The sequence below is a fragment of the Rufibacter aurantiacus genome (assembly GCF_017916345.1).
Lineage (GTDB): Bacteria > Bacteroidota > Bacteroidia > Cytophagales > Hymenobacteraceae > Nibribacter > Nibribacter roseolus.
Genome location: NZ_JAFMSV010000004.1, coordinates 980,187 through 1,037,857, shown reverse-complemented (window position 1 = coordinate 1,037,857; position 57,671 = coordinate 980,187). Strand labels below are relative to the sequence as shown.

Here is a 57,671-nt window from a genome sequence, read left to right as displayed (position 1 = left end):
CAATAATTCCGGAACCAAAGTGATGCCGGTAGGCAAACCTTTCAAAGATGGGTTTGAGACTTGGATAGACGATAGCGTAAGCTACGGTTTCATAGACTGGAAGAAATTCAGGGCGCTCCAGCCAAACTATAGCGAAACATTCAAGATGAAAAGCAGGCAAATGTACAGCACCGGAAACTGGTCAGATGTTTTTGATGGCATATTCTATATACGCGACATGACACCGGTTGAGAAACTAAAATAAAATCTTCACTCAACAATGTACACAAGCTATGCTTCGGCCGACGGCCTCACCCGTCGTTTATCCTAGAAAGTTGGCAGAAATTTTAATAAGAAATTAATTTTTTGGATGCAGTCAAACTTGATTGGAATAGTAAACAAATACAGGTTTTTGATTATTACAACAACTTTGGTGGCTACTACATTTCTAGTAAAGTCTCCGTTTACTTATTTGCATTACCAATACCCACCTTACCTATTATACTTTTCAATATTCTTTATCACCACAATAATCTATCTCATTCCTACCGACAAGCTAACAATCGCTGAAAAATTAATCTTTAGTTTGCTTATCGTAAGCCTCTCAATGCTTGGAGGCCTGTTGTTTACAGATTTAGCCTTGGGAGCCATCTATGGTTACGACGATTATTACGGCCATCTTGAGTCACCCGACATATTAGAAAGTCTTACATTTTATTTTACTTCTTCATTATTTAGCATTGGGACATTCTCAATAATCTTAAAATTTAAAACATACACTTGAAAAAGGCTCCTGCTAACATTGTGTAAACATTCTATTGCTCTTTAGTCATAATTACCTATTCCGAGTCTTACCTAAATATGAAGCATCCATTTTTACTAATTATATTTGTTTCTCTGATTTCAAGCAGGTTAGCCGCACAAGCAAAGCCAATCAAGGAGGAAAAGTTTGTGACAATTGGCGGTATTGAGCAGTGGGTGACCATCAGCGGGGACGACCAGTCCAAACCCGCTATCCTGTTTCTGCACGGTGGGCCCGGCAGTACCATGAGCCAGTATGATGATGCCATCTACGGCTACTGGAAAAAGGACTTCGTGCTGGTGTACTGGGACCAACGGGGAGCGGGAAGAACCTTCGGCCGCAATGCCCCTGATACCGTCACCGAGGACTACTGGATGGAGAATCCTCTGACCTTAGAGCAAATGACCGCCGATGGAATTGAGCTCACTGAGTACCTGACCAGACACTTAGGCAAACGGAAAATAGCCCTTGTAGGGACCTCCTGGGGCTCTGTGCTGGGCGCAAAGATGGCTCTTGCCCGCCCAGACCTTTTCTCTGCCTACATAGGCCACTCCCAGGTTGTAAATTTCTATGAAGGGTTTGCGCACGCCTACAGCAGAGTATCTGAAATGGCGCAGAACGCCAAAGACCAGGAGTCTCTAGATAAGCTGAAGGCCTTGGGCCCACCCCCATATGAGGATGCCAGGAAAGAAGGACAGCTGATGCGCGTCATCAAAAAGTACGAAAGGCAGAACTCCAACCCAGCCCCTGCCTCCTGGTGGAAACTGGCAAGCGCCTATGATAATGAAAAGGACGCCAAAGACAGGTACAATGGCGACGATTATTCTTTCCTTTACTCTGCCGGCCATAAAAAAATGGGGATAAAGTCTATGATGGCCGGGTTGAATTTCATGGAAGATGGCCTACGCTATAAAATCCCGGTGTACTTCATTCAGGGCGAGGAAGATATTCTCACCCCTAAAGAACTTACCAAAGCATATTTCGAGAAAGTGAAGGCTCCGAAAAAAGAGTACGTACTGGTGCCAGGTGCTGCACACGGGCATAACCAGGCCGTGGTAGACGCGCAGTACAAAGCAGTAAAGAAGTATTTAAACCTCTAGCATAATAAAAAGAACAGGCTTCAACATCATCTAAAAAGCCTTAAAACGCTCTCCAGCCAAACCATTATACCTACTAAAACAATGAAGATGACTATAACTAAAATCTAAACAGAGCAACAGCACTCTCCCAAAGCTTCTTCATACATTTAAACTATAATTTAGAAACTAATACTTACCGTGAGACCTATATCCTCTCAACTTGGCCTTATCATATTGCTGGCATTATCCATACTAACATCTTGTAAAGAAGAAGACATCCTTGTAAAAAAGGCAGATGGCAATGGGACTGTATCTTATTTCGCGAAAGCCTCAGGCTCTGGCGTCAAGAAGACAGACACTAAATCTATTACCCCACTAGGTTCCGTGGCTGTTGAGTGGTCAGCTGCAACTATTTATGTGGAGAAAATTGCATTTGAGGGGAAAACCAGCCACCTGCTTGACACTACCATCTTTGTTGAAAAGAACATCAATCTTTTTAATGCAGATGCTTTAACAGGAGTAATTCAATTGCCCGCCGGCGCTTACAAAGATGTGAAGGTAAAGCTGTTCGCCCGTAAGTCAGACAAATCTGAAATGGCTTTTAACCTGAGAGGGACCTTCATCAATACCAAAGGCGGAAGAGATAGTGTAGTAGTGGGCAGCTCCTACCCCTTTGAGGCGAACCTTCAGGTCCCGGATATAACCATTGATTCTTCAGACAAATATCGTGTGACTTTCAACTTCAACTTAGACAAAGTATTATCAGACATCTCAACAGAGTTACTGCAGACTGCAAGAAGTTACGCCGGGAAAGACAATAGCCTGATGTATGTGATCTGGAAAGGCGGATCTGATGAGGAACCCTTTTATGACCAGGTTATTGCCAATTGGCAAACGGTGGCAAGTGTTGAAGTCTCTAAACAATAAACCAGGCTCAGGTAATCAGTTGCTGGCGCTCCATAAGCTGTAAACGCCAGCCTCGGCCAGCAGCCCCATTTTACCCAGAACCGTAAACTACAATTATCGAAAAAACAGCCTTAAAACCCGCGCCATAGTTATTCGGCTTACATGCACCGCCGGAGGAAGCCTTGTTCAGGAAAGCATACATCAATAACCATTTACCTAACCCGTACATGATGAAACAACTATTGATTACCGTCCTTTTCTTTGGTGCTTTTTTGAATGCGTCTGCGCAGAATGACAACTACCGCCGGGAGTTGCTCAACCTCGCAGATATCTCCCGGCTTCCTTTGTACCGCTCGGGCGGGATGGAGCAACTATCCAGCTATGACCGTACCGGGGGCAATGACGATGGGTTCTCGGGGAAATACTCGGCCATCAGGAAAGAACCCGGGGGACTGGTCCTCGCCGACCTGAAAGGCCCCGGCGTTGTGAACCGCATCTGGACCCCTACCCCTGAGGCCGACACCGTTAAATTCTACTTTGACGGGGAAAAGAAGCCCAGAATCAGCATCCCGTTCATCAACCTCTTCAACGGGAAGCAATTCCCGTTTGTGGCCCCGCTCTCCGGCAGCCAGCTGGGAGGATTCTATTGCTATCTGCCCATCCCCTACGAGAAATCACTGAAGATCATTTACACGGGCAAGAACCTGCGTTTTCATCAATTGCAGTACCGCACTCTGGAGAAAAAAGAGAAAATGGGCTCGTTCTCAACGGCTCTTCTTAATCAGCACAAAGACGATCTGCAGAAAATCGCAGCTGCCTGGGGAAAACAAGCTTCCCCCCTCCTGCTGTATGGGAATAAAGTAAAGTCCCAGAAAGTAAATGTGGTGCTGCGGAAGGGCTCCGAGGCTTCTCTCTTCAGCATGAAGCAAGGCGGGCGCATTATAGGAATAGAGCTTGGCGCCGGTAGCGACCTGCTGCAAGCCTACCACAAAGTGCTGTTGACCGCCCGCTGGGACAATGAACAAAAGAACGCGCTGGAGCTACCCTTGCACAATTTCTTCGGGTTTGCGTTTGGGAAGCCGGCCATGCAATCCATGCTGCTAGGTTCTGACCAAAACAAGCTGTACTCGTACCTGCCCATGCCCGTGGACGGATCAGCGGATCTGCAATTGAAGTACGACAAAGGGATGGCCGGTGATCCGGAGGAAATCCTTATCTCAGGCACCATTTATTACACAGAGGACAAGAGAAACCCTGCTACTGAAGGTAAACTGTACGCGCAGGCCAGAAGGCAGTATAACATACCGCAGGCCGTTCCGCATTTGATCTCCAACGTGAAAGGCCGGGGGCATTACATTGGCACCATTCTGCAGACCCAGGGGCTGGAAGAGGGCAGCACCTATTATTTTGAGGGCGATGACCGCGCCTTTATTGACGGGAAGCTGAAACTGCACGGCACCGGCTCAGAAGACTACTTCAACGGCGGCTGGTATGCGGTCACCGACAAATGGGACAAAGGGTTTAGCTTGCCTATTCACGGAGCTTTGGCCTATGACCTTATGACCTCCCGCACCGGCGGCTACCGTTTCTATCTCTCAGATAAACTGAACTTCAATGACTCGCTCAGGCTCACGATAGAGCACCAGCCCGAGGCCAAAACCAACGTCAAAACAGACTATACCTCTGTGGGGTTGTTTTACGCCGATCAACCTCAGTTTGAGAACGCAGACATCAGGATTGACGACAAGATCACTAAGCTTCCGGAGCGGCATAAATTAACGCCTCAGGGCATGGTGTATTCCCTTTACTGGCTGGCTACCGCCGACTACCAGGAACCCTCCATCGTGTTCGGGCTGAAGCCTTCTGATTCCTGGACCGCCAAGATTGACATTGACGCGGTTCCGGTGGTGCAGGTATCGTTGCAGGGCCTGGACAATGGCCGGTACAAGGTGTATGTGGAGCACGGCAAAACGGAGCAGGCAAGTCCGTTCAGTTTGTGGCAGCGGTCTTCCCAGATCTCCGGCTGGATTCCTACGGATGTGGAGATGCCCAAAGAGGGGGGCAAAACCGTCTACGCCGGGGAAATTGAGATCACCGATGACCTGAAAACCATCACCCTGCGCAAAAGACCAGCAGACATCGCCTCGGTGCGCGTTTTCAGCTTCCTTTTTGAGAAAATAGAGGAAAAGAAGCCATAGAGCAGAAATTGGCTTTATATAAAACCTATGGGTATCTAAAACAAAGCGTACAAAAGCCTGTTACAGAAAGGTGGATACGGTTTGCACCTACTCAGTTTACCTCAGGTTTGGGGTAATCGCGCTCAAAATTGAACCGTATAACCCAAAACTCCTCGTTTTTCTCATAACAGGCAAACCTGCCTGCTCCCCCCTTGAGGAAAGTTCACCCTGCCGCACCTTGCTGAGCCAAAGGCTCTTGTTGTTTGAAAAAATCCTTCCCTATTTACATGATGACATCCCCTACTTTTTACAGCTTGCTGCTATTTAGTTTAAAAGTAATGACCTTTATGGGGCTTACTTCTTCAGAGGCAAACTGGAAAAACAGGAAAACCATTTCAGCTAAAGGCGCCCGCAGGGGTGCCATTTTTTTTGTCCCTAACGGCAAATTGCCAGGTTATGACAAGCTGGGGTACAAACCCGTTGAGGTCACCCCTGCAATCTTTCCAGCGCCAGAACGCACCCAGGAACAGGAGGTGATGGAGAGTACCGCCATGGCTTACCTCACCCGCGGCCCGTACCTGCAAATGGGCAACAAAACAGCGGTGACCGTGCGCTGGAGAACAGACATCCCCACAGATTCAAAGATACAGGTAGGCACTACCTTCGGTACCTACACCCTCTCTGCCACAAATCCTGTCCTTACCACCAGGCATGAGGTTAGAATCAAAGGCCTGACCGCAGACACCAAATACTTCTACCGGTTTGGCAGCTCTACGCAGGTACTGCAGAGCGCCAGAAGCAATTATTTCAGAACGGCCCCTGGAGACAATACCATCAGGAAAATGAGGATTGCGGTTTTGGGGGATTGCGGGGAAAATGAGAACGGGAACCGCTCCGGTACCTTAAACTCTTACCTCAATTACGTGGGCACAAACCCCGCCGAGCTTTTGCTGATCCTGGGAGACAACGCTTATCCCGGCGGCAGCGACGGCGACTACAAGAGGCAGTTTTTTGCCCCTTTTGGGGGAAACATCCTCAAGAACCATGTTCTGTTCCCGGCTATAGGCAACCACGAATACGAATCCATCTCGCCCATCACTGCCCGGGACAGGGGCGGCTACTACAATAATTTTTCCATGCCCACCGCCGGGGAGTGCGGAGGTGTGGCCTCGGGCACCAAGGCCTTTTACTCTTTTGATTGGGGCAACACGCACTTTATCAGCCTGGACTCTTACGGGAGAGAAGCCGCCGATTACACCAAACTCTATGACACGTTGGGGGTGCAGGTACAGTGGTTGAAAAAAGATTTGCAGGCCCACCGCAAAAAGTGGGTTATTGTGTACTGGCACCATCCGCCCTTCTCAAAGGGTAGCCACAACTCAGACGTGGATGAAGAACTGAAAAAGTTGAGGGGCAACTTCATCAGGATAATAGAGCGCTACGGGGTGGACCTGGTGCTTACCGGCCACAGCCATAATTATGAGCGCTCCTATTTGCTGAACAACTACTACGGAACAGAGGCTAGTTTCAACCTGCTCACCCACGCCAAAAGCAGTTCCAGCGCCAGGTATGACGGCAGCATTAACTCCTGCCCCTATATCACCGCCTCGGGCAAAAAGAACCGCGGAACCGTGTATGCCGTGGTAGGTTCCTCGGGCGCATCTGGCGGGGTACAATATGGCTATCCGCACAACGCATTGCCGTTTGCGGTAAATGACGGCGGAATGCTCTACCTGGAGATTGAAGCCAACCGGCTGGATGGCAGAATGCTGCGCAAGGATGGCACCGTCTTCGACAAATTCACCATCATGCATGATGTGAACAAGACCCTTACCAGGAACATCTCACCAGGCACCGCCACCAAACTCTCCGCCTCCTGGATAGGCACCTACAGATGGTCTACCGGTGCCACTACCCGCAGCATTATCGTCAACCCCCAGTATGCTACCACCTACAAGGTAACCGATGGCAAGAAATGCCTTACGGATGTGTTCAAGGTAAACACCGGGCTTATTGCCGGCATCACCAGCGCTGCCGAAAGCATCCAAGCTCCTCTGCTGGAAGTATACCCCAGCCCCGCCAGGCGCGGCGCTGTCATCACAGTCAAATCAAACAGTGTTGAAACCACAGAAGCACATGTTTCAGATATCAGTGGGCATATCCTTTCCACTTTCCAGTTTACCGGCACCGGCGAAATAGACACCAGGAACCTCCCCAGTGGCGTGTATATCCTTAGCTTATCTGAAGACGGCCAGCACAAGAAATATAAGTTTGTGGTGGTAGATTGATTTGAGCCTCCACTAAGGTTAAGAAGCAAAATGCGTTTTAGTTGTCTTTTCAGAAAACGAGCCCATAAACAGTAGTTCATGGGCTCGTTTTGTTTGTTGCCGGAGATAGCCATTTTAATGACTACCTGTTTTATAACATGGTAGCTATCTAGTATATTCGGATTTACAGGTAAGATTATCCCGGGTATAAGGCGGACTATACGAATAATTCCGTTTAGCTGGTAGAGTTATAGCCAATTAGCAAAAAGAAGCATTGAACTGGTTTGAAAAGATAAAGGCTATCACGTCCCAGGAGGACACTTCTCCTGAATTGAAGAAAGGTGGAATAAAAAGCATACTGATCACCATTGTTAAAAAAAATTTGCCCGACTTTCCATTCATGGCTTACAAAAGCAGCTGCTACATTTTTGAAAGGATAAGAACTGCTGGAGGCCTAGAGATCCATGAGACTTTACATATTAGCTTCTCTCTCAGCAATCGGAACTTTTCCTGCTCCATAGCCTCTAGGCTGAATCCTAAGTATATCTACTCAAACAGTTATAACTCTAGCCTGATTAACCCACATATTGATCTGCTTGTTCTCAAGAAAGGTACAGGAGTCATACCAATTGAAGAAGCTTACTACTTCCACAACGGGAAAGTGAACAGCACGACAAAGGTTGTAGAGGAAATCTTCAAAGACTTTAAAATCTATGGGCTTCCGTTCCTTGACAAGAACCTGGAGGCTTTCAAAACTTCACCTACAATCAAAGCAGGAATCCATTTCATAGAGAATCTAGCTTGTGATAAAGCCGAATTGAAGGAAGCTATCACCAAATCAATGGCTCAGAATAGGTTCAGCGCAATCCACAACAGCACGTTTGATGAGCTTAAGCAAATAATGTACTCAACTTTGGAAGGCAGGATGAGGGAAGTGAGAGACAAGGTGCCAAATTCTGCATTTGAGCTCTTGGAGCTTTATTGGGAAAAAGAAAAATAACAGGCTATAACAAAGTGCATGAGGCATGCTACGGCCGACGGCCTTGCACGCCTCATGCACGAGGCCGTCAGCAAAAAATTATAATGATAAAAAGGGTACTCATACTGCTATGTTGTCATTTCGCCTTCTCATGCATTCCAAATACCGAAACCAACAAAAGAATTGATAGACCTACTGGAATGTCTTCTAATACCCAAACCCTCATTTCTGAAAGAATGCTTCCTGACACCAAAGATGTTCTGGTTTTAAGAACAGACTTTTCAGATGATGGTAAATGGGAAAAGATTTGTAATTGGATAGCCGAACCTACCCCAAAGGACGGTTTTAAAGCAGCAGTTTACTTCCTAAGCGAAAAGAAATTCGGTGGATTAGAAAGTGAGGAGTTACTTACAGGTATCGCCAAAAATTATAAGCACTTTTTCATATTCATTGTAGACAGCACAACAATAGCCCATATGGAGCACCCAGTTTTGTGCATCGACCTGAAAGATAATCCAGGAGACACGCTCCGTGTGATTCCATCGGAGATGTATAGCATTGAAAATAATCTATCTATCTCAAATATGAACTTTGAGGAATTCAAAAGTTCAGTAGATTCTGACGGTGTATTCAGAGGGTTTAGGTAAGAAAATAACTTTTGCTAACAACTTACAGGCCTCATGCATAAGGCCGTTAGTCCTCATTTAGAATAAATGGAAATCCTCAAGGATAAAATACTTCTTCTACTTATTATAACATCAGTAGGCCTTATCTATCTCATTACGTCAAGGGGTGCTTGGGAATCTACCATTGAACAAAAAGGGGCAGAAGAAAATAACAGGCTAAAGCTATCAGATTATATCTCAATAGAATCAGATCATTTTCTAAACTCAGAAAATCAAACTATAGGTAGTGCTACTTACATTATTGCCTATAAATGCTTCATTATAGATAGTTTATCTGTCCAAATCATTGAAGTTGACAATGGAAAGCGAAGCTATCTCAGTAATACCCTAACAAGGATTGCTGACATGCAAAAAGTACAGTTTAATTCAATTGGTGAAATTGTTCCAGAAAGCCTCTTACCAACCTATAAAGTAGCTATTTGCCCGGGACAACAAATTGAAATCACAAACTGGTTTAAATACCCCAATGCCAATGCTGAAGATTTTGAAATAAAATACTATATAAAAGGAAAGAATTTAGCACCAGTAAGCAGGACGGCCAAGTTAGAGAAAGTTGAAAGCTTCAGTATAAAAGGAAGACACCATTACGACTTTATTATTCTACTTTATCCTATTCTGTGGCTGATTTTTGGATTGTTGCTGCTTAGCAAAATTGTGCTTGTACTTAGAAAAAAGCCTAGGCCTGGCAAAAGTTATAATATATAACCGCAACATAGCTCAGCTGTTTTGCAAGTTTTAAGAAGAGATTAGTAAATTTATTGATTCTCAAATTCTATCAACATCACCTTCCTTTTTTGAGTCATTTTCCCAAAACAGCCTTAAAACCGAAGCTTAAAAAATAAACTAATGAATAAAATCCTCTACGCTTTACTATTCATTTCCCTTACAGCCTTTTCCTTCAAACTGCCGCCTACCGGTAAAAAGGATAAAAAGGCACCTGCTGTCATAAACAAAACGGCAAAGGCGCGGATAGATGCGGCCTTGAAAAACTTTGTGGATTCAGGCAGAGTAGCGGGCGCATCGGCGCTGATCTTTGAGAAGAACAAAGAGGTCTACCACAATGCCTTCGGGTTTGCCGACCGCGAAGCCAAAGTTCCCATGGACCGGAACACCATTGTGCGCATCTATTCCATGACCAAGCCGGTGACCGGGGTAGCGATGATGAAACTCTATGAGAAAGGCGCTTTCCAACTGGATGACCCGCTGTCAAAATACGCCCCGGAGTTTGCCAACACGAAGGTGTACAAGGGCGTGGATGCCTCGGGCAACCTGATCCTGGAGACGCTCAAACGCCCCATCACTATTCGGGACATTACCCGCCATACGGCAGGGTTTGCCACCACTACTGACCTGCCCGGTCTAAGCGAATTGGTGCAAAAGGCGGATCTTTCCAACCCCAACAACACGCTGGAGCAGATGGTGAAAAAACTGGCCAGTTTGCCGCTGATGTTCCAACCGGGGGAACAGTGGAATTACGGTCCATCGGTAGATGTGCAGGCCTATCTGGTGGAGCGCCTCTCGGGTAAGCCATTTGCCCACTACCTGCAGGAAAACATCTTTACGCCGCTGGGCATGACCAACACCCGCTACGTAGTGCCGGAAAGTGACAAAAACAGGTTTGCCGCTACCTACCGCAAAGGCGAAAATGGCCAGCTCACCCGCGTTCCTGACTTAGACAATCTTTTCAACACCAAAGATTTTGCCTTAAAACCTGGCGGCTGGGGCCTCACCTCCACCCTGGATGATTACATGAAATTCGCGCGTATGCTGGTAAACAAGGGCACCCTGGGCAAGGCCAGAATCCTGAAACCGGAGACCGTTAAACTGATGGCCACAAACCAGCTGTCAGACAGTGTTACGCAGCGCATGTGGCTGCCCAGCAAAGGCCGGGTGGGTTTCGGGATTGACTTCGCGGTACGTTTGCATCCGCCGGTAACCAAAGAGGAAAACAACGGGGCCGTAGGTGAGTTTTTCTGGGATGGCGCGGCCAGCACCTTGTTCTGGGTAGACCCGGTGAATGACCTTACCGCCGTTCTGTTTGTGCAGGTATTTCCCTTTGACGGCCAGGTGCACAAGCGCTTCCGCGATGCCGTTTATGGCCCGTTTAAGCCAAATCAGCCTTAAACCACAGCTTTCAACCAGTTAAAAGGATATTATTCTTTATTCTGACAGACCTTCCTTCTATTCTATATTCAATGATCAAAAGACTACTCAGAAGGGCCTCCTGCCTGACGGCCGTGGCGGTGCTGGCCCTACAGGCACCCCATGCGCTGGCCCAGGCCAACACCAGCGGTGGCTTAAGACTGAACGAACTGGAATACCTGGAGATGCCCGGCCTCAACGTGATGCTGGCCCATGACTTCTACCCCGAAAGCCACCAGGGCGGCGTAGGCATTATTCAGAACGGCCTGCGCATTGGCACCAACGGCGATCTGCGATTGGAGCCTACGCCCGGCCAATGGCAACCGGTGCCCAAGGTTGGTCCACGCGTGGTAGACAAAGCCACCCAGATCATAAGCGTGCGCATGCAGTACCCAGACCCGGACAAAAACCGCAAAGGCTTCAACCCCATCATCTACCCAGATCTGAATTTCGCATACGAGGTGAAGGTCCGGCCCGAGGGCAGGAACTTCCGGATTATTGTGGACCTGGACCAGCCCCTGCCCGAGGCCTGGATTGGCAAGGTCGGCTTCAACTTTGAGCTGTTTCCGGGCATCCTGTTCGGGAAGAGCTACTACATGGATAAGCAGTTCGGGATTTTCCCGCGGCAGCTGAACGGCCCCGGCTTCTATGATGCTTCCAAAGAATACCAGACCACGCCACTCGCGACGGGCCAAAAACTGACCATCGTACCCGAAGACCCACGGCAGACGCTCACCATCCAAAATGTTTCCGGTGAAGGACTTCAACTTATTGACGGTCGGGCGCAGCACAACAACGGCTGGTTTGTGGTAAGATCGCTGGTGAAAAAAGGCGCTACCAAATGCGCCATTGAGTGGCTTGTGTCGCCTAATGCCATCGTTGGCTGGAAGTCTGAGCCGGTGGTGCAGGTCTCGCAGGTGGGCTATCATCCCAAGCAGCAGAAAGTGGCCGTTATTGAGCTGGACAAAACCGAAACGCAGCGCCACCCCGTGACCTTATACCGCATCAAGGAAACCGGCGGCTTGGAGAAAGTGCTGGAAACCCAGCCCAAAGAGTGGGGCAAATTCCTGCGTTACCATTACCTGCAGTTCGACTTCACCAAGGTGGAGCAGCCGGGCATGTACAAAGTGCAGTACGGCACCTATGAAACCAGTCCGTTCCAGATCAGCGACCAGGTGTACAAGCGGCACGTGTGGCAGTCAGTGATTGAGACGTTCTTGCCGGTGCAGATGTGCCACATGCGCGTGAACGACCGCTACAAAGTATGGCACGATGCCTGCCACCTGGACGATGCCCGCATGGCGCCCCTCAACCACAACCACTTTGACGGCTATATTTCAGGCCCCAGCACCCTGACTAAATTCCAACCCGGCGAGCACGTGCCCAACCTGGCCGTAGGTGGCTGGCACGATGCCGGAGACTATGACATGCGCGTAGAATCCCTCGCCGATGAAATCCGGATTTTATCGCTCGCTTTTGAGGAATTCAAGGTAAAGTACGACAACACCAGCATTGACCAGAAACTGAAAATAGCCGAACTGCACCGCCCCGATGGCAAAAACGACATCCTGCAACAGGTAGAGCACGGCGCCTTGTCCATCGTGGCCGGGTACCGCAACTTAGGCAGGCTGTACCGCGGCATCATTGAGCCGTCTCTGCGCCAGTACACCCTGCTGGGCGAGGCCTCTACCCAAACCGATGAAGAAGTGTTTGATCCGGCCAAAGCCCCTAACCCGCTCCCGGAGATCGGGCAGAAAGGTGCCCCGGATGACCGTTGGGTGTTTACCGAGGAAAACCCCGGCCGCGAACTGCAGGTGGCTTCCTGCCTGGCTGTAGCGTCACGGGCCTTGAAAGGCTACAATGATTCTCTGTCTACGCACTGTTTGCAGATTGCCCAGGAACTATGGGACCGCACGAAGGAGAAAGACAAGATGCAACGCGTGAATGCCGCCGCCGAGTTGCTGCTGTCTACCAAAGACAAGAAGTACGCCAACTGGCTCGTGGACAACACGCAGGACATCACCAAAAACATCGGCCGGACGGGCTGGGTCATTGGCCGCACCTTGCCACTCATCAAAGACAAGAAATACAAAGCCGCCGTACTGGCTGCCGTGGCCAACCACAAGAAAACCGTGGAAGAGCAGGAGAAGAAAACCCCGTACGGCATGCCGTATGAGCCAGATATTTGGGGAGCCGGCTGGGGTATCCAAAACTTCGGGGTGCAGCAGTATTTCCTGCATGCCTCCTACCCTACCATCTTCCCGAAAACCTACATGCTGCACGCTATGAATTTCGTGCTGGGTGTGCATCCGGGTTCCAATGTCTCGTCCTTCGCCTCGGGCGTGGGGGCCAAATCCCTGACCACTGCGTACGGCAACAACCGCGACGAATGGTCGTACATTCCCGGCGGCGTAGGCTCCGGCACGGCCCTCATCCGCCCAGACTTCCCTGAGCTGTTGCACTGGCCGTACCTCTGGCAGCAAACCGAGTACGTGATTGGCGGCGGTTCCTCAGATTACATGTTCCTCATTCTGGCGGCAGATCATCTGTTGAGCAAGTAACCTTACCATCTTACCTACTGCAGCAAAGCCCGGAGACCTATCGCCGGGCTTTGCTGTTTTGCGGCCGTTTTCCAGAAAACAGGCGGAAAGCATATACCTAGCTGCAAGTATTTTATAATTAATTACATGTGTTAATCAGCGAGTTACAAAGCAAATAAGTATATTCAGTAATCAATTCTCACCTCCCCCCAACAGGTCCGCCAAACGGGTAAGAACCGGCTATATCCTTCTTGAAAGCTGTTTTCTGACCCGGTATTTCCCTCTGACTTATACCATATCGCACAGGCATTGACAGAGAAGCCGAAAACTGCCTATTGAAAGAGCAGGCACTATACCCGATTCTTATGAAAAAGATTGTACTTGCCTTAGCCTTCCTGATCCTGGCCACCACTGCTTACAGCCAAACTCCTGTCACTCCTACGCCTACCCAAGGAGCTTCCAAATACACGAAAGCGTATTACTTAGAGAAAAGGGAAGCGAACATGGTGAGAGGCTGGATTCTTACTCCAACCGGGGCTGTACTCATGGGGCTCAGCTTTGCTTTGGCTTGGAATGATGCAGCTACCAGTATTACTTCATTAGGAACGCAAAAGTCCAACAATGGCGCTACTTCGGGAATAATGGCAGTAGCTGGGGTAGCAGGAGTAGTGATAGGTACTATCTCTTTTATCTCGGCCGGGCAAAACAAAAGAAGGGCAAGGTCTATGGCGGTAGGTTATGAACAGGTTCCCCTACCGCAACAGGGCGGTTTGATGACCAAAGCGGTCCCTGCAGTGGGCTTAAAGGTTGCTTTTTGAAGGTCCCACCTCCGAGAAAACATACAACAGAGAAGCCGAAAACTGCATTTTGAAAGAGTAGGCACTTGAAAATAGCAACCATGAAACTCACCATCTTTTCTCTGGCACTTCTCTTTCTGACTACTACATCCTACGGTCAAGTTCAAAAAGGAAGGACGCCTGCTCAGGAGTATTATTTACAAAAAAGTAAATCACACAGGTCTAGCGGCTGGGCCCTTTCCGGAATTGGTTTAGGATTGATGACCGCAGGGGTAGTAATCGCCACAAGTAGCGCCTCCCTCTTTGGTAGCTCCGGAAATGGGGATGGTGATATTTTATTTGGGGGCATACTGGCCACTACTGGGCTTGTCTCCCTGATTGGCGGAGGCATTTCCTTTATTTCGGCCGGACACAACAAAAGAAAGGCCATGTCTCCCGAGTTCAGCCATACGCCAATTCCCTTACCACAACAGGGAACCCTGATGAGCAGGTCGGTACCAACTTTGGGCCTTAAAGTCACCTTTTAAGTTTATAACCGGCCCATCTACCATACCTTAGTCCTTCTGATACCACACCCCAGAACAAATGCGGAACCAGGCTGTTACAAAGCAGGACATTTTCTGATTCAGCCACCGCCATGAAGATCTTGCTTACCGGCACCACGGGGTACATCGGGCAGAGCCTGCTGCCGGCGCTGTTGAAAGACGGCCATGAAGTGGTGTGCTGCGTGCGGGACCGGAACCGGTTTGATGAGGGCAAGTACGCCTCTGAAAAGCTGCAGGTCATTGAGGTAGACTTCCTGGATCAAGCCTCGCTGGTGGTGATTCCAGATGACATTGAGGCGGCCTATTACCTTATTCACTCCATGGCCGCCGAGGGTGAGGATTTTGAGAAGCTGGAGCGCACCACGGCCCTTCATTTCAGGGACAGAATCCAGAAAACAAGCGCAAAACAGGTTATCTACCTGGGCGGCATCACCAATGACCAGCACCTATCCAAGCACCTGCAATCCAGGAAAAAAGTAGAGGGAATTCTGGCCTCGGGCAGGTATCACCTGACTACGCTGCGCGCCGGCATCATCCTGGGCTCGGGCAGCGCCTCTTTTGAGATCATGCGAGACCTGGTGGAGAAACTGCCTATCATGATCGCGCCCAAATGGCTCAACACCAAATCGCAGCCTATTGCCATCAGGAACGTGATTGAGTACCTCAAAGGCGTGTTAGGCCAGGAAGAACTCTACGACCAGAGCTTTGACATTGGTGGCCCCGATGTGCTCACGTACAAAGAAATGCTGCTGGGCTTTGCGAAGGTACGGGGGCTCAAGCGCACCATTCTCACCGTGCCGGTCATGACCCCCAAACTCTCCTCGTACTGGCTGTATTTTGTCACTTCCACCTCGTACACGCTGGCCACCAACCTGGTGCAGAGCATGCGCGTGGAAGTCATCTGCCAGGACAACCGGCTCCAGGAATTTTTGAAGATCACGCTGCTACCCTATGACACCGCCATCAAACTGGCTTTTGACCGCATCCAGAACGAGGGCGTGATAGCCAGTTGGAAAGACGCTTTGTCCAGCAACGTGCTCAATGAGGGAATCTCCAAGCTGCTCACTGTGCCCACCTTCGGGTGCTTCACTGATAAACGCGAGGCCGAAGTAACCCAGGTAGACAAATCGGTGCACAAGATCTGGTCCATCGGGGGCGAGAACGGCTGGTACTACGCCAACTGGCTCTGGCAACTGCGCGGGTTTATTGACAAGCTGTTCGGAGGGGTGGGTTTGCGGCGCGGCCGGAAAAACAGCACCATGATCCATGCCGGAGAATCACTGGATTTCTGGCGCGTGCTCTACGCCGACCGCGAAGAGAAACGGCTTTTGCTCTACGCCGAGATGAAGCTTCCCGGCGAGGCTTGGCTAGAGTTCAAGATCATCGGGCAGACGCTTTACCAGACCGCTACCTTCCGGCCGCTGGGCTTATGGGGCCGGTTGTACTGGTACTCAGTGCTGCCGTTTCACGCCTTTATTTTCAGCAACATGCTCAAACGGATCGCCGCCTGAACAAGTCTCGCCGTTTTAAGCCGGATTTGAGAAAAACAGGCCCAAAGCTACTTGGGCTTATTTCTGTTCTGGGTACAGAATGGCGTAACTCACGTCCTGGAAATAGCGGGAAAGGTAGCGGGGCACCACGTTGAACTCGGGCCGGTAAGAGACCGTGTGCGGCCGCCCCAGCACCACGGTGAACAAATCATTTTTGGTGATATCCTTGGCCAAGGACGGGAAATTGTCCCAGTTCTCATACAGCTCGTAGCTGATGTTTACGGTATAGCGGTCCTGGTCCTGCACAAAGTTCTCCAGCGTCTGTAAGGTCGCTTTCGCGCCCAAGATCCTGATTCGGGCGCCGGCTCCCTTGGCGAGCTGCAGAATGGTGTTCACCCAGAATGGGAACCCGGCCTCCCGCTCAGAGTTGCGGGGCACCACCACAATAATGGTCTGGATGGTATTTAAAGGGTCGCAGAATTTACAGAAGATGGTCTGCACGGTGGTGTGATTTACCACCCGGTTCAGGATACTGCCCCAAAACCACTCGCGGGCACTGAGCTTGCCGTTCCAGGCCATCACCACCTCGGTGATCCGGAGCTCCCGCACCGCCCTGATGATGCCGTTGCCTACGTTAATATCCACCCGGTACACCGGCCGTATCAGGTCAGGGTCCTCAGTCACTTCATGGATCACGGAGGTAACATCGCGCTGGTGCAGTTTGATCTTATCCTCGGGGTTATGGTGCTCTGAGACCACCACCAGCGGCATCAGCGGCTCCGGGGCAATGGGGTTCTTGATGAGCAAAGAGAAATCCAGCAAGCGCTTCAGGTGCTCCATGTTCTCTACCGGAATCAGGATCCGCTCGTCGCCCTCGGTGCCTTCGGGTACTTTATCGGCCATCGCGATGGCAATCTTCCGGCCGGCTTTTTCGGCCACAATGCTACTGATGAGGCAGGAAACCAGAATGAGCAGGATGGTGCCGTTCAGAGCCCTTACGTCCAGAATCTTGAGGTTATACCCAATGAGCACTACCGCAATGGTAGCCGCCGCATGGGCACTGCTCATACCAAAAATCAGCCTGCGCTCATCCGGGTCGAACCCATAGATTTTCTGCGTCAAAAAGGCAGCCAGCCATTTCCCCGCGAAGGAGATGACAATGATCACGGCCGCCACAAACAAAGCCTCGGGACCTTCCAGCAGCACCCGCACGTCTACCAGCATGCCCACACTGATGAGGAAAAACGGGATGAACAGGGTATTGCCCACAAACTCGGTGCGGTGCATCAACGGCGAGGCCCTGGGAATGAGCTGATTCAAGGCCAGACCTGCCAAAAACGCCCCAATGATCGGCTCGGCCCCGGCCAAATGCGCCATGAACCCCGACAGAAACACCACTGCCAGCACAAACAAATACTGCGCGTTGCCTTCACCCTCCAGCGCCCTGAAAAACCAGCGGCTGATGCGGGGCACGCCCCATAGCACCACAAACACAAACAAGGCCTGCTGCGCCGCAAACTGCACCCAGAACAAAGGCGACAGATCTGGTTTCTGCAGGTTGGTGACCACCGCCAAAATGATGAGAACGGCGGCATCGGTGATGATGGTACCGCCCAGGATCAGGGTCATGGTTCGGTGCTGCGTGATGCCCAGCCGCCCGATGATGGGGTACGCCACCAGCGTATGCGTAGAGAACATACTGGCCAGCAGAAACGCCGAGAGCGGACTATACCCCAGCACAAAGCGGGCGCCCAGGAATCCCAGAATCAGCGGGATAATGAAGGTGAGCGTCCCGAAGACGATGCTCTTGTTCTTGTTTTCCCGGAAATCGTCCATGTCCATCTCCAGACCGGCCAGGAACATGATGTACAGCAACCCGATGGTACTGAAAAGCACCACGCTTTCGTCACGCTCCAGCACGCCCAATCCGTGCGGTCCCAGCAGCACCCCAGACAAGATGAGGCCCAGGATACCAGGAATCCCCATTTTGTTGAACAGCATGGGCGAAAACAGAATCACCAATAGGATGACCGCAAACACCAAAACCGGGTCTTGAAGGGGAAGTTTGAACAGCGACAAGGACAATAAGACCATTCTGGTATAGCTCAAGGAATAAATTACAACTAGGTACGGCCCATCTCTACGGATGTTCCTGCCCTTCTCATGCCCTTACTTGATCTGCAGGAACTAGTTCTGGCAACTGCCCTGCTACCCTGCATTATCCGTACATTTTCAGAAAACAAGGTAAAAACCGATCCCGCAAACACTTCTCCGGTGCAACACGCCCAAACTCCATGCGGCAGGTACCCGAAACTTTTCTACATTTAAGAAGCCAATTATGCCCTCTACAGGCTCCCTGGCCCAACGCTTTTCTCTGCGTACGTTTACCGCCTTTTTTCCTGAAAACGCCTTAAAACCAAACCGCCCCAGGCCTATGCCCCTCCTGCTGATTGCCCTTGCCGTGCTTGCCTTGCTCGTTCTGATGATTGTCTTCCGGCTCAATGCCTTTCTGGCCCTGATTCTGGTAGCCTTAGGCTTAGGCATTGCCGAGGGGATGCCCGTGAAAGACGCCATTACCTCGGTACAGAACGGGATCGGTAGCACGCTGGGCTCCATTGCCTTGATCATTGGTTTCGGGTCCATGCTGGGCAGCCTGATTTCTGACAGCGGCGCGGCGCAACGTATTTCTTTGAGTTTGATCAAAAAGTTTGGAGTGCGGTACATCCAATGGGCCATGATTCTGACCGGGTTTGTGGTAGGGTTGCCCATGTTCTACAATGCCGGCTTCATTCTGCTCATTCCGCTGGTGTTCAGTATTGCGGCGTCTACGGGGCTGCCGCTTTTGTTTGTGGGTATTCCTATGGCGGCGGCGCTGTCCGTGACCCACGGGTATCTGCCTCCGCACCCCGGCCCCACCTCCATCGCGGTTATCTACAAAGCTGATATGGGCCTCACGCTGATCTACGGCCTCATCATCGCGGTGCCTGCCATCATCCTGGCCGGACCTATCTTCACCCGCTTTCTTTCAAGGTTCAAGGCCGCGCCGCCCGCTGGCTTGGCGCCCCCCAGAATCTTCACCGATGAAGAGATGCCGGGTTTCGGGGTGAGTTTCTTTACGGCCGTTTTCCCGGTGCTGCTCATGGCGCTGGCCACCCTGGCCAACGCGGTGCTACCAGAAGCCTCCGTTCTGCGCCAAACCCTGGACTTTGTGGGCGATCCCGCCATTGCCCTGCTCCTCTCGGTTTTCCTGGCCATCTACACGCTGGGCCTGAACCGGGGTCGCAAGATGGATGATATCATGGCGGTGCTCTCGGGCTCAGTGAGCAGCGTGGCCATGATCATGCTCATCATTGGGGGCGGCGGCGCTCTCAAGCAGGTATTGGTAGACAGCGGCGTAGGCGATTATATCACGACGCTGGTCAAAGACATGGCACTTTCACCTTTGGTGCTGGCCTGGAGCGTGGCGGCCCTTTTGCGGGTTTGCCTGGGCTCGGCCACGGTGGCGGCCATCACCACGGCGGGCATCACCTTACCCGTCATTGCGGCCACCGGCGTCAGCCCCGAGCTCATGGTCCTGGCCACCGGCGCGGGCAGCCTCATGTTCTCGCACGTGAACGACCCCGGCTTCTGGATGTTCAAAGAATATTTCAGCCTCAGCATCCCCGATACCATTGCCACCTGGTCCATCATGGAAACCCTGGTCTCGGTCATTGGTCTGCTGGGCGTGCTGGCCTTGAACGCTTTTGTGATTTAATAGCCCGTGGAGGAAGTCCGTTTCAGACCTGAATTCTTGAATTTGGGCCTGAAACGGGAGCAGGAACAGCCTCGTCTTTTTGCTTTCAGATGGCTGCCGCTGGAGATGCATGGCTGTGCGTTGCCAGGAACCCAGGGTTCCACTATCTTTGGTAAACCTTACCTGCGCTGAGGAACATTTGCCCTCTCCTGCGTAGCCGCTTTTTGCTTTTTACACCCAAATGAGACATCTTCTTCCCGGCGCCTTTGTTGCGCTTCTGGTGCTGCTTTCCTTTTCCGCGTTCAGTCAAAATACAGCTTCCGTGCAGGCTGAGCCCAAGGGCGGCCTCAATGCCCTAGCGCTGAAATACTTTAAAATCAGGTTCACCAAAGAGCAGCGCAAAAAGTTGGAGGGCAAAGAGATTGAATTCATCTTCGCGATTGATCAGGAAGGCGTGCCTACGCTGGAAGCCATTCACGGGGTTTCTGAACAGGATATCTTAGACAGTTTACAGGCCACTTCGGCCAAGCTGCCCGGGTTCATTCCGCAGGAAGTGAATGGCCAGAAACAAGCCTCCATCTACTATTTCAAACTCCGGTACCCCACCTACGGCAATCTGAGCGGCGGTAACGGGTACCAGGAGGCCATCAGGTACAACGAGACGAAGTACGAAGACTTTGCCTACATCCATAAATCGGGGCAACGGCTGGACATTGTCTTCGGGGGCATGGCCAATGCCTTTATAGGCAAGGCCGGCGATTACCTGAGCCCGGGCGGCGGTATGAAGACTGAGATTCTCTACAGAGGCAAGAACGGTTTTGGCGGAGGGTTATTGATGAGTTTCTACGGAAACAAACTTAAGCAGGACTACCCTATTGCCTCAGACCGGGAACAGAACACCGCCCCACCTACCCTCCTCCTGGGCGTAGGCTTGAACAAGGCCTTGATGGCGAAGGAAAGAAAGGAGTTCCTGGTACAACTGGAGCTGAACTATGCCATCCAGAACGTTACCGTCAAAGAAGGAAACAACGATAAAGACTGGACCCAACTCCAGGGCTTCAGCCCCGGGCTGGTAGGCCATTACTTCTTCCAGGTAGGCAAACCCAAAGCTTACTATTACTACGGCGCGCCTTCTGTTTATGTCAATTACCTGAATGTGCACGCGGGCATCAGACCGGTTTTCTTTAACCTCAAAGAAGCCACCGGCGTCATGCTGGAACTAGGCTTTTCTTTCCGGCTGGGTTGCCACGGCGTGGATGAATACCAGATAAAATAAGCAGATCCCGTAGCCCTGCTCCGCAGGCAAACTCCCTAGACCGTTTCCTAGACAGCGCTCTGCTGCTGATTCCCGGCTTTTTCGCCTGACAAAACCGACCATCTTCTGCGCGGTTCACAGCCATGTGCCCTTTTGGCAGTCCTCTGGTTTCCTGAAAGATACCTGAGGTTTCGCTTGCTCTTTCTCACCTAAAAAGCGCCACTAGCTGCTTTCAAGGCCTTTCTCTACGCAGAACCAACTGGTCCCTATAGCGGTCGTGGAATCCGCCCTGAGGCTTTAGGAACATTTAGGCAGGTTCTTAGTATAAAATTTGATGCAACAGCCTGGGCATCGGCAGTGAGGAAGTGATTATCCTTCTAAAGCCGGGCCCTGAGTTTTCACCAGAAAAGAAGAGAAAGATGAAAGTAGAAATATGGTCAGATGTGGTTTGCCCTTTCTGTTACATAGGCAAACGCAGGTTTGAAAAGGCGCTGGAAGATTTTCCGGGCAAAGGCAAGGTAGAGGTGGTGTGGCGCAGTTTCCAGCTGGACCCTGATCTGAAGTTTGTGCCCGGGCAATCGGTACACGAGTATTTGGGCAAGCGGAAAGGCTCCAACGCCGCCGAGGGCAAGAAAATGAACGACTACATGGCCCAGATGGCCAAAGAAGTGGGCCTGGACTATGACTTCGACAAGGCCATCATCAACAACACTTTTGACGCGCATCGGCTTCTGCACCTGGCCAAAAAGAACGGCAAGCAGGACGAAATGAAAGAAAGGCTGTTCGCCGCTTACTACACCCAGGGCAAAAACGTGGGCGACCTGGATACCCTGGTGCAGTTGGGCGAGGAAGTGGGCCTGAACGGAGCCGAAATCAGGGAAACCATGCAAAGCGACACCTACGCCCAGGAAGTGCAACAAGACATGTACGAGGCGCAACAGGTGGGCGTAAGAGGCGTGCCTTTCTACGTCTTCAATGACAAATACGCCGTCTCTGGGGCGCAACCCTCAGAGCTGTTCCGGGAAGTCCTGGATAAGGTGTGGGAAGAGGAAAAGCCGCAGCTGATTTCCGGCGAGGGCGCAGGCTTCTGCACCCCAGACGGCATCTGCGAGTAGTTTTTAGGCCATTTTAAGGTAAACGACATGAAAGTACTATTTGTATTGACCTCGCACAGTGAGTTGGGCAACACCGGCGAGAAAACCGGTTTCTGGATCGAGGAATTCGCCGCGCCCTACTACGTATTCAAGGATGCCGGCGCCGACATCACCCTGATTTCTCCCAAAGGCGGACAGCCTCCCATTGACCCCAAAAGTGATGCCCCCGAGAACCAGACTGAGGCGACCAAGCGGTTCAAAGGAGATGAAGCTTTGCAAACGCTGCTGGCCAACACCAAAAAGGTATCAGAGGTATATGCCCAGGACTTTGACGCGGTGTTCTACCCCGGCGGCCACGGTCCGCTCTGGGACCTGTACGAGAGCCCCGAGTCTGTGCAGCTGATTGAGGATTTCTGGAAAAGCAAGAAGCCGGTAGCGGCGGTATGCCACGCCCCGGCGGTGCTACTCAACGTGAAAGACGAAAACGGCCAGCCGCTGGTAAAAGACAAGAACGTGACCGGTTTCGCCAACACCGAGGAAGAAGCCGTGGGCCTCACCCAAGTGGTGCCTTACCTCCTGGAAGACGAGCTCAAAAACAAAGGCGGCCGCTACTCCAAAACCAGTGACTGGGGCGTACACGTGGTGCAGGATGGCCTACTGATCACCGGCCAGAACCCGGCCTCGTCTGAGGAAGCCGCCCACCGTTTGCTGCAACTTCTAAGAAAATAGCCCCTAAACGGCTTTAAGCCGGCAAACCCTTACAGGCAGGTTTCCGGCCGAGCTTGGAAGTTTAAAAAGAAGAGGCCTTCTCCAACACGTTTGGAGAAGGCCTCTTCTTTTTAGGTATTATATCTTACTTCAAAGCGAGAGTTCCTTCCACGGTCTTCTTGCTCTTTTTGGTAGCTGCATCGGGTTGGCCTCCGCCCACGCTGATCTGCACATTACCCGGCACGTGTTTGGCAGTACCATCTGAGGCAATCAGAGCCAGGTCCTGCGGCCGAAGCTCAAAGGTGACCTCCTTGCTTTCGCCGCGTTTGAGTGAAATCCGCTGGAAACCTTTCAGGGCTTTGAGAGGCGTTCTGAAGCCATTTTCCTGGCGTGTAAGGTACAGCTGCACCACTTCATCGCCGTCCATTTTCCCGGAGTTAGTCACGCGCACGCTCACCTTTACCGGGCTGTTCACTTTACTGTCTTTGGGCAGGTCCAGTTTGTCATACGTGAAGGTGGTGTAGCTCAGGCCATGCCCGAAACCATACAGCGGTTGCCCTTTGAAGTAGCGGTAGGTGCGGTTCTCCATAGAGTAGTCGCCAAAGCCTGGCAGATCTGCATCGCTTTTGTAGAAGGTCACCGGCAGGCGGCCCGCCGGATTGTAGTCCCCGAACAGTACATCGGCGATAGCCGTACCCGCACTCTGCCCCGCGTACCACGCGTTCACAATGGCCGGAATGTTCTGGGCCTCCCACGGAATAGCAATGGCGCTACCGGTCATCATCACAAACACCACGGGCTTGCCGGTGGCTTTGAGTTCTTTCATGAGATCGGTCTGTACTTTGGGCAACAGGATGGAGGTGCGGTCGCCGCCGTTGAAGCCGGGCTCGTTCACCTTCATTTCCTCGCCCTCCAGCTGCGGCGAAATACCGCCCACGTAGATGAGGACATCGGCGTCTTTCACGCGGTTGGCCAAGGCTTTGAAGTCTGATTTGGCGAAGTTACCGGCCCGCAGTTGCACCGATGCTTTGCCGCCGTCCTGGTTGTATTCCAGCACCAAGCGGTAAGTTTTGCCCTGCTGGGTAGCCAGTTTGTAGGATTTGGCGCCCCAGCGGTTGCGGGTCCAGGCGTTGAGTTGCTCTTTGCCATCAACCAGCAGGCGGTAACCGTCATCGCCTTCAACTTCTAAGGTGATGGAGCCGGTGGTTTTGGCGGTGAAATCTGTGGTGTAACGGGCCGAGAAGTTATAGGCTTTCATGGTGCCCACCACGGTCTCGCCTTCCTGCCAGAAGTTGTTGATCTCACCTTCCTGGCGGGTGGCTACGGGCTGGCCTTTCAGCTCCATGTTGTTGAAGTACTCGGCTTTCACACCGGGCTTGCCTTCAAAACTCAGCTGGGATTTGATCTCGGTGTAAACAAGCAGGGTGTCTTTGGTGAAGGTAGAAGCGCGTTCGTACACTACCTGCGTACCGGTGCCCACCTTGTTTCTGATGCCCTGCAGCGCGGTCACAATCTCAGAAGGAATTCCGTTGTAGTTTCCCAGCACGGCAATCGGGTTATCCGCGTTCGGCCCGATCACGGCAATCTTCTTCAGGTTCTTTTTGAGCGGCAGCGTGTTCTTGTCGTTTTTCAGGAGCACCATGGACTGCTGCGCCATTTTGAGCGAGTGGGCTTTGTGTGTGGCGCTTTCCAGCACGTCGGGCGAGGTCTGCGCGTATTTCACCAGGGCGGCCGGGTCAAACATGCCCAACCGAAACCGGATGGTGAACAAACGCTTCACGGAGACATCAATCATGCGCTCGGTGATCTTGCCGTCTTTCACGGCCTGCACCAGGGCTTTGTAGGCATCGGTGCCGCAGTCAATGTCAGTGCCGTGCATCACGGCATCCGCTGAGGCGGAGGCGGCATCCGGGTGGGTTTTGTGGTTCTTGAAGAAATCATCGATGGCCCAGCAGTCGGAGGTGACATAGCCGGTGAACTGCCACTGGTTGCGCAGGATGTCGTTCATGAGCTCGTCTGAGCCGCAGCAGGGCTGTCCTTTGTAGGCGTTGTAGGCGCACATGACACCGGCCACCTTGGCGTTCACCACCAGTTCCTGGAAGGCGGGCAGATAAGTATCCCATAAATCATAAGGGGTGGCGGTGGCGTTGAACACGTGGCGCTCGGGCTCGGGGCCGCTGTGCACGGCATAGTGCTTCGCGCAGGCCGCGGCTTTCAGGTATTTGGGGTCATCGCCCTGCAGACCGCGCACAAACGCCCGGCCCAGCATGGCCGTCAGGAACGGATCCTCGCCGTAGGTTTCCTGTCCGCGGCCCCAGCGCGGATCCCGGAAGATGTTGATGTTGGGCGTCCAGTACGTCAACCCCACGTAGCGCTGACCCGATTTCCCTTCTTTGATGGCTTTGTTGTAGATGGCGCGGCCTTCCAGCGCGGAGAAATCGGCCATGCGCTGCAGAGAGGTGGTGTCAAAGGTAGCGGCCATCCCGATGGCCTGCGGATACACCGTCACTTTGTAGGGCGTACGGGCTACACCGTGCAGCACCTCGTTCCACCAGTCATAAGAAGGAATACCCAGGCGGTCGATGGCCGGGGCGGCGTTCAGCATCTGCGCCACTTTCTCTTCCAGGGTAAGGCGAGAAACCAGATCGTTCACCCGGGCCTCAATGGTGAGCGAAGGATTCTGGAACGGATAAGCATATTTTTCTTCTTTTTTCGCCAAGGTGAAGGCTGTTATGCCAACGATGGCACTGAGAAAGACAAAAAGGACCGCTTTTTTCATGAAACAAGGGAGAATTAAGCCAAAAAAGGTTGATTAACCCCTAAGATGGTAATTTTTTCAAAAACTTCCGCCTAAAAAAGAAGGGTATTGCCGGATAGCAAGGCGTGAATCAGCTAAACAGGTAACAAAAATTGAATGTTCCTGATCTGAAAGAACAGGTTACACAGGCAAAAAACCAAGGCCGTTTAAACCCTGTTTTTGGGAAAACACCCCTGGAACGCCGCTGCCAGATTCTTCTGGTTGAGCCCGGTTCTATGCTGATCAGGCTTTGGCGAATGGACCTGCGCTTTCTGGGGTTCTGGCATCTTCAATGCCCTGTAACCATTCACGTAAAAGAATTACCTTCGTGTAACCGGTTCTTTCTTTTGGCATAAGCCGAAAACGAGGAACTACCGGGACAAAAAGCAACAGCGAACCTATGACCCTGGCGCATAAAATTGTAGGAGAACGAAAGCGCAAAGGCTTGTCGCAGGAAGAACTGGGCGAGCTTTCTCAGATCAGCCTCCGGACCATCCAGCGCATTGAGCGGGAAGAAAGCATTCCCAGAGGCTACACTTTGAAAGCCCTTGCCCAAGCCTTGGACATTCCGCTGAAAGAACTGGCTGGCCCGCCCCCTCCCACTGTCGCCCTGGCCCCAACGCCCGAGGCTGAGCAGTCGCAGTCACCAACAGCTGCAGCTCCTTTTGAAGTAGTCTCCGCCGCTAACCTACAGCAAATCAATCTGGCCTCCTTTGCGTTTCTGCTGTTGCCGTACCTTGGGTTCTTGGTGCCTTTGTGGCTCTGGAAAAAACAAAAAGGGCGGTCTGGGCAGGAGGCTGGCGCCCGTATCATCAACTTCCAGATTATGTGGTGCATTGGCATGCACCTGGGGCTGCTGCTGGCTTTCCTGGTACAGATGATCAGTGCCTATTACTTTCAAGCCAGACCTTCGTTCCTGATCATGGGCACATTCTTCTTTTTCTACTTCCTGAACATTGGCATGATTACGAGGGCGGCTCTTCAACTGCGCAAGGGGCACCAGCAGGTTTTCGCCAAGTGGGACAATCTCTTTCTGTCATAGATTCCAACTTACTTTTATCCCGGTCTTACACCCGCCTTTCTTACGCCAAAAGCCCTTTTTTGATGAATTGGCGTCTTTTTGGCGGTATAATGACGTAAGCCCCTGCCCCTTTTGTGCCTAATCTTGCAGTGTCAATTTACTTACACTGTTATGAAATCACTAAAACGCATTGGGCTTACATTTCTGTTTCTTTTGGTGCTTGGCTCGGTGGGCGGCTGCTTCTACTTCAAAGCCAAATTTAAACCGGCGGCTAACCAACTCAAGGTAGTGCCCCAGTCTGTCTCTATTCCGGTTACCTGGGCGGCCAGCGGCCAAGACCCGTATGCGTACCTGCTGGTGCCTGTCACGCTGGCGGGTTGCCCCAAGACGTTCTACCTGCAATTTGACACCGGCGCCCCCTCTACTCTATTTTACAAAGGCAAGATGGAGGCCATTCAGAAGAAAGGCTTTGCGCTTACGTTTGGCCAGACCGATGACCGGTTACAGCTAAAAGAGATGACGTTCACGGTGGGGGCGCTTCCTGTCACGGCGCAGGAGGTAACGGTTCTGGCCTACGGCGACTCGGTTATTCACTGGAATGACCCCAGTTCCATAGAGGTTATAGGCACCTTGGGCACCGATTTCCTGGAAGGGCACATTGTTGAGCTGGACTACCAGCGCATGACGCTCACCTTGTCTGACCAACTGCCAAACAACCTTGCCCCCGCCTCTCTCCAGCCCTTCACCTTTGACAGCCGCCGCATTTTGTTGCCCTCCCGCATCAACGGCGACGAAACCGAACTCCTGTTTGATTCCGGCTCCAGCACCTATGAACTGCTCACAGACAAAGCTACCTTTGAAAGCTTTGCCCAGCCGGGCCAAACCCAAGACGCCGCGCAGGTGAATTCCTGGGGGAAGACGCTCACTGCCTACACCACTACTACCAACGCTACTGTGGCCTTTGGGCCGGTGCAGCTGCCGCTCAGAAAAGCCACGTACCTTGAAGGGATGAGCTTTATGAATACCATCCTCATGCGCTTCTCCGGCATGGGCGGCATGACAGGCAACAAACTCTTTCTGGGCCACACGCTGTTGCTGGACCTGAAACAGATGAGGTTTGCGGTGCTGAACTAAGGTACTGAGAGGCTCAACTGATTTAGGGCTGTTTTCCTGAAAACAGCTCTAAATCGGGTTTCTCTTGTTGGCCCTTAAGGTAAATTCGTGCAAATTACCAGCGCACTCCCCAGGAGCAATCCAGAACCATGAACAGATTTGCTTTTAAAATAAGCTCGTTCAGTTTTGGATAAGTCGCGGGGAGCTTACCTTATACAACAGAAACATGGTTTTAGACCAACTACAACACGCTTCTCGCTACTACGCCTTACACCCACTTTTCAGGCAAGCCTTTGCATTTCTGCAAGAGGCCGATGTTCAGAATTTACCCACCGGCAAGCATGAGCTGGCCGGCGATGACCTGTTTGCCATTATCTCGGAAGGCCCCGGCGTAGCTCCCGAGGACGCTAAAATGGAAGCGCACCGCAAGTACATAGACATCCAATACATTATCTCGGGCGTGGACCACATGGGCTGGCAGGACCTCTCCGCCTGCGGAGACTCCATGGAACCTTATTCCGCGGAGCGCGACGTGTACTTCTTCCCGGTGAAGCCCAGCAGTTGGTTCGATGTTCCGGCGGGCTTCTTCACCATCTTCTACCCCAACGACGTGCACGCCCCCATGGCTACGCAGGAGGTGATCAGGAAAGTAGTTTTGAAGATTGCCGTAGAGAAGCAGTAGAATGACAAAGCCCCTCTTGCTGATTGCAAGAGGGGCATTTTTTTTAAGTTAAAGAACCAACATCTGGTATCTCAGGAAGTCACCGTTTTGGTTATTTCTGGATGGTTTTCAAGACAAGCTCTGTTAGAAAGTCTACCAGCTGGTCATGCTGCCCAGGGTCCAGGTTGGTGAGCGAGGGCAGGTGCTTGGCAAAGAAAACCTGCCGATGGGCGCTCTCCGAGACCGTAGACACCAACGACGCCGGGTATGGATACTCGGGGTTGATTTCCAGAATGATGCTGGAGATGCGCTTGTTCAGCCTTTTGTAGCTCAGGAAGAAACCTTCCCGGTTGTTCTCATCCACCTCTTTGGTGAGATACACTTTAGCCGACTCAGCGATCACAATCTTCTGAAGCGTGACCTCATCAATGTGGGCGAAATCCATGTCGTTCTCAATACGGCCAGACAGAATCCGGATGGCGATCCGCAGTCTTTCTTCCGGAGAGGCTACATTTGAGGTGGCAAACACCAGGCGGTACTCCAGCCAGCCCCAGTACCATGAGATCAGGTAGACCAGCAGGTTGTACTTGCTTTCAAAGTACCGGTAAATGGTGGCCTCCGTAATACCTGCCCGCTCGGCCAGTTTCTTGAACGTAAAAGCCTCCAGACCCAGCTCTTCCATCAGCTTGATGCCATGTTCAATGATCATCCGGCCTTTTTCAGAGCTTTCCGGGTCTTTGAGGTATACTTTCTCCTCTACTGTTATCTTGATATTAGCCAGCAGATTCTTCATGGTGTGAGTTTCCCTAGGCGACTTCTGCGCTGTAGAACTCTACCGCGCCAGATTTTACATCGTACATGCCACCTACGATGCCAATTTCGCCATTTTTAATCATTTCATTCAAAATTGGGCTTTTTTCTTTGATGAGCTGCACCGCGCGTCTCACATTTTCCTGCGCTACTAATTCAACAAACTCCTTGTTTTTAGAGTTTTTCTCACCCTGGTAATCAATAGCCTCTACAGATGGGGCAATCTTGTTCACCAATCCGGTGAGGTTACCCAATTCTACGTGGTCGCAGGCACCTTTAATGGCTCCGCAGCTGGTGTGCCCTAACACCACAATGAGTTTTGAACCGGCCACTTTGCAGGCAAATTCCATACTGCCCAAGATGTCATCGTTCACTATGTTTCCGGCAATTCTGGCGTTGAAAACATCGCCAATACCCAGGTCAAAAATAAGCTCTGAGGATGTGCGCGAATCTATGCAGCTCAGAATGATAGCGAAGGGATTCTGGCCCTCGGCGGTTTCCTTTACCTGCTGCAAAAGATTACGGTCTTCTCGCTTACTGTTTACAAAGCGGTTATTTCCTTCTTTTAGAATTTCAATGGCATCTGCGGGGGATAGTTTTTGCTGAAGCTCTTTGGTGTATGTTGTCATGTTTATGGTTATTGGTTTATGGAAATTACAAACTTATTTTGGCGCCACTTGCGCGTTGCCGCTCTCCTGCCTCCTTGAATGTAAGGTGGATGTTTTTCTGGTGGGCATTTTCTTTGAAGTCCTGGATTAACTCCTTCACGTCATGGTCTATTACGGCAGATTTGGAATAATCAATCACCAGGTCTGCCCCGTCTGGAATCTTGCGCAGGGCCTGCATGATGTTGCCTTTGTTCAGAAAGGTCACCTCCTCTGCCAGCACCAGGTGGTATTGCTCTTTGCCTTCGGGTGTTTTTTCAGCATGCAACAGGTGAGACACTTCGTAACTGTTCTTCAGGAGGAAGAGCACCGCTACCGCCATGCCAATACCAATACCGGTGAGCAGGTCTGTGAAGACAATAGCAATGATGGTGACAATGAAGGGCAAGAACTGCATCCAACCGGAGCGGTACATACTTTTAAACAAGGCCGGTTTAGCCAGTTTATACCCTACAGTGAGCAAAATGGCTGCTAAACTGGCCAGCGGAATCATGTTCAGCACGCCCGGGATAGAGATCACACAGATCAAAATCAGCACTCCGTGGGTGAAGGCGGCCAGCTTGGTTCTTCCCCCAGACTGGATATTGGCCGAGCTCCGCACAATCACCTGGGTCAGGGGCAGACCGCCCACCAGTCCGGCTACCATGTTGCCCACACCCTGGGCCTTGAGTTCCTGGTTAGCAGGGCTTATTCTCTTGAAAGGGTCTAGTTTATCGGTGGCTTCCAGGCAGAGAAGCGTCTCTAAACTGGCTACCACCGCCAGCGTACCCGCCATGAAAATGACTTCATAGCTGAAGATGCGGCTGAAATCTGGCCGGGTGAATTGCCCAAAGAACCCCGAAATGCTATCTGCGACAGGGAGTGAAACCAGGTGGTTGTCACGCAGCGCCAACTGCGGATAATAGTTCTGGAACAAAAGATTCAGCCCGATGCCCAGCACCACCACTACCAACGGCCCCTGGATGAACTGGAAGATTCTACCCTTTTTGGAAAGCACCTGGTCCCAGAAAATCAGGATACCTAACGAAATCACACTAATGATCACCGCGCCCAGCGACACGAAATTGAGCATATGGATCAGCTCAGAAAAGGTGTTCTGTCCGTCGGGTTGCACAAAGTGCACGTTGCCCTCATAATTACGGTCATACCCAAAGGCATGCGGCAACTGCTTCAGGATGATGATCACCCCAATACCGGCCAGCATTCCTTTGATCACCGAGGTTGGGAAATAATATCCAATGTTTCCCGCTTTAAGAAACCCCAAGGCCAATTGTATGAGCCCGGCCAGGAAAACCGCCGACAGGAAAACTTCAAAACTACCCAGTTGGTCAATGGCGTTAAGCACGATCACGGCCAAACCCGCCGCCGGCCCACTTACCCCCAACTGCGAACCGCTGATCAGACTGACTACCACCCCACCAATGATCCCGGAGATAATACCGGCAAACAAAGGAGCCCCGGAAGCCATGGCAATACCCAGGCACAAGGGAACCGCTACCAGGAAAACGACCACCCCGGCAGGAAAATCGCTTTTGATTTCTTTGAAGCTTAGCATGTCTTTAATACCGTTTTAATGTTTATTAAAAGTACTTTAATGTATATTAAAAGTATTACTATAGCTTATCAAAGTAAAACTATATACCTCAGATTTCCAAGGAAAGTTCAGCCTTTGGTGAAGCAGAATGCCCCCTGGCCACCAAAACGAACATCACGGCCAAAGCAGAATCACTAATTGTTACCGAGGCAGAGAAGAGCCATTAAAATCATCTTGTGGTTCAGCACAAAATGACTGAACTCTGGTTAAAAACCAGAGAACCCTTTTTAAGGCTATTTCCCGGAAAACGGCCATGATTCAAACCTTCTGCAAAGTCACACATCATCTTGCTGCTGTTCCCGTAGCATTAATTTTAGGCCCTCCACTTTGACCCAACCGTACCCAACCCATTCCCTGCCCAAAAACATGAAGACAAAACCCTTGCTGGTATTCCAATGGCTTGCGTTAGGGCTCAGTCTCCTGCTGGGGCAGCCGGCATTTGCGCAGAAAGACAGCACCTGGCTTACACCGCCCGAAGTTTCATTCTCCGGATTTGTGGATGTCTTCTATGCCTATGATTTCAACAAGCCCCAGGAAAACTTCAGGCAGCCATTTCTCTACAACCACAACCGGCACCACGAGGTGAACCTGAACCTGGGGCTGGTGAAGGCGGCAGTAACACACGCGAAGTACCGGGCCAACCTGGCGCTGCAGACGGGAACCTACGCCAATGACAATTACGCCGCAGAACCGGGCGTTTTAAAGAACATCTTTGAAGCCAATGCCGGCCTCTCCCTGAACCCCAAAAACACACTTTGGCTGGATGCCGGTATCTTCTCCTCGCACCTGGGTTTTGAAAGCGCCATTTCCCTGGATAACTGGACGCTCACCCGCTCGCTGGTAGCCGAGAACTCGCCGTACTATTTGGCCGGCGCCAAACTCACCTACAGCCCACACGCCAAACTGGACCTGGTGGCGCTGGTATGTAACGGCTGGCAGCGGATAGAACGCGTTGAAGGCAATTCGCTTCTCTCTTGGGGAACACAGGTCACGTACCGGCCAAATGAGAACACCACCCTCAACTGGAGTACCTTCCTGGGCACAGATACACCCGACTCTACCCGACGCATGCGCTACTTCAATAACCTGTACGGCAAGTTCCAACTCACACCCCGGTTTGGATTGCTGGCTGGTTTTGACCTGGGTTGGCAACAACAAGCCAAAAACAGCTCCCGCTATGACGTGTGGCTCGGTCCGGTACTGATTGGCCGTTATACCCTTACCCAGAAATGGGCCGCCGCGCTCCGGGCCGAGTACTACCAGGACAAAACCGGCATCATCATTCCCACCCAAACGCCCCACGGTTTCAGAACCAGCGGTTTCTCCCTGAACGTGGACTATACGCCCATCCCCCACCTTGCCGCCCGGCTGGAAGGCAGATGGTTCCACAGCCAGGATCCGCTCTTCCGGCAGAACGATGGTTTGACGGATGAGAACGTGTTTGTAGCGGGTTCGCTGGCGGTCAGGTTTGGAAAGTAGAACCGTGGAGGACTTCTCCGCGCCAGATGACCGGGTAAACTAGTGAAAGAGAAAAAGCAGCCAATCCCGGGAGAGATTCTCAACTATCTCTGCTGTTTTAGGCCTGATTCCCTGAAATCAGCCTCAAAACGTTTAACCAGTGGCGTAATCGCCGCAGATTGTACCGCCGGAAATTTCATTTAGGATAAACAATTGTTAACTTAGGTAGCCACTCGCCGCTATCTTTTCATTTTGCCAGATAGCACAAACGCCTCCTATCCCGCGTACTGAGGACCTCCCGCTTTTTCCCTTGATCAGCCATGAAAAGAAGCAGGTTTTTACGCACCCTCCTGGCCGCCACTCCGCTGTTCTCCCTCACTTTCCTGGAACAACCTGCTCCTGATTTAGCCGAAGGGAGAGCCTACCCTGGAACAGATTGCCCAAATTTTTCTCCAGCATGAGACGGAGATTGCAGGCCCCGCGCTGGCGGTAGACTAATCTGTGCGCTACCTGCCACCTGCCCTAATCAGCTCTTCGGTTCCTTTATGAAAGGTATTGCTGCTTGAAACGTGTTTTTCTCCTCAAATCAGAAAAATCATGCAAAAACGTATCCGCTTGTTTCTGGCCTTGATTCCGTTGCTGTTCTACCTTGAACTGGCCGCGCAGAAAACCCAACAGAAGAGCCAGCTGCCCGCGCTCATTGACCGGGAACTCTTCTTCGGGGACCCTGAGATCATCAACGCCCAACTCTCCCCAGACGGCTCCTACATCGCCTTCATCAAACCCTACAAAGGCACCCGCAACATCTGGGTGAAGAAGCGCGAAGAACCTTTCACTGCCGGTAAACCCATGACCGCCGACACCACCCGCCCCATCAATGCCTATACCTGGTCCAGAGACGGGAAAAACCTGCTCTACATCCAGGACAAAGGCGGCAATGAGAACTTCCAGCTGTATGCAGTGCAACCCAGTCAGGCCCCGGCTGCCGGACAGGCGCTGCCCCCCACCCGCGCCCTCACCAATGTGCCCAACGCCCGCGTGATGATCCACCACATGTCCCGGTCAGAGCCCAACATTGTGTACATTGGCCTGAACGACCGCGACAAAGCCTGGCATGACCTTTACCGCCTGGATATTACCACCGGCGAAAAGACCCTGGTGCGGCAGAACACCGACCGCATCACCGGCTGGACCTTTGATTGGAACGACAAGCTGCGGCTGGCTACCCGCTCGGCGCCAGACGGCTCCACCGAGATCCTGCGCGTGGATGACCAGGGCATGAAGTCCATTTACAGCGCCACCGTATTTGAGACCAGTTTTCCCATAGGGTTCCACAAAGACAATAAGCGTTTCTACCTCAGAACCGATGCCGGCAACCGCAACCTGCAGCAACTGATGTTGTTTGACCCCGTCACCTTCAAAGAGGAACTGGTGGAAACCGACCCCAAAAACCAGGTAGATGTAGGCCAGGTGCGTATTTCCGAGGTCACCCACGAGCCCATCTTCATCAGTTACCAGGATGACAAGATGCGCCGCTACTGGAAAGACCAATCCTATGAAAAGAACTTCAGCCCCATAGAGAAAAAGTACGCCGATAGAATGGTTTTCCCCGGCTCGGCTACCCTGGATGAGCAGTACTGGATGGTGCATATCGTCAGTGATGTCAACCCCGAGGAAGTGTACCTGCTGGACCGCAAAACCCAACAACTGACCTTCCAGTACCGGCCTCGGCCTAAGTTACCAGTCAAAGATCTGGCGCCCATGCAGGCCATCCGGTACAAATCATCTGACGGTTTGGAGATTCCCGCGTACCTCACTCTGCCCAAGAACTCTTCAGGTAAAAATCTGCCCCTGATAGTGGTGCCGCATGGCGGCCCCTGGGCGCGTGATATGTGGGGCTACAACAGTTATCACCAGTTCCTGGCCAACCGGGGCTACGCGGTTCTGTCACCCAACTTCCGGGGCTCTACCGGGTTCGGGAAGAAATTCCTGAACGAGGGCAACAACCAATGGGGTCAGAAAATGCAGGACGATATTACCTGGGGCGTGAAACACCTCATTGCGCAGGGCACCGTAGACCCCAAACGGGTGGGCATCATGGGCGTATCGTACGGCGGCTACGCAACTTTGGCCGGGCTGGCGTTTACCCCCGATGTGTATGCCGCCGGGGTTTCCATTGTGGGCCCCTCCAACCTGATAACCCTCCTGAACACCATCCCGCCGTACTGGGAATCTATCAGGAAGATGTTCGCGCACCGCATGGGCGATGCCAGCACGCCGCAAGGCAAAGAACAGCTCATGCGGCAATCGCCGCTGAACTCCGCGGATAAGATCAAGGCTCCGTTGCTGGTGGTGCAGGGCGCCAACGACCCGCGGGTGAACAAAGCCGAGTCTGACCAGATTGTGGTGGCCCTCCGCACGCGGGGCTTCCCGGTAGAGTACCTGGTAGCCCCAGACGAAGGCCACGGTTTTGCTCGGCCGGTGAACAACATGGCCATGCTGGCCGCCGCCGAGAAGTTCCTGGCCAAGCACCTGGGCGGCCGCTACCAGGAATCCATGTCTCCGGCGGTAGCTACCCGCTTGAAAGAAATCACCGTTGACGTGAAAACTGTAGCGCTTTCTTCGCCCAGCACCGCAGAGAAATAGAACAGGTAGGTTATTACCTTTAGTTGAGCCCGGCTTCAGTTTCTATGGGCAGTCTTTCCCACTTGTTAAGGGAAGAATCCTGCTGAGGGAAGTTGGAGCCGGGCTCTTTCATTTTCCCGTTTTTAGGCCGTTTTCTGTAAAACAGCCCCAAAATTGAGTTCTTCCATTTACTTCTTCACAAACCACAACCGGGTCACCGCTTCCCGACTGAACGTAAATCCTTCCAACCGGCCGTCTTTTCCCACCTGGAATTCCAGGCAATTGTTTCCCTGCAGATCAAACAGGAACCGGTGGCCCGCAACCGACAGAAACGGCAAGTGCACCAGGCGGAACAAACTGAGCCGCAGTTGCCCCTTGCGGGCGGTGACCCTGAAGCGTTTCTTCAACTCCGGTGAGTAATAGGTGCCCGTGAACTGCTCTAACACCTGCGGGGTGTATTGCGCCGAGTCTACCTTCTCTAAGCTCTGGCGGGTAGCCCAACTTCTGTATTCCAGCGAGATATTGGAGGTTTCCGGCAAACCGCTGAAGGCATAGTAACGACTGGGCAGCCACTCGTTGGAGAACACCCCAGGGCTACTGGGTTTCAGGGTTTCCTGGAAGCCCTTGGGCGAGGTGGCCGCCAGCAGTTTCTCTCCCTGGCGGGTCACGTAGCGGGCATCTGAGAGGTTCTCCAGGTTCAGGTAAATACCGGGCAGGCTTTCCAGAGGGGCGGCCGAAGGTGCCTGCGGCAACTGCCCAATGGAGGCAGCAGCCCCCGTGGGAGGCAAAAACCACTCTCCTATCTGCTGGAGCCGCTGCGTGAGGCTATACAGGTCATTTGTGTTGGCGAGGCAGATGATGCTCAGTTCATGCTCGGGAAAACGGACCAGCTCGGCCATATAGCCTGGATCGCTGCCGGTGTGGGTGATGGTGGGCACGCCTTTGTAGATGTCTACCTCCAATCCCAGTGCATACGGAATGGGTTCGCCGTTGCGCAGGCGGCCTGACGTGGTCAGGAGCTGCACCAATGCCTGGTTTTTCTGGCCCATTTGGTTCCGGTAGAAGTTCTGGTCCCATTTCACCAGGTCTTCCAGCGTAGTCACCAACCCCGAGGAGCCCACCGTGTTAGCTTTGAAGTGCACGGGCTTGTAGCGGGTCTGGTTGTTTTTGTACGTGACGCCGTAGCCCTGCGCCAGTTGCGGAATGGCCTTTGAAATCTTCCCGTAGAAATGGGAGTGCGTCATGCCCAGCGGCTTAAAAATGCGCTCTTGCGCAAACGCAGCGAAAGACTGGCCCGAGACGCGTTCCACCAGTTGCGCCAGCAGCACGTAGCCGCCGTTGTTGTATTCATGCCGGGTGCCCGGGGAAAAATTGAGTTCCTGCTGGCGGTACAGCATCTCCAACACCCGGGCATTGGTGTAGTGCTTTTCGCCTTTGAGGGTGAGACCAATGAGGGTGAAGCCATCGCGCAAGCCGCTGGTGTGGTACAGCAGGTGCTCTATGCGCACGGTGTCTTTGAACGCGGGCAGCTCAGGCAGATATTTCCGGACGTCATCCTGCAGGTGGAGTTTGCCTTCTTCGGCCAGCAGGGCCACGCAGGCGGCGGTGAACTGTTTGGCCACGCTGGCTACCCAGAACTGGTGCTGCACGGTGAGGGGATGTCGTTTCTGTACATCGGCGTAGCCGAAGGCCTTTTGGTAGACCAGTTGGCCTTTGTGCACCACGCCCACCACGGCTCCCGGCGAGTTGCCCTTGTTCCAGGCGGCAAAGACCGAGTCTATCTTGCGGCTTACCTGAGGGGAAAGCGTCTGGGTCTGTCCCCAACTCAGGGAGCAGGAAACAAAAAACACGGCGAAAAGAAGAGAGAAGCGCATAACAGAAAAATTTTGGTTTGCGCTCCAAAACAAGCCTCTACAGCCTCAAAATACACTCTTACAGGCCAGAATTCTACCCAACCGTAGCTATTTCAGCGACGAATGGTGGGCTTTGAGCCATTGCCGGAAGGCGGGAGCCCGGTCTCGGCTGATGGTGAGCTGCTCAGGCAGGCGAGGGAACGGCTTCAGGGAGACAGCCAGCTTGCCGTTGTCCTCGGGCTGCACCATGGCCACGGCCTGCAAGGAAAGAATGTACTTGCGGTTCACCCTGAAAAAGAGCGGAGCCGTGAGCTGGGTCATGACCTTCTCCAGGGAGCTGTCCAGCGGGTACAGCTTGCCCGCCGTGGTGAGCAGAAACGTTTCCTTGTCTTCTGAATACACGCAGAGAATTTCCTGGTACGGCAGCAGCACCTCGCGCTTGCCCAACTTCACCAGGAACACTTCCGGGGCAGCCGGGCCCGATGGCATGTCTGGCGCGGGCGTTGGGGCGAGTAGCGGTTTGGCTTGCAGGGCGTCATAGTAATAGAGCCCGATGTAAATGGCGTTGATGAACAGAATGAAGATGAGCGCCAGGACCAGGTCCAGGCTGAAGAAGTGCTCCAGTGGGTACGGCCGCACCAGCGCGTAGTCCAGCCACACCAGCCCCGTGAGCACCGCCAGGCATACCACGCAAGAGATTCCCACCTGCACCAGCAACCTCGGGAGGAACCCGCGGCTCCAGGGCAGTTTCTGGTCCAGCTTCCGCAACAGCACCTTGAACACCTGCCACACTACCCAAATCTTGGCCGCATCGCTCACCAGTTCATAAGCCAGCATCCAGGTCAGCCTGATGTAGTTATAGGTGAGGTACTGCACAAAAAGCGTAATTACGGGAATACCCACCAGTTGGATCCATTTGTCACGGTAGACCGGTAGCGGCTTGGCGGGTATAGATTCCGAGACCATTGGCTTCATGAGTTGTGACATCTGGAAAAAAGGCGTAAGTATTTAGAGGACTGGATACCGTGAGTAGATAATTTTTCGATGCGGAGTTTATCAACAAAGTATCAAATGCTAATTAAGAAACAACTAGTTCAAGAAGGCTTTTGATTCTTTGTGAAAATAGTAAGATCATTCTGTACTTACCAGCCATAGTCTTAATACTATATAGTATATTCGCTAGCGCAGCTCTGGTTATTAACTGCTGTTAGCTGCAAGCAGGTTGTTTAGGCATAGATAGAGTGCCAATAACTGGAGAAGTTCATTTATCTAGTAGTTGTGCTAGTTGTGCGTCATGCAGGAAGTCTGCCATTATCAATATTTTGCATGTGAGAAGGCGGCCCAACCAAAAGTTGTCCCTTTTAGCGGAAAATAAAAAACAATTCTAACTTCTTATGAGAAAGATAGCCCTTACCAGTCTTCTATTGCTAAACCTTATTGCGGCTTATTCCCAACCGAACATACAGGACAGTCTTTTTCAAGTTTTGAAAACCCAAAAGCAGGACACCGCTAGGGTAAAAAACCTGTTGTGGCTGGCGGGTGACCTCTTTGTCTCAAAACCAGACACCAGTATTCTCCTTTCCATCGAAGCACTTGCCTTGTCAAAGCGGATTGATTTCTCAGAAGGGGTGATTGAAAGCTTAGGATTGATCGGCGTTTCCTATACAGTTGCAGGCAACTATCCAAAGGCGCTCGATTACCATTTAAAGAGATTAAAGCTTGTGGAAAAAAGCAGAGATACATTTGCCATTGCTAGCTCATACAATCTCCTTGGCGCACTTTATAGAGAACAAGGTAATTACCAGGAAGCCATCAACTATTTGTATAAAGGCAAAGCACTGCAGAACAGATTTGACATCCTCACAAATATATGTGATACCTACATCCACCTGAATATGGCGGATTCAGCAAGACTTTACGGTCAGCAAGCCCTCACCATGGCTTACCAATCCAAAAACGACCGGTCGATGGGTTGGATACTCTTTGAAATGGCTTTTGTTCATTTACTGGCTGAAGAATATCCCTTAGCATTAGCTAATTTTCGCATGAGCATTCCGCTTAGCCGCAACGTAAATGATTATGTAGCGCTTTGTAAGCAGTACCGGGGTATGGCAGAAGTATTTGAAAAAACAGGCCAGATTGACTCTAGTTTCCAATATGCCCGAGACGCCTTGTCCATTGCTCAGCAAAGCAGCATGCTAAACGAGGTAATTAAAAGCAGTTCATTCTTATCAACGTTATACAGAAAAAGGCATAACCCTGATAGCGCTCTTGCTTACATGGACATTGCCAAAGCAGCCAATGATTCGCTTTTTAACCAGCAAAGGGAAAGCCAGGTACAAAGCCTCACCTTCGACGAAAAGATAAGGCAAATTGAACTACAGGAACGCGAGAAGCAAGAAATGGAACAGCGGAAGCATAATCTTCAATTCTCAGCCATTGCACTGGGCTTAATCAGCTTTCTTGTTCTTTTTCTCCTGCTCAGCCATTCCGTTGTGGTAAACCAGAAAACCATCCGGTTCTTGGGTGTCGTTTCACTACTGCTTGTCTTCGAGTTTATTAATCTCCTTATCCATCCATTCTTAGGAGAGATGACGCATCACTCACCCATTTGGATGTTACTTATTATGGTTTGCATTGCCGCCCTTCTTGTTCCGCTTCACCATAAAATAGAACATTGGCTAACGCATAAACTGGTGGAAAAAAACAACAGAATCAGGCTGGCCGCTGCCAAGAAAACCATTGCGGACTTAGAGCCGATGTGAGTGAAGTACCTGTGGAAAAAAGCACGAACGCACAACAGGGGCTTTAAAAAAGTCGGCCTGAAATGGTAAATTCATCAATAAAACTGATCCAACTGAAGTGCTTTATTGAAACGACATATTTCCAAGCACCCACCCTTCTTAAAGCCCTTTCACGTTGGCAGTAAATTAAAAAATAAACCTATAGTGACATTTCTATGAATTTTGCAGAAGAAGACTTGCATGCCATCTTTGACGATTTGAACAAGTTGGAAACTGCTTTTATAAATGAAGCTAAGCTGTTCTTACAAATTGGAGACAATATCCACACGATGGATTTATTTACTTCTGCAATTATAAATAGGTCTATATCTTTAATGAAAGGCTTTTTGACCTTGGCTAAAGAGAATAATTATATTTCATGTGTTCCACTAATAAGGATTCAAATTGATAATAGTCTCAGATTCTATGCAGCAACATTGGTAACCGACTACAATAGCTTTTTCCTTGATTACCTAAGCGGAAACCACATCAGAAATCTAAAAGATGCTGCTGGTCATAAAATGACTGACACTTATCTAGCCACTAAACTTGATGAAATATATCCTGGGGTACATAAACTTTATAAAAACTCTTCAGGTCATATACATTTCAGTAATGAGCATTCTTTTCTTCAAACTTCAATGAAAGAAGGCAAAGAAGGGATAATAGAAACTCGGATAGGACATTATGATTTTTACCATATTGACAGAAAAGTAGATTTTGCGTTCAATATGTTTAAAGCAAGTGAAATCTTACTCGACCTGACAAGAAGCTGGAAGTTTCAAAAGTTAAAAGTTGAAGGAAATAACAAATAAAAAATCTGCTGCTAACAAGACATAAACGTCACCCTTCGGCCGCCGGCCTCGCCCACCGTGTAGCCAAGTCCGTTGGTAGTAATCTGAATAATAAAATAGAGTTTCAGAAAATGAGATTAAGCAACTCCTTCAGTGGCGCTTTAAGAACATTTGCTTACTTCATGGCAAGCGGAAGCCATTATATGCTCAAGGGGATAAACTACCTTGAACTATATGGAGAAGAACCAAGTGCCATTGAGCAAGCCTTTGCCATTTACGCCAACGTTATCAAGTTGGACGAGAATGGGATTGTCTTGAATGCCAAATATGCTGAAAAAAGAGCAACTCAGTATATCCGCTCTTATTGTGATTCATCTTATAAGGTTGAGCCTCCATTTGAAGATTGGGAAGTAACTCTACACAATCCACCACCCTTACAAGACTTGATTTGAAAGTGTGGTTGAATTTGAATAGAAAGAATAAAAAAGAGAAACTACTACCAACAACAGCCAAACGTCAGCCTTCAGCCAAGGGTCTTGCATGCCTCATACTCATACACGAGGGATGTTATGGCCACTTATAAGACAAGCAACTCAGTGGCAAAACATAAGACTTCATTAATTACTTTTCTAATCCTGATGACCTTAGGGACTCTGATATTCAGAGCTTGCCGCTATTATTGGAGCCCTCATTATATTGGAAACAGGGCGGTGGAAATAGATGGGAAATTGTATTCCCCAGACAGTACCGCTGCGGTTGTATTTTATACCCTTGATGTAGGAGCAAGAGGAACCAGGTCATATAAATCTCTCCTCAAAGAGAAAGACTATGACGACGAACTGACTGCTTACAATTTGCCGCCTGAAATAGTAGTTGAGAAATGGGTGGACAATAAAACATTGAACGTCAAATATGACCCTAATGAAATATATAGGTTAGGAGGTACTCATACGGACCTAGACTTGACCAAAGACACAGTTGTCGTGAATGACGTTTTTTTGGTAATTAAGCAAAGAGTAAAAGTAAACCGGGACAGTGTTTTACATCAAAACTTCGGTAGATATCAATAAAAACAGCTGGTATAACAATAGCTTCAGCAATAGCGGGTGAAACGCCGGTTGAAAGCTTTTACCTATTGCTAGTTACTTTTAATATCATGCGAAACGTTAGAAGGTATAAGCCGCTACTCTGCAAAGTCTTTCAACGTCAGACCAAGTAATCCAGAATACTTCTTATGCACTCCGCCCTCTTCACCTATATCGCCCAGTATACCCAAGCCACGCTCACGGAGGAGCAGCAGGCCTTGGTTCAACAAGCTTTCCACCCGAAGAAGTTGCGGAAGAAGCAGTACCTGTTACAGGAGGGCGATATTTGCCGGTACATGGGGTTTGTGGTGAGCGGGGCCATGCGGCAGTACAGCGTAGATGAGAAGGGCGCGGAGCACGTAGTGCAGTTTGCCTTAGAAAACTGGTGGGTGGGCGACCGGGAAAGTTATCTCATGCTCACGCCCTCTTTGTACAACATAGATGCCTGGGAAGACACCCAACTGCTGGTGGTGGAGAAAGCAGATTTGTTGCAGTTGTATGAGCAGGTGCCCGCCCTTCTGCAAATGGCCCGGCAAATGGATGACCGCCACTCCATGGCTACCCAGCGCCGGATCAACGCCGCTATCAGCTTTTCGGCGGAGAAACGGTACGCCGAGTTTGTGGAGTGTCACCCCGAGTTTGTGCAGCGCTTTCCGCAACACCTCATCGCCTCGTACCTGGGCATCACCAAAGAAACATTGAGCCGCATCCGCAAGCAGGCTTTGTAACCCGGCCTGCTCCTGTTGTCCCAAGCATCGGCTTTATCCCGTTTTAGGCTTGGTTTAGCGAAAACAGTTAAAAAGAGCAAGAGAAGATACCTCCTGCTACGTGCTACTGGTTACGTGCCACCCTGTTGACATTTGTCAACGCTTTTTCTTAGCTTACATCATCGTGCGGCGGCGCGGGGTTGCTGCACCTTTGTATCGTTCCCGGCGGCGAAAAGGAGGCCGGGAAATCACCTTCCATCAACGATACAGACATGAAAAAGACAGTAAGTTTCTCCACCCGCGGCCAACGCGCCGATATTGGTGACTTAGCCATTTACCGCATGCTGCCCAACCGGTACGCCCAGGCGGTAGGCCCTTTTGTGTTCCTGGACCACATCGCGCCCAAGCAGCACAACGCCGATGCTCCTCGCATGGAAACCGGCACCGGCGCCCACCCGCACCGCGGCATTGCCACGCTCACGTACCTGCTGCACGGCGAAGCCGAGCATTTTGACAGCGCCGGACACCACGCCAGGGTCACCAGTGGCGGTATCCAGTGGATGAAAGCAGGCAACGGCGTGATCCATGATGAGAACCTGAACCCAGATCCCGGCGAGGCCACTGGTCTTACCCACGCCCTGCAGTTCTGGATTAACCTGCCCGCCCAGCACAAAGCCGAGGCTCCTGCGTACCTGGCAGTACAGGCGCAGGAGGTGCCACAGAAACCCCTGGCCGAGGACAAAGGCTGGATCAAGGTCATCGCCGGCAGTTATGAGGAGCTCACCTCGCCTATCCCCAGCTATTCAGAGCAGTTCCTGTACCACCTGCACCTGGAAGCAGGCCAGCAGTTTTCCCTGGACACCGCTCCGGGCGTGGAGTACGCCGCCTTCCTGCTGGAAAACGACGCGGTTCTGAATAACGACAAGCACCAGGCCGGTGAGTTTGTGGAGTTTGACCGAGCCGAAGGCGTGCTGGAAGTGACCAATGAATCCTACGCCGCCCTGGACCTGGTTCTGTTCGGGGGAGAGCATTATGGAGAGCCCATCGTGGCCGAGGGGCCTTTCGTGATGAACAGCAAAGCCGAGATCGCCCAGGCTTACCGCGACTTCTTCAACGGCCAGTACGGGCAGATCTCCTACTCCAAAGCCAACCCAGTAGCGTAACCCGTCTTTTCGGCCTGTTTCTGGAAAATCAGCCTAAAAACCGGTCTCTTACTGTAAGTTCTTACTTCAGAAGGACTCATTTGGTCAACTCTCAAAACCAATTCTACCATGACGAAAATAGGAATCTTAGGCGCGGGAAAAATTGGATTGGCCTTCGCGCAGCACACCGCCAGAGCCGGGTATGAGACCCTCCTGAGCAACAGTCGCGGTCCGGAATCTCTGCGGGAGGCAGTAGCCGAGATCGGGCACGGCATCAAAGCCGGTACTACCCTGGAGGCCGCCGAAGCAGACATTGTGTTTCTGTCCGTGCCCTGGCAGCATCTGGAGGAAGCCGTTTCTCCGGTTCCGTCCTGGGAGGGCAAACTGGTGATAGACGCCACCAATCCCGTGCTGCCCGGCATGGTCGCCGCCCCCTTAAACGGTAAGCCCTCCAGCCAGGTGGTGGCGGAGCTGTTGCCCGGCGCCACGGTGGTGAAGGCATTCAACACCCTGCTGTTCTCGCTGCTGGCCTCAGATCCGCGGGAGGCGGGCGGGAACCGGGTGGTGTTTTACTCCGGAGATGACAAAGAAGCGAAGCAAACGGTATTGGAGATCATCAAGCGCCTGGGCTTTGCCGGGGTGAATCTGGGCACTCTCCAGGACTCGGCCAAACTGCAGCAGTTCCCCGGCGGCTCCCTTCCCGGCCTTAATTTGATTAAGCTGCCAGAATAAGGTAAGAGAATGCCCTGTTTTTGGCACCTGCAATCATAAGACACTACTTTCAGGAAAGAGGCCGGAACCATCAGGTTTCGGTCTCTTTGGCTTTTTAGAGACGGCAAGCGCTGGCACTTCAGCAACTTAAAATTTTGAAAATCAACATTATAAACCTATATTCATTATATAAAGCGCTATTCCAAGGTTACTTCTACCGCTTCCGCTGCTCACCAGGAAGGGGTTTCCATGAGAAGTACCTAGGGAAATGGCCTCATAGAAAAAGGTACCTCAGCGACCAGAAAACAGCAAAATGACAAAAAAAAGCGGGAATCCAGTCCACAGTCACCTGGTAGGGCCTGAGAATGTCATCGCCTGATGGACCCAACAGAATTATGGCAGTCTAAGAGAAAGCACCCTGGTCAGTAAACCTTCTCCACCCATGAAAAAGCCTTTCCTGATAGTATACTGTGTGCTGAGTGTCGCTTTTCCGGCGCTGGGGCAAACCCTTACCCGGCTAGACGGGAGCAAGATCACGGCGGCGGCGCTGGACAGCAAAATCCAGGAACTGATGCAGGCAGCCAGGGTCACGGGCCTGGCAGTGGCGGTATTCAACCAGAACAAACCGGTATACCAGAAAACCTTCGGGTACAAGAACGCCACTACAAAGGAACCCATCAAAGCCACCACCAATATCTACGGAGCCTCTCTGAGCAAAGCGGTGTTTGCGGTACTGGTGATGCAACTGGTGGAAGAAGGAAAGCTGGACCTGGACAAACCCCTGCAAAGCTATCTGCCCAAACCCATCTATGACTACACGCCCGCTACCAAATGGCAGGACCATTACCAGGATCTGAAACAAGACACGCTGTACCGCCAGATCACCGCCCGCATGTGTTTGAGCCATACCACGGGGTTCCCTAACTGGCGCTGGGACGAGCCCGATGAAAAACTGAGGGCCAAATTCAAGCCGGGTCTGCGGTACAGTTACTCCGGCGAGGGTTTGGTGTACCTGCAGACGGTGCTGGAGAAAATGCTGGGCCAACCCCTGGAGGAAATGATGCAGCAGAGGATATTCGGGCCGATGGGCATGGTCAACTCATCCTACACCTGGCAACCCCGGTTTGAGCAGGACTATTGCCTGGGGCATTCGGCTAACGGCACCCCTTACCAAAAAGACAAAGACAACGAGGCGCGGGCCGCCAGCACCCTGGAAACCACCCTGCAGGACTACACCCTGTTCACCCAGGCCGTGCTCCAGAACCGCCTGCTTTCCAAAGCCAGCACCAAAGCCATGTTTACACCGCAGATACGCATCAGGTCTGTGCAGCAGTTTGGGCCCCGTCGTCTGGAGGAATCTGCCGCCAACGACGGCATTAACCTGGGCTACGGTTTGGGCTGGGTTTTACTGCAGTCAAAGTACGGCACGGGCGCCTTCAAAGAAGGTCACGGCGATGGCTTCCAGCACTACTCCATCCTGTTTCCGGAGCGCGGCGCGGGCATTGTGCTCATGAGCAACAGCGACAACGCCGAGAGCATCTTCAAAGAACTGCTGGAAGTAGCCCTGGCCGACACGTTCACGCCCTGGTACTGGGAGAATTACATCCCTTACAACCAATCGGCGCAGAAGAAATAACCATGGGTATGACTCTACCTCAAAACCACGATTTCCGGAATCCTCCGCCCGCCGGGTGTTTTAGCCCTGATTATTGTAAAACAGCTGTAAAACAACAGAAAACCAGGAGACCCCAAACCAATAGCTTATGACGCATTTTGCCCCTTAAATAAATTTTTCACCTTTAAATATGCCCTGGCACCAACCCAAAACACAACGTTATGAAAGAGCAACAATCGTATCAGCAGAAAATAGTACCGTTCCTGTGGTTCGATGACAATGCCGAGGAGGCGATGATTTTTTACACCTCCGTCTTCAGGAACTCCAGGATCAAATTTGTCTCCCGCTACGGCGAGGCGGGCCCCGGCCCCAAGGGAAAGGTCATGACCGGGACCTTTATCCTGAACGGGCAGGAATTCATGGCCCTCAACGGCGGCCCTACCTATGAATTCACCCCGGCCATCTCGCTCTTCGTGAACTGTGACACCCAGGAAGAAGTGGATGAGTTCTGGGAAAAACTCTCTGAAGGGGGCTCTACCCAGCGCTGCGGCTGGCTGAAAGATAAATTTGGGGTATCTTGGCAGATTGTGCCCACCGCCCTGGGCCAGCTCATGCACAGCCCCGATGCCGAGCGTACCACCCGCGTGATGCAGGCCATGCTGCAGATGGAGAAGATTGACATTGCCACCCTCCAGCAGGCATTCGGGGATGAGGTAACCGCTTAATCTTTCTATATTTGGCCCTCCTATAACCTTAGGGGCATAATGCGGTTTAAAGCGTTATGCCCCTAAGGTACTTTTGTGCCTACCGCAAGGAAATTGCCATTGATGATTGGCGAAGCCTAGGCACCTTCACCATTGCCCGTAAATATTATCCACCTCATGAACCCGAGCCAAGAACTGATCCGGTTGATCTGGGATGCCGTGAAAGGCAAAGAGCAGGACTATACCCGCCTAAACCTGAAAAAGTCCATTCTGCTGCTGGCCACGCCTATGATCCTGGAGATGCTTATGGAGTCTTTGTTTGCGGTGGTGGATATTTTTCTGGTGGGTAGGCTTGGCGCATACGCGTTGGCCACGGTGGGCCTCACAGAGTCTATTCTCATGATTGTCTACTCAGTGGGCATGGGGCTGAGCATGGCTGGTACCGCCATGGTGGCCCGGCGGGTGGGTGAGAAAAACTACCGGCAGGCGGGTACCGCCACGTACCAGATCCTGATCACCGGGGGCATACTGGCTATTCTTACCAGCCTGGTCACTTTTTTCTTTGCCCCTGATATCCTTCAGCTCATGGGAGCCGACCAGGAGGTGCTTACCAAAGGCATCGGCTATACGCGCATCATCTTCGGGAGCAACCTCATCATCATCCTGCTATTCCTGATCAACGGGGCTTTCAGGGGAGCCGGTCTGCCGCATTTGCCCATGCGCACGCTCTGGCTCGCCAATGGCATCAACATTGTGCTGGCACCGCTCTTCATCTTCGGGGTGGGCCCTTTGCCCGCCATGGGGTTGGAGGGGGCCGCCTGGGCTACCTCCATCAGCCGGGGTATTGGCGTTTTGTACCAGTTGTACCACCTGCTCAACGGAAAGCACCTGCTCAAGGTAGTCCGCGAAAACATGGTACTTTCGTATGGCGTCATGAAACAGATCCTGAAGGTCTCGGTGGGCGGAATGGGCCAGTTCATGATTGAGTCTGCCAGCTGGATTTTCCTGACCCGGATTGTCTCTGAGTTTGGTAACAATGCCCTGGCGGGGTACACCATTGCGTTCAGGGTAATCATGTTCACGCTGCTACCCGCCTGGGGACTTTCCTCGGCGGCGACCACCCTGGTAGGGCAGAACCTGGGAGCCAACAAGGTACGGCGGGCCGAGCTCTCTGTGTGGCTCACCGCCCGCTACAACATGGTGTTCCTGGGACTGGCCACGGCCGCGTTCTTTTTCTTCGGAGACCACGTGGCCAGCCTTTTCACCCAGGAGCCCGAGGTGATTTCTATTGCCTCAGACGGCCTAAAGATCATCACGCTGGGGTATATCTTTTTTGGGTTGGGCATGGTGATGGTGCAGGCCTTCAATGGCGCCGGCGATACCAGAACACCTGCGTTCATCAACATTCTGGTGCTCTGGATTATTGAGATTCCCCTTGCCTACCTGCTGGCGGTTTACCTGGGCTTTGGCGTCACCGGTATCTTTGTCACCATTGCCTGCAGCCACTCTTCGCACGCGCTTATCAGTTGGTGGATTTTCAGGAAGGGGCGCTGGAAAGCGGTCAAGATCTAAGGGATTGGAGATGCTCCTGTTTTACAGCTGATTTTCAGAAAACCGCCCTGAAATGCTTGCCCAAAGAAGAGTTACGCGCCTTGTACGTTCGTGTATATTTCTGATATTCGGGACAGTATCCATAGAACCCATAAGCTGCATGAAAGAATTTGCCTTACTTTTCAGAAGGAACATCACCTCAGAAGAAGCGCAGCCTTCCCCCGAGCTACTGCAGATCTATCTGGCGCAATGGAGTACCTGGATAAGCAAACTGTCAAACCAGGACGTGCTGGCACCCGGCGGAAACCATTTCTCTCCGGAAGGCAGAGTGCTCAAACCCAACCAACAGGTAACCGAGGGCCCTTACACAGCGCAGCAGCAATCACTGGACGGGTACCTTCTGGTGTATGCCCCCGATCTGGAAGCTGCCTGTGCGCTGGCAGGTGAATGCCCGCTTTTACAAGGCGAAAACACCAGCGTAGAAGTGCGCGAGATTGCCGAACCCGGAAAACTGTAAGGCTCCCATGCGACGTATTCTGTTCCTTTCACTTCTTGTTTTAAGCTCATTTTTCAGTTTCGGGCAAAAAACGCCTCTTCTGAAAGTCAGCGCAGACAAGCGGTACCTGGAAACCCAAATCGGCCAACCGTTCTTCTGGCTGGGCGACACGGCCTGGGAACTACTCCATCGGCTGAACCGCGAGGAGGCAGACCTTTACCTTAAAGATAGAGCGGGCAAAGGCTTTACCGTCATCCAAACAGTAGTGCTGGCAGAGTTGGACGGCTTGAAAACGCCCAACGCCTACGGGCACCTTCCCCTGCTCAACCAGGACCCCACTCAGCTGAATGAACAATATTTTGCCCACGTAGACTACGTGCTCAGGCGGGCTGAGAAGCTGGGACTCTACATTGGCCTGCTACCCACCTGGGGCGATAAATTTCACAAAGCCTGGGGCGTAGGCCCTGAGATTTTCACGCCCGATAATGCAAGGCAGTTTGGCCAACTTTTGGCAAAAAGATACGCAAAACAGCCCAACCTCATCTGGATTCTGGGCGGCGACCGCTGGCCCGAAAACGAGGAAGACAAGCAGATCATCCGGGCCATGGCTCAGGGCATCAAGAGCGTGGACCAGCAACACCTCATCACCTTCCACCCCAGCGGCGAGAAGAAAGCCGTTGATTTCTTCAATGAAGACTGGCTGGACCTGGACATGTTCCAGGCGGGGCACAGCCGGCAAAGCCATGATTTCAAGTATGTGCGAGACAGCCGGAAAATAACCCCTGCCCGCCCCGTGATCAACGGCGAACCGCGCTACGAAGACCACCCCGATCGGTTCAAACCCGAGGAGTTCGGCTGGATGGACGCCTCAGACGTTCGTTCCTCCGCGTATTGGACCATGCTTTCTGGGGCGGCGGGCTACACCTACGGCGCGCACGGCATCTGGCAGATGTACCAGGCCAACCGAAGCCCCATCAGCTGGGCCAGAACCAGCTGGAGAGCGTCTTTAGACCTTCCCGGGGCCACCCACCTCCTGCACCTGAAAAAACTGCTCTCTTCTTTCCCGTGGCAGCAACTGCGCAACGACCAAGCGCTTATCCTGAATGACAATCCCGTAGGGGAAGCCCACCAGGTAGTGGCCATGGGTGAGCAAAAGGATTTCCTGCTGGCCTACACGCCCATGGGCAAAGCTTTGAAGCTGGATCTTTCCAAACTGGCAGAAAACAAATGGGAAGCTTTCTGGTTTAACCCTAGAGACGGGCAGTGGAAGAAGATAGGAGAATACAACCGCACCGATCAGCCCACCTTTACCCCCTGGTCTGCAGGCAGAGGAAGCGACTTTGTTTTAGTACTTCTGCCGGTAAACTCGCCCTACCAACTCCCCCGGTAGGGTACCATGCTCCCTGCCAGACGCTTTTTGTCTGAACCTCCCCCGCCAAGTACGCTTCTAGAGTACCGTTTTCTGAGGTTACATCATGGACAAAAAGCTTTTAACGCTGGCGTTTCTGTTCTGCTACTGTTGGGGATTACACGCCCAATCGACTCCTGCTGCAAAAGAGATCCGGCAGGTTGAGAATAACCTGATTCCGTTTGTGCCGGTCAACGGCTTCCCGGGGTGGAACATCCATGAACGGATGAAGCAATACCGCGTGCCTGGCGTCAGTATTGCGGTGATCAAAGACTTCAAAGTAGCCTGGGCGAAAGGCTACGGCCTCGCCGATACGCTGAAGAAAACACAGGTTACCACCCAAACCATGTTTTCGGCGGGTTCCATCAGCAAGCTGGTCATGGCGGCTGCGGCCCTGCGCCTGGTGCAGGACGGCCAACTAGCGCTGGACGCCCCCACCAACCACTACCTCACCTCCTGGAAAATCCCGGAAAACGACTTCACCCGAAAGACCCCGATCACGCTCAAAATGCTGCTGAGCCATACCGCCGGCACTACCCAGTCCTCTTACTTCGGCTTCACCCCGGACAAGAAACCGTTGCCCACCGTGGTGGATATCCTGAGCGGCACCCCCGTTGCCGAGAGCAGACCCGTGGTAGTGAACAGTGAACCAGCCAGGGAATTTCGCTACTCTGGCGGAGGAAGCATGATTGCGCAGTTGGCTTTAATGGAAGTGTCAAAGATGGACTTCGCTCCTTTGGTGAAAAAGACGGTGTTTGACCCACTAGGCATGCAGAACTCCACCTTTGAACAGCCGCTGCCCCCACAATTTGCTACCAAAGCTGCCTGGGCGTATTCGTCGGCACCTTGGTTTAAGGGCATGCCGTACGTGTATCCCCAGCAGGCCGCCGCCGGTTTGTACACCACGCCAACGGATCTGGCAAGGTTCTTCCTAGATCTCCAGAATGCCTATCGAGGCAAGGGAAAGATTCTGCAGCAGGCACTGGCCCAACAAATGTTCACGCCGCAGGTCACCGTGTCCGAGGGGTTCTACAAAGAACAGATGGGCCTGGGCCCGTTCCTGCTGCAGCGCGCCGACAACCAGGAAAACAAGGGCATCTACTTTGAGTTTACCGGGGTTAACGCCGGGTTCCTGGCCTACGGAATCGCCAACCTCACTGAAGGTTACGGCGTGGTCATCATGCTGAACTCCGGAGATGACGTGAACGGATTGGGCAAAGAGATTAGAAGAGCCGTGGCGAAGACGTATGGCTGGCACAACTTCCTCCCCGAGGCCATCACGCCCCTTGCTTTAAGTACCGCTGAGCTGGACCAATTCACCGGCCGCTACCGCCGCGGGCCCGATGAAGTGGTGTACCTGCGTAGAGAGAAAAATTACCTGGTAGAAAACGTCAACGACGGGCCAGACATTTACACCTTCCCCGTCGCCAAAGACACGGTCGTCTTCACTGATTTCAACATCAAAGGATTCGTGCGCCGAGATGCCCAGGGCAAGGTTTCTTCCCTGCAAACCGCTTGGCAAAACAAACCCATGCCCCGGATGCGGGACGATGAATTTACCCCGAGCGAACTCCTGCGAGCAAACCGGTTTACCGAAGCCAAAGAGGGTTTCCGGCAGCTGAAGATGAATGACTCCCAGCTCACGTACCTGGCCTATGAGCTGCTAAACAAGCCCAAACCAGCTTTAGCGGCGGCCAAAGCCATCCTGGAAGTAGCGCTGGAACAATACCCCACCTCCGCAATGGTGCAGACCCGTTTCGGGGACTATTTTGTCAAAATGAACGATAAACCCAACGCCATCCGCTCCTACACCAAAGCCCTGGAACTGGACCCTTCTGATGCCCAAGCCAAAGAGCTACTGAGCCGACTGAAGAAAGAACCATAAATCTCCACTTGGCTAATTGCCCGCTCTTCCAAAAATCACTCACAAAGGACAAGCCACTCAAAACCCATGGCCCGAATTCGCCTCACGTTGCTTCCCACGTTGTCTGCGCACCTGTGTTTTGCCCAGATAGACACGGCACGTATCCGGAAGATCACCCAGAAGCAAGCTGTCCAGCAGCGTTTCTCGGGCACCCTTCTGCTGGCAGACAAAGGCAAAATCGTGCACCAGGCCTCCTTCGGGTGAAAGACACGCTTGCGGTTTACTCCTTAAAATCAAAAAACCACCTATAAACCACCTACTGTATGAAAACCATCTATGTCACACTAATCGCGCTTCTGGGCTTAGCATCCTGCACGGCCCTCAATTCCACCACTTACATCAAGCCCAACAACAGCTTTGTCTTAGGCAACAATGAACACGGTGGCTTTTCTGTTAATTTGCAGAACGCCTCCAACACCAACCTTTCTATTCACCAGGCACCTATCAACGGAGGCAAGCATTCTACCCAGAATGTAAAGCCCAACCAACGGGCCAGTGTGAAAGTGGACAAAAACACCGCCGTGGTCATCACCAATGCGTCCAATGACACGGCCGCCGTGAACCTGAAGGTCACCGGTGATCTGGGCCTCTCCATGGGCTACAAAAAACAATAAGCCGCCCGGGGCAGCGCCCGCCTGTTTCCGGGCTGTTTTGTTTAAAGCAACCCGGAAACAGGCTTTTGAAAGAGAGGCTTTTTAAGAAAGCATCGTTAACTTGTGCTTAGCGCAAAAGATGAAACCTGAAGCCAATTCTTATGACCACCCCTACCACCATTGACCACTACATCGCTGGTTTTCCGGAAGACACACAGAAGTTACTGGAGCAGATCAGGGCAAGGGTGAAAGAGGTAGTGCCGGAGGCCGAGGAGACCATTAGTTACGCCATTCCCACGTTCAAGCTCGCGAACAGGCCTCTGGTGTACTTCGCCGCATTCAAACACCACATCGGGCTTTACCCAGCCCCGGTAGAAAACCCTGCCTTCAAAGAAGCGTTTGCGGGGTACAAAACCGGCAAAGGCACCCTACAACTTCCCTTGCACAAACCACTGCCGCTGGAGCTGATCACCAGCATTGTAGAATTCAGGAAGAGAGAAATCGCGGAGAAGAAAGCAGACCAGAAGAAGGCTAAATGAACCAGCCGCAAACAACGCTTCCGCTTTAAAAGCAGCTCCTGACACCTCGCCCACAGGCTTCCCTGACACTGCTTCTGCCGCATTCCCGCTTTTGGATACAACAACAAGAGATTGGGCTACTTTCGCCGCGGTCCGTTTTCTCACCTTTGCCCTACTCAAAGAAGACAACCATTTAAAGCTAGAAACATGGAAAGTTTGGAAAAAACAGAGTTAGGAAGCCAGGGCCTGGTGGTGCCGGTTTTAGGGCTGGGCTGCATGGGCATGAGCAAAATTGCCGGAGCCGATATTTACGGCGCCGCCAATGAAACGGAGGCGATCAAGACCATTCACCGGTCATTGGAACTGGGCGGAAATTTCCTGGACACCGCCGATCTGTACGGCCCATTGGAAAACGAACGGCTGATTTCCAGAGCCATCAAAGGCAACCGGGAGAAGTACATCATCGCTACCAAGTTCGGGTTTGAGATTGACGACCAGGAACAGATGACCTGGCAGATCAACGGTCGACCCGACTACGTGCGGAAAGCGCTGGAACGCTCCCTCCAGAACTTGGGCACCGACTACATTGACCTGTATTACCTGCACCGCCTGGACCCCAACACACCCATTGAGGACACCGCAGGCGCCATGGCCGGGCTGGTGAAGGAGGGCAAGGTAGGCTACATCGGGCTTTCCGAGGTTTCCTCCGAGACCATCCGGAAAGCGCACGCCGTGCATCCGGTAACCGCTGTACAAACGGAGTACTCGTTGTTTGAGCGGGAAGTAGAAGAAGCCGGCATTCTGGACACCTTGAAAGAGCTGGGCATCGGGTTTGTGCCGTACTCGCCGCTGGGCCGCGGGTTTATCTCCGGAGACATCAAAAGCCCGGATGATTTCCCCCAGGATGATTTCAGGAGAAGCATTCCCCGGTTTCAGGGCGAGCAGTTTTACAGGAACATTGAGCTGGTGCACGCCATCAAAACCCTCGCGGATGAAAAGGGGATCACGTCTGCCCAACTGGCGCTGGCCTGGATTCTGGCCAAAGGCTTCGTGCCTATTCCGGGTACTAAACGGGTGAAATACCTGGAGGAGAACATCGCGGCCACGCACCTCACCTTAACGCCCCAGGACCTGGCCCGCCTGGAGGAAATCGTGCCGCTGGGCACTTCCACCGGCGCCCGTTACGATGCCGTGTCCATGAGCATGATCAACATCTAAATGCAAGGCGGTACGGGAAGCATATCAGAAAAACTTCCCGTACCTTTTCTACCTAATTTCTTGGCGTATGAAAAAGCAAAACAGTAGCCCGTATACCATCCAATCCATTTCTGAACTGCACCGGTTACTGGGCATTCCCCAGCCCGAGCACCCGCTGGTGAGCCTGATCAACCTGAGCGATCTACGGGAGACTTGCGGGGCAATGTTGGGCAGTTTCGTCTACAGTTTCTACTCCATCTGCATCAAGAAGGACTTCCAGGGAAAACTCAAATACGGACAGAACTACTATGACTTTGACGATGGCGTGATGACGTTCTTCTCGCCCGGCCAGGTGATCTCCACCGATGCCTCTGCTGAAATCTCGCTCTCTGGTTGGTGGCTTATTTTCCACCCCGACTTTATCCGGAACTATCCTCTAAGCAAGAAAATCAAGGAGTACGGGTTCTTTTCGTACGCAGTGAATGAGGCGCTGCACCTCTCGGAAAAAGAGGAGGCGGTGCTGGAGAACATCAAGAACAACATTGCGCAGGAATACACCTCGGCCATTGATAGCTTCAGCCAGGATGTGATTGTGTCGCACATGGAGGTGCTGCTCACGTACGCGAACCGGTTTTATAACCGCCAGTTCATCACCCGCAAAAACACCCACCATGACCTCTTGGTGAAACTGGAGGAGGTGTTGAACGAGTACTTCCAGAGCGGCCTGGGGCCAGAAACGGGGTTGCCCACCGTGCAGTATGTCTCAGAGAAGCTGAACCTATCGCCCAATTATCTGAGTGACATGCTGCGCAGCCTCACGGGCCAAAGCACCCAGCAGCACATCCAGAACAAACTGATTGAGAAAGCCAAGGAAACCCTGAGCACCACGTCCTTATCAGTGAGTGAGATTGCGTATGGATTGGGCTTTGAATACCCGCAGTCGTTCAGCAAGCTGTTCAAGAGCAAGACCAACGTGTCGCCGCTGGAGTTCAGGCACTCGTTTAACTAAAACGTGCTTAAAACGCCGCTTCTTGACTCCTTGGGTAACCACAAGATTGTCAACCTGGCGCGGGAAGAGAAAGCCTTGGCAGATTTCTGCAAGGCTTCCGGGGTGACAACTGGGCCAGCGTTTTGAAGCCGTTTTCCAGAAAACGGCCCTAAAACGGTAGCCTGTCAGGCCGCCGATTTCTTGGGCAGACAGCAGTTCTTGTACTTCTGTCCGCTGCCGCAGGGGCAGGGCTCGTTGCGGCCCAGGCGCTTGCCGTAGGGGTTGAGCAGTTCCCGGAAATTTAGGCTGAACCGGCGTTTGGGATTCTGCTTGAAGATGCGGGTGAGCATGGCATACAGCCGCGGGTGCTTCTCGGCCATCTGGCCGGGTTTCTCAAAGAAATACTCCGTGGACACGGCAAAGAACTCCGCCTTATTGGTGGCCGCGTACGGGTTGATGTCTGATTCTCCTTTCTTGATTTCCTTTATTTTGCGGTCTACCAGTTGCTGCCAGGGCTGAATCAACTCATTGGGCAGGTAGGCGCTGGGGGTTCCGTTGATCTCGCCATCGGCCTGGTCCAGCATGTGCGCAAACTCATGAATGCCCACGTTCTGGCGGTCGGCCATGTCATTGAAGCCGCGTTCCAGGGCGGGTTTGGAGAGGGTCACGTAATGGTCGTTCTGGAAAGGGTTCACGCGGCCCAGCACCTCAGACACGGCCTCGCTGTCTTCGTCTTTGAACCGCTCCAGGCTGCCGGGGAACACCAACACCTCGCCCAGGTTCTGGTACTCCCAATCCTGTATCCCGAAGATGGGAATAATGGCGCTGGCCGCCACCAGCACGCGGGTGGTGTCATCAATGGCGACCTCAATGCCGGTGATCCGCTTCTCAGACAGAAACAGCTGCATCATCTTCTCAAAACGCTCTTTCTCGGCATCGGTCTTGAGGGTGTGGTAAAAGCCCACCCGGTCGGTGAGGATCTTGCGCCACTCCGCCGGAAACTCCTGCGCCAGCACTTTCTTGCGCCGGCGGTTCTTGCGGGTGGCCCACCTAAAGAAGATGGTAAAGATAACAACTACAAATAAGATAAATGCGACAATTCCCATAGGGCTTACCAACGTGTAACGGGCAGGAAAGATGCTTCCTGCACCGGTAAAGTTAGGCTTCTTTCCTGCCTATTCCCACCGCCAACCTGCAAAGGAGTTTAGAGGCCGTTTTGGGGAAAAATGCCCTAAAACAAGCCTGTGTTAAATGCCTCCGTTATTTTGGGCGGTCCGCTTTTTATTTTTACTTTGGTCTATTCCACCGCTATTCCTGAACCCTTTCATTAAGCCCTCATTGATATGCCCGTTACTGCGCTCAGCCCCCAGGATTACATAGATGCACTGCCCCAGGACCGCCAACCGGCCATGGAAGCCTTGCGCCAAACCCTGCTCCAGAACCTTCCCGCCGGTTTCCAGGAGGAGATGAGCTACGGCATGATCGGGTACGTGGTGCCGCACACACTGTACCCGGCGGGTTATCACTGCGACCCCAAACTGCCCCTGCCCTTCCTGAGCATCGCGTCGCAGAAGAACTTCATTGCCATCTACCACATGGGCCTGTACGCCGATCCGGAGCTGCTGGCCTGGTTTACCACTGAGTACCCCAAACACAGCAAAACCAAGCTGGACATGGGC

General features: G+C 52.1%; 49 protein-coding genes (2 of these 49 cut by a window edge). 41 read left to right on the top strand and 8 right to left on the bottom strand.

Annotation, left to right across the window (positions count from 1 at the left end):
- From J3P34_RS19105 to J3P34_RS19045, 13 genes are all read left to right on the top strand, one after another.
- Positions 1 to 244 carry the end of an erythromycin esterase family protein gene (locus tag J3P34_RS19105; protein WP_210490186.1) on the top strand. The gene continues 1,022 nt to the left of window position 1, outside the view, so 244 of the gene's 1,266 nt are visible here — the last part of the coding sequence; the start codon falls outside the window, past its left edge; its stop codon occupies positions 242 to 244.
- 686 nt (positions 245 to 930) lie between these two features.
- Positions 931 to 1,881 (top strand): alpha/beta hydrolase, encoded by a 951-nt coding sequence (locus J3P34_RS19100; RefSeq protein ID WP_210490184.1) that lies wholly within the window; start codon positions 931 to 933, stop codon positions 1,879 to 1,881.
- Between the two features lie 213 nt (positions 1,882 to 2,094).
- Positions 2,095 to 2,787: a hypothetical protein gene (locus J3P34_RS19095; protein WP_210490183.1), complete on the top strand. Its 693-nt coding sequence runs from the start codon at positions 2,095 to 2,097 to the stop codon at positions 2,785 to 2,787.
- 206 nt (positions 2,788 to 2,993) lie between these two features.
- Entirely contained in the window at positions 2,994 to 4,964 is a 1,971-nt protein-coding gene (locus tag J3P34_RS19090; RefSeq protein WP_210490182.1) for a glycoside hydrolase family 172 protein, read from the top strand.
- A gap of 326 nt (positions 4,965 to 5,290) precedes the next feature.
- A complete protein-coding gene (locus J3P34_RS19085) occupies positions 5,291 to 7,231 on the top strand; it encodes a metallophosphoesterase (RefSeq protein WP_210490181.1) in 1,941 nt (646 codons plus the stop codon).
- A gap of 253 nt (positions 7,232 to 7,484) precedes the next feature.
- The gene (locus J3P34_RS19080) at positions 7,485 to 8,210 is read left to right on the top strand and encodes a hypothetical protein (protein ID WP_210490180.1); all 726 of its coding nucleotides are present in this window, start codon (positions 7,485 to 7,487) and stop codon (positions 8,208 to 8,210) included.
- A 179-nt stretch (positions 8,211 to 8,389) separates the two neighbouring features.
- Positions 8,390 to 8,836 (top strand): DUF6924 domain-containing protein, encoded by a 447-nt coding sequence (locus tag J3P34_RS19075; RefSeq protein ID WP_210490179.1) that lies wholly within the window; start codon positions 8,390 to 8,392, stop codon positions 8,834 to 8,836.
- Positions 8,837 to 8,902: 66 nt separating this feature from the next.
- Positions 8,903 to 9,580: a hypothetical protein gene (locus tag J3P34_RS19070; RefSeq protein ID WP_210463117.1), complete on the top strand. Its 678-nt coding sequence runs from the start codon at positions 8,903 to 8,905 to the stop codon at positions 9,578 to 9,580.
- A 141-nt stretch (positions 9,581 to 9,721) separates the two neighbouring features.
- On the top strand, positions 9,722 to 10,999 hold the full coding sequence (locus tag J3P34_RS19065) for a serine hydrolase domain-containing protein (protein ID WP_210490178.1): 1,278 nt from the start codon (positions 9,722 to 9,724) through the stop codon (positions 10,997 to 10,999).
- A gap of 71 nt (positions 11,000 to 11,070) precedes the next feature.
- Positions 11,071 to 13,578 carry a glycoside hydrolase family 9 protein gene (locus J3P34_RS19060; RefSeq protein ID WP_210490177.1) on the top strand — a complete coding sequence of 836 codons (2,508 nt, stop codon included), beginning with the start codon at positions 11,071 to 11,073 and terminating at the stop codon, positions 13,576 to 13,578.
- A gap of 344 nt (positions 13,579 to 13,922) precedes the next feature.
- Complete coding sequence (locus J3P34_RS19055) at positions 13,923 to 14,375, top strand: hypothetical protein (protein WP_210490176.1); 453 nt, start codon at positions 13,923 to 13,925, stop codon at positions 14,373 to 14,375.
- An 80-nt stretch (positions 14,376 to 14,455) separates the two neighbouring features.
- A complete protein-coding gene (locus J3P34_RS19050) occupies positions 14,456 to 14,881 on the top strand; it encodes a hypothetical protein (protein WP_210490174.1) in 426 nt (141 codons plus the stop codon).
- 110 nt (positions 14,882 to 14,991) lie between these two features.
- Positions 14,992 to 16,410, top strand: a complete 1,419-nt coding sequence (locus J3P34_RS19045; RefSeq protein WP_210490173.1) for an SDR family oxidoreductase — start codon at positions 14,992 to 14,994, stop codon at positions 16,408 to 16,410.
- 57 nt (positions 16,411 to 16,467) lie between these two features.
- On the opposite strand, the gene J3P34_RS19040 is transcribed toward J3P34_RS19045, so the two are convergent.
- Positions 16,468 to 18,483, bottom strand: coding sequence for a cation:proton antiporter (locus J3P34_RS19040; RefSeq protein ID WP_210490172.1), 2,016 nt, complete (start codon positions 18,481 to 18,483; stop codon positions 16,468 to 16,470).
- Between the two features lie 340 nt (positions 18,484 to 18,823).
- Between J3P34_RS19040 and J3P34_RS19035 the strand changes: the two genes are divergently transcribed.
- The 4 genes from J3P34_RS19035 (at position 18,824) to J3P34_RS19020 (ending at position 23,200) form a co-directional block, all read left to right on the top strand.
- Positions 18,824 to 20,143, top strand: coding sequence for a gluconate:H+ symporter (locus tag J3P34_RS19035; RefSeq protein WP_210490171.1), 1,320 nt, complete (start codon positions 18,824 to 18,826; stop codon positions 20,141 to 20,143).
- Positions 20,144 to 20,363: 220 nt separating this feature from the next.
- Complete coding sequence (locus J3P34_RS19030) at positions 20,364 to 21,398, top strand: hypothetical protein (RefSeq protein ID WP_210490170.1); 1,035 nt, start codon at positions 20,364 to 20,366, stop codon at positions 21,396 to 21,398.
- Between the two features lie 398 nt (positions 21,399 to 21,796).
- Positions 21,797 to 22,492: a DsbA family oxidoreductase gene (locus tag J3P34_RS19025; RefSeq protein ID WP_210490169.1), complete on the top strand. Its 696-nt coding sequence runs from the start codon at positions 21,797 to 21,799 to the stop codon at positions 22,490 to 22,492.
- Between the two features lie 27 nt (positions 22,493 to 22,519).
- On the top strand, positions 22,520 to 23,200 hold the full coding sequence (locus J3P34_RS19020; protein ID WP_210490168.1) for a type 1 glutamine amidotransferase domain-containing protein: 681 nt from the start codon (positions 22,520 to 22,522) through the stop codon (positions 23,198 to 23,200).
- Positions 23,201 to 23,324: 124 nt separating this feature from the next.
- On the opposite strand, the gene J3P34_RS19015 is transcribed toward J3P34_RS19020, so the two are convergent.
- Positions 23,325 to 25,898, bottom strand: a complete 2,574-nt coding sequence (locus J3P34_RS19015; protein WP_210490167.1) for a glycoside hydrolase family 3 C-terminal domain-containing protein — start codon at positions 25,896 to 25,898, stop codon at positions 23,325 to 23,327.
- A 478-nt stretch (positions 25,899 to 26,376) separates the two neighbouring features.
- On the opposite strand from J3P34_RS19015, the gene J3P34_RS19010 reads away from it, so the two are divergent.
- The 3 genes from J3P34_RS19010 (at position 26,377) to J3P34_RS19000 (ending at position 28,792) form a co-directional block, all read left to right on the top strand.
- Positions 26,377 to 27,018, top strand: a complete 642-nt coding sequence (locus J3P34_RS19010; RefSeq protein ID WP_210490166.1) for a helix-turn-helix domain-containing protein — start codon at positions 26,377 to 26,379, stop codon at positions 27,016 to 27,018.
- A gap of 150 nt (positions 27,019 to 27,168) precedes the next feature.
- Positions 27,169 to 28,131, top strand: a complete 963-nt coding sequence (locus tag J3P34_RS19005) for a hypothetical protein (RefSeq protein WP_210490165.1) — start codon at positions 27,169 to 27,171, stop codon at positions 28,129 to 28,131.
- Positions 28,132 to 28,336: 205 nt separating this feature from the next.
- Positions 28,337 to 28,792, top strand: coding sequence for a NanQ anomerase/TabA/YiaL family protein (locus J3P34_RS19000; RefSeq protein ID WP_210490164.1), 456 nt, complete (start codon positions 28,337 to 28,339; stop codon positions 28,790 to 28,792).
- Between the two features lie 91 nt (positions 28,793 to 28,883).
- Here J3P34_RS19000 and J3P34_RS18995 read toward each other — a convergent pair whose 3' ends face one another.
- The 3 genes from J3P34_RS18995 to J3P34_RS18985 are packed head-to-tail and all read right to left on the bottom strand — an operon-like array spanning position 28,884 to position 31,801.
- Positions 28,884 to 29,564 (bottom strand): TetR/AcrR family transcriptional regulator, encoded by a 681-nt coding sequence (locus J3P34_RS18995; RefSeq protein WP_210490162.1) that lies wholly within the window; start codon positions 29,562 to 29,564, stop codon positions 28,884 to 28,886.
- 13 nt (positions 29,565 to 29,577) lie between these two features.
- The gene (locus J3P34_RS18990) at positions 29,578 to 30,210 is read right to left on the bottom strand and encodes a carbonic anhydrase family protein (RefSeq protein WP_210490161.1); all 633 of its coding nucleotides are present in this window, start codon (positions 30,208 to 30,210) and stop codon (positions 29,578 to 29,580) included.
- A gap of 25 nt (positions 30,211 to 30,235) precedes the next feature.
- Complete coding sequence (locus J3P34_RS18985; RefSeq protein WP_210490160.1) at positions 30,236 to 31,801, bottom strand: SulP family inorganic anion transporter; 1,566 nt, start codon at positions 31,799 to 31,801, stop codon at positions 30,236 to 30,238.
- Between the two features lie 405 nt (positions 31,802 to 32,206).
- Here J3P34_RS18985 and J3P34_RS18980 point away from each other — a divergent pair, with 405 nt between their 5' ends.
- Together J3P34_RS18980 and J3P34_RS18975 are read left to right on the top strand one after the other, a co-directional pair.
- Positions 32,207 to 33,319: a porin gene (locus tag J3P34_RS18980; RefSeq protein WP_210490158.1), complete on the top strand. Its 1,113-nt coding sequence runs from the start codon at positions 32,207 to 32,209 to the stop codon at positions 33,317 to 33,319.
- Positions 33,320 to 33,895: 576 nt separating this feature from the next.
- The gene (locus tag J3P34_RS18975; protein ID WP_210490157.1) at positions 33,896 to 35,944 is read left to right on the top strand and encodes a S9 family peptidase; all 2,049 of its coding nucleotides are present in this window, start codon (positions 33,896 to 33,898) and stop codon (positions 35,942 to 35,944) included.
- A 167-nt stretch (positions 35,945 to 36,111) separates the two neighbouring features.
- On the opposite strand, the gene J3P34_RS18970 is transcribed toward J3P34_RS18975, so the two are convergent.
- Complete coding sequence (locus J3P34_RS18970; protein ID WP_210490156.1) at positions 36,112 to 37,797, bottom strand: serine hydrolase domain-containing protein; 1,686 nt, start codon at positions 37,795 to 37,797, stop codon at positions 36,112 to 36,114.
- A gap of 87 nt (positions 37,798 to 37,884) precedes the next feature.
- Entirely contained in the window at positions 37,885 to 38,763 is an 879-nt protein-coding gene (locus J3P34_RS18965) for a LytR/AlgR family response regulator transcription factor (protein ID WP_210490155.1), read from the bottom strand.
- Positions 38,764 to 39,170: 407 nt separating this feature from the next.
- Between J3P34_RS18965 and J3P34_RS18960 the strand changes: the two genes are divergently transcribed.
- The 18 genes from J3P34_RS18960 (at position 39,171) to J3P34_RS18875 (ending at position 56,013) form a co-directional block, all read left to right on the top strand.
- On the top strand, positions 39,171 to 40,541 hold the full coding sequence (locus J3P34_RS18960; RefSeq protein WP_210490154.1) for a tetratricopeptide repeat protein: 1,371 nt from the start codon (positions 39,171 to 39,173) through the stop codon (positions 40,539 to 40,541).
- A 194-nt stretch (positions 40,542 to 40,735) separates the two neighbouring features.
- Entirely contained in the window at positions 40,736 to 41,374 is a 639-nt protein-coding gene (locus J3P34_RS18955) for a hypothetical protein (protein ID WP_210490153.1), read from the top strand.
- Between the two features lie 110 nt (positions 41,375 to 41,484).
- Positions 41,485 to 41,805: a DUF7677 family protein gene (locus J3P34_RS18950; protein WP_210490152.1), complete on the top strand. Its 321-nt coding sequence runs from the start codon at positions 41,485 to 41,487 to the stop codon at positions 41,803 to 41,805.
- Between the two features lie 117 nt (positions 41,806 to 41,922).
- Positions 41,923 to 42,423 (top strand): hypothetical protein, encoded by a 501-nt coding sequence (locus tag J3P34_RS18945; protein WP_210490151.1) that lies wholly within the window; start codon positions 41,923 to 41,925, stop codon positions 42,421 to 42,423.
- A 164-nt stretch (positions 42,424 to 42,587) separates the two neighbouring features.
- Positions 42,588 to 43,166, top strand: a complete 579-nt coding sequence (locus J3P34_RS18940) for a Crp/Fnr family transcriptional regulator (protein ID WP_210463092.1) — start codon at positions 42,588 to 42,590, stop codon at positions 43,164 to 43,166.
- A gap of 251 nt (positions 43,167 to 43,417) precedes the next feature.
- Positions 43,418 to 44,308 (top strand): pirin family protein, encoded by an 891-nt coding sequence (locus tag J3P34_RS18935; protein ID WP_210490150.1) that lies wholly within the window; start codon positions 43,418 to 43,420, stop codon positions 44,306 to 44,308.
- A 108-nt stretch (positions 44,309 to 44,416) separates the two neighbouring features.
- The gene (locus tag J3P34_RS18930; RefSeq protein ID WP_210490149.1) at positions 44,417 to 45,019 is read left to right on the top strand and encodes an NADPH-dependent F420 reductase; all 603 of its coding nucleotides are present in this window, start codon (positions 44,417 to 44,419) and stop codon (positions 45,017 to 45,019) included.
- 421 nt (positions 45,020 to 45,440) lie between these two features.
- Positions 45,441 to 46,634 carry a serine hydrolase domain-containing protein gene (locus tag J3P34_RS18925; protein ID WP_210490148.1) on the top strand — a complete coding sequence of 398 codons (1,194 nt, stop codon included), beginning with the start codon at positions 45,441 to 45,443 and terminating at the stop codon, positions 46,632 to 46,634.
- Between the two features lie 200 nt (positions 46,635 to 46,834).
- Positions 46,835 to 47,338, top strand: coding sequence for a VOC family protein (locus J3P34_RS18920; protein WP_210490147.1), 504 nt, complete (start codon positions 46,835 to 46,837; stop codon positions 47,336 to 47,338).
- Positions 47,339 to 47,494: 156 nt separating this feature from the next.
- Positions 47,495 to 48,889, top strand: coding sequence for an MATE family efflux transporter (locus J3P34_RS18915; protein WP_210490145.1), 1,395 nt, complete (start codon positions 47,495 to 47,497; stop codon positions 48,887 to 48,889).
- A gap of 139 nt (positions 48,890 to 49,028) precedes the next feature.
- Entirely contained in the window at positions 49,029 to 49,385 is a 357-nt protein-coding gene (locus J3P34_RS18910) for a YciI family protein (protein WP_210490144.1), read from the top strand.
- Between the two features lie 7 nt (positions 49,386 to 49,392).
- Positions 49,393 to 50,754, top strand: coding sequence for a glycoside hydrolase family 140 protein (locus tag J3P34_RS18905; protein WP_210490143.1), 1,362 nt, complete (start codon positions 49,393 to 49,395; stop codon positions 50,752 to 50,754).
- Positions 50,755 to 50,839: 85 nt separating this feature from the next.
- Positions 50,840 to 52,657 carry a serine hydrolase gene (locus tag J3P34_RS18900; protein ID WP_210490142.1) on the top strand — a complete coding sequence of 606 codons (1,818 nt, stop codon included), beginning with the start codon at positions 50,840 to 50,842 and terminating at the stop codon, positions 52,655 to 52,657.
- 66 nt (positions 52,658 to 52,723) lie between these two features.
- Positions 52,724 to 52,900: a hypothetical protein gene (locus J3P34_RS18895; protein ID WP_210490141.1), complete on the top strand. Its 177-nt coding sequence runs from the start codon at positions 52,724 to 52,726 to the stop codon at positions 52,898 to 52,900.
- A 59-nt stretch (positions 52,901 to 52,959) separates the two neighbouring features.
- Entirely contained in the window at positions 52,960 to 53,310 is a 351-nt protein-coding gene (locus J3P34_RS18890; protein ID WP_210463082.1) for a hypothetical protein, read from the top strand.
- A 140-nt stretch (positions 53,311 to 53,450) separates the two neighbouring features.
- The gene (locus tag J3P34_RS18885; RefSeq protein ID WP_246853782.1) at positions 53,451 to 53,828 is read left to right on the top strand and encodes an iron chaperone; all 378 of its coding nucleotides are present in this window, start codon (positions 53,451 to 53,453) and stop codon (positions 53,826 to 53,828) included.
- Positions 53,829 to 54,014: 186 nt separating this feature from the next.
- Entirely contained in the window at positions 54,015 to 55,025 is a 1,011-nt protein-coding gene (locus tag J3P34_RS18880) for an aldo/keto reductase (RefSeq protein ID WP_210490140.1), read from the top strand.
- A gap of 67 nt (positions 55,026 to 55,092) precedes the next feature.
- A complete protein-coding gene (locus tag J3P34_RS18875) occupies positions 55,093 to 56,013 on the top strand; it encodes a helix-turn-helix domain-containing protein (RefSeq protein WP_210490139.1) in 921 nt (306 codons plus the stop codon).
- Between the two features lie 164 nt (positions 56,014 to 56,177).
- On the opposite strand, the gene J3P34_RS18870 is transcribed toward J3P34_RS18875, so the two are convergent.
- Positions 56,178 to 57,098 carry a zinc-dependent peptidase gene (locus tag J3P34_RS18870; protein ID WP_210490138.1) on the bottom strand — a complete coding sequence of 307 codons (921 nt, stop codon included), beginning with the start codon at positions 57,096 to 57,098 and terminating at the stop codon, positions 56,178 to 56,180.
- Between the two features lie 237 nt (positions 57,099 to 57,335).
- On the opposite strand from J3P34_RS18870, the gene J3P34_RS18865 reads away from it, so the two are divergent.
- Positions 57,336 to 57,671, top strand: the 5' portion of a protein-coding gene (locus tag J3P34_RS18865) for a DUF1801 domain-containing protein (RefSeq protein ID WP_210490137.1). Its footprint extends 120 nt past the window's final position; 336 of the gene's 456 nt are visible here — the first part of the coding sequence; it begins with the start codon at positions 57,336 to 57,338; the stop codon falls past the right edge of the window.

Coding starts and splice junctions, on each gene's coding strand:
- J3P34_RS19035 (WP_210490171.1), top strand. CDS start 18,824: ATGCCCCTCCTGCTGATTGCCCTTGCCGTGCTTGCCTTGCTCGTTCTG.
- J3P34_RS19010 (WP_210490166.1), top strand. CDS start 26,377: ATGACCCTGGCGCATAAAATTGTAGGAGAACGAAAGCGCAAAGGCTTG.
- J3P34_RS19045 (WP_210490173.1), top strand. CDS start 14,992: ATGAAGATCTTGCTTACCGGCACCACGGGGTACATCGGGCAGAGCCTG.
- J3P34_RS18935 (WP_210490150.1), top strand. CDS start 43,418: ATGAAAAAGACAGTAAGTTTCTCCACCCGCGGCCAACGCGCCGATATT.
- J3P34_RS18945 (WP_210490151.1), top strand. CDS start 41,923: ATGGCCACTTATAAGACAAGCAACTCAGTGGCAAAACATAAGACTTCA.
- J3P34_RS18895 (WP_210490141.1), top strand. CDS start 52,724: ATGGCCCGAATTCGCCTCACGTTGCTTCCCACGTTGTCTGCGCACCTG.
- J3P34_RS18980 (WP_210490158.1), top strand. CDS start 32,207: ATGAAGACAAAACCCTTGCTGGTATTCCAATGGCTTGCGTTAGGGCTC.
- J3P34_RS18915 (WP_210490145.1), top strand. CDS start 47,495: ATGAACCCGAGCCAAGAACTGATCCGGTTGATCTGGGATGCCGTGAAA.
- J3P34_RS18885 (WP_246853782.1), top strand. CDS start 53,451: ATGACCACCCCTACCACCATTGACCACTACATCGCTGGTTTTCCGGAA.
- J3P34_RS19085 (WP_210490181.1), top strand. CDS start 5,291: ATGGGGCTTACTTCTTCAGAGGCAAACTGGAAAAACAGGAAAACCATT.
- J3P34_RS18995 (WP_210490162.1), bottom strand. CDS start 29,564: ATGAAGAATCTGCTGGCTAATATCAAGATAACAGTAGAGGAGAAAGTA.
- J3P34_RS19055 (WP_210490176.1), top strand. CDS start 13,923: ATGAAAAAGATTGTACTTGCCTTAGCCTTCCTGATCCTGGCCACCACT.
- J3P34_RS19075 (WP_210490179.1), top strand. CDS start 8,390: ATGTCTTCTAATACCCAAACCCTCATTTCTGAAAGAATGCTTCCTGAC.
- J3P34_RS18990 (WP_210490161.1), bottom strand. CDS start 30,210: ATGACAACATACACCAAAGAGCTTCAGCAAAAACTATCCCCCGCAGAT.
- J3P34_RS18870 (WP_210490138.1), bottom strand. CDS start 57,098: ATGGGAATTGTCGCATTTATCTTATTTGTAGTTGTTATCTTTACCATC.
- J3P34_RS18985 (WP_210490160.1), bottom strand. CDS start 31,801: ATGCTAAGCTTCAAAGAAATCAAAAGCGATTTTCCTGCCGGGGTGGTC.
- J3P34_RS19040 (WP_210490172.1), bottom strand. CDS start 18,483: ATGGTCTTATTGTCCTTGTCGCTGTTCAAACTTCCCCTTCAAGACCCG.
- J3P34_RS19050 (WP_210490174.1), top strand. CDS start 14,456: ATGAAACTCACCATCTTTTCTCTGGCACTTCTCTTTCTGACTACTACA.
- J3P34_RS18970 (WP_210490156.1), bottom strand. CDS start 37,797: ATGCGCTTCTCTCTTCTTTTCGCCGTGTTTTTTGTTTCCTGCTCCCTG.
- J3P34_RS19070 (WP_210463117.1), top strand. CDS start 8,903: ATGGAAATCCTCAAGGATAAAATACTTCTTCTACTTATTATAACATCA.
- J3P34_RS18875 (WP_210490139.1), top strand. CDS start 55,093: ATGAAAAAGCAAAACAGTAGCCCGTATACCATCCAATCCATTTCTGAA.
- J3P34_RS19065 (WP_210490178.1), top strand. CDS start 9,722: ATGAATAAAATCCTCTACGCTTTACTATTCATTTCCCTTACAGCCTTT.
- J3P34_RS19000 (WP_210490164.1), top strand. CDS start 28,337: ATGGTTTTAGACCAACTACAACACGCTTCTCGCTACTACGCCTTACAC.
- J3P34_RS19090 (WP_210490182.1), top strand. CDS start 2,994: ATGATGAAACAACTATTGATTACCGTCCTTTTCTTTGGTGCTTTTTTG.
- J3P34_RS18900 (WP_210490142.1), top strand. CDS start 50,840: ATGGACAAAAAGCTTTTAACGCTGGCGTTTCTGTTCTGCTACTGTTGG.
- J3P34_RS18960 (WP_210490154.1), top strand. CDS start 39,171: ATGAGAAAGATAGCCCTTACCAGTCTTCTATTGCTAAACCTTATTGCG.
- J3P34_RS18890 (WP_210463082.1), top strand. CDS start 52,960: ATGAAAACCATCTATGTCACACTAATCGCGCTTCTGGGCTTAGCATCC.
- J3P34_RS19030 (WP_210490170.1), top strand. CDS start 20,364: ATGAGACATCTTCTTCCCGGCGCCTTTGTTGCGCTTCTGGTGCTGCTT.
- J3P34_RS18955 (WP_210490153.1), top strand. CDS start 40,736: ATGAATTTTGCAGAAGAAGACTTGCATGCCATCTTTGACGATTTGAAC.
- J3P34_RS18925 (WP_210490148.1), top strand. CDS start 45,441: ATGAAAAAGCCTTTCCTGATAGTATACTGTGTGCTGAGTGTCGCTTTT.
- J3P34_RS18905 (WP_210490143.1), top strand. CDS start 49,393: ATGCGACGTATTCTGTTCCTTTCACTTCTTGTTTTAAGCTCATTTTTC.
- J3P34_RS19025 (WP_210490169.1), top strand. CDS start 21,797: ATGAAAGTAGAAATATGGTCAGATGTGGTTTGCCCTTTCTGTTACATA.
- J3P34_RS18940 (WP_210463092.1), top strand. CDS start 42,588: ATGCACTCCGCCCTCTTCACCTATATCGCCCAGTATACCCAAGCCACG.
- J3P34_RS19060 (WP_210490177.1), top strand. CDS start 11,071: ATGATCAAAAGACTACTCAGAAGGGCCTCCTGCCTGACGGCCGTGGCG.
- J3P34_RS18920 (WP_210490147.1), top strand. CDS start 46,835: ATGAAAGAGCAACAATCGTATCAGCAGAAAATAGTACCGTTCCTGTGG.
- J3P34_RS18880 (WP_210490140.1), top strand. CDS start 54,015: ATGGAAAGTTTGGAAAAAACAGAGTTAGGAAGCCAGGGCCTGGTGGTG.
- J3P34_RS18975 (WP_210490157.1), top strand. CDS start 33,896: ATGCAAAAACGTATCCGCTTGTTTCTGGCCTTGATTCCGTTGCTGTTC.
- J3P34_RS18910 (WP_210490144.1), top strand. CDS start 49,029: ATGAAAGAATTTGCCTTACTTTTCAGAAGGAACATCACCTCAGAAGAA.
- J3P34_RS18965 (WP_210490155.1), bottom strand. CDS start 38,763: ATGTCACAACTCATGAAGCCAATGGTCTCGGAATCTATACCCGCCAAG.
- J3P34_RS19005 (WP_210490165.1), top strand. CDS start 27,169: ATGAAATCACTAAAACGCATTGGGCTTACATTTCTGTTTCTTTTGGTG.
- J3P34_RS18930 (WP_210490149.1), top strand. CDS start 44,417: ATGACGAAAATAGGAATCTTAGGCGCGGGAAAAATTGGATTGGCCTTC.
- J3P34_RS19020 (WP_210490168.1), top strand. CDS start 22,520: ATGAAAGTACTATTTGTATTGACCTCGCACAGTGAGTTGGGCAACACC.
- J3P34_RS18950 (WP_210490152.1), top strand. CDS start 41,485: ATGAGATTAAGCAACTCCTTCAGTGGCGCTTTAAGAACATTTGCTTAC.